This is a genomic window from Methanobrevibacter sp. V14, from assembly GCF_963082475.1.
GTDB lineage: Archaea > Methanobacteriota > Methanobacteria > Methanobacteriales > Methanobacteriaceae > Methanocatella.
In genome coordinates this window covers 1-57,671 of record NZ_CAUJAM010000002.1, presented here as the reverse complement: position 1 = coordinate 57,671, position 57,671 = coordinate 1, and the positions used below count along the sequence as shown (strand labels likewise).

The 57,671-nt window shown below is 30.4% G+C and carries 56 protein-coding genes, 1 tRNA gene and 1 pseudogene (1 of these 58 running past the window's edge); 23 read left to right on the top strand and 35 right to left on the bottom strand.

The genetic code is table 11. The annotated features are described in order from the left end of the window. The 3 genes from Q9968_RS01280 to Q9968_RS01270 form a co-directional block, all read right to left on the bottom strand. Positions 1-236, bottom strand: the beginning of a protein-coding gene (locus Q9968_RS01280) for a hypothetical protein (protein WP_305512697.1). 544 nt of this gene lie to the left of the window's left edge; the window shows 236 of its 780 coding nt (coding positions 1-236); the start codon lies at positions 234-236; its stop codon lies beyond the left edge, outside the window. Between the two features lie 22 nt (positions 237-258). Continuing rightward, a complete protein-coding gene (locus tag Q9968_RS01275) occupies positions 259-597 on the bottom strand; it encodes a heavy metal-binding domain-containing protein (RefSeq protein ID WP_305512695.1) in 339 nt (112 codons plus the stop codon). Positions 598-805: 208 nt separating this feature from the next. Continuing rightward, positions 806-2,368 (bottom strand): hypothetical protein, encoded by a 1,563-nt coding sequence (locus Q9968_RS01270; RefSeq protein ID WP_305512694.1) that lies wholly within the window; start codon positions 2,366-2,368, stop codon positions 806-808. 791 nt (positions 2,369-3,159) lie between these two features. Between Q9968_RS01270 and Q9968_RS01265 the strand changes: the two genes are divergently transcribed. Further along, a complete protein-coding gene (locus Q9968_RS01265; protein ID WP_305512692.1) occupies positions 3,160-5,052 on the top strand; it encodes an MJ1255/VC2487 family glycosyltransferase in 1,893 nt (630 codons plus the stop codon). Here Q9968_RS01265 and Q9968_RS01260 read toward each other — a convergent pair whose 3' ends face one another. The 4 genes from Q9968_RS01260 to Q9968_RS01245 form a co-directional block, all read right to left on the bottom strand. Next, positions 5,053-5,526: a hypothetical protein gene (locus Q9968_RS01260; protein ID WP_305512691.1), complete on the bottom strand. Its 474-nt coding sequence runs from the start codon at positions 5,524-5,526 to the stop codon at positions 5,053-5,055. It abuts the gene before it with no gap. Between the two features lie 65 nt (positions 5,527-5,591). Next, a complete protein-coding gene (locus Q9968_RS01255; RefSeq protein WP_305512689.1) occupies positions 5,592-6,584 on the bottom strand; it encodes a transcription initiation factor IIB in 993 nt (330 codons plus the stop codon). Then, on the bottom strand, positions 6,581-6,856 hold the full coding sequence (locus Q9968_RS01250; RefSeq protein WP_305512688.1) for a Gar1/Naf1 family protein: 276 nt from the start codon (positions 6,854-6,856) through the stop codon (positions 6,581-6,583). The genes Q9968_RS01255 and Q9968_RS01250 overlap by 4 nt, the downstream gene beginning before the upstream one ends. Positions 6,857-6,966: 110 nt before the next feature. Then, on the bottom strand, positions 6,967-7,704 hold the full coding sequence (locus Q9968_RS01245; protein WP_305512686.1) for an RraA family protein: 738 nt from the start codon (positions 7,702-7,704) through the stop codon (positions 6,967-6,969). A 431-nt stretch (positions 7,705-8,135) separates the two neighbouring features. On the opposite strand from Q9968_RS01245, the gene dnaG reads away from it, so the two are divergent. The 5 genes from dnaG to Q9968_RS01220 all read left to right on the top strand — a co-directional run bounded on the left by dnaG (position 8,136) and on the right by Q9968_RS01220 (position 11,941). Continuing rightward, on the top strand, positions 8,136-9,377 hold the full coding sequence (gene dnaG / locus Q9968_RS01240) for a DNA primase DnaG (RefSeq protein WP_305512684.1): 1,242 nt from the start codon (positions 8,136-8,138) through the stop codon (positions 9,375-9,377). 19 nt (positions 9,378-9,396) lie between these two features. Continuing rightward, complete coding sequence (locus tag Q9968_RS01235) at positions 9,397-9,999, top strand: biotin transporter BioY (protein ID WP_342765935.1); 603 nt, start codon at positions 9,397-9,399, stop codon at positions 9,997-9,999. Between the two features lie 43 nt (positions 10,000-10,042). Continuing rightward, on the top strand, positions 10,043-10,441 hold the full coding sequence (locus Q9968_RS01230; protein WP_305512680.1) for a DUF1284 domain-containing protein: 399 nt from the start codon (positions 10,043-10,045) through the stop codon (positions 10,439-10,441). A 216-nt stretch (positions 10,442-10,657) separates the two neighbouring features. Continuing rightward, positions 10,658-10,729: transfer RNA gene (locus Q9968_RS01225), tRNA-Gln, on the top strand. A gap of 15 nt (positions 10,730-10,744) precedes the next feature. Next, entirely contained in the window at positions 10,745-11,941 is a 1,197-nt protein-coding gene (locus tag Q9968_RS01220; RefSeq protein WP_305512678.1) for an ATP-grasp domain-containing protein, read from the top strand. On the opposite strand, the gene Q9968_RS01215 is transcribed toward Q9968_RS01220, so the two are convergent. The 5 genes from Q9968_RS01215 to Q9968_RS01195 form a co-directional block, all read right to left on the bottom strand. Beyond that, positions 11,913-12,062 carry a hypothetical protein gene (locus Q9968_RS01215; RefSeq protein WP_305512676.1) on the bottom strand — a complete coding sequence of 50 codons (150 nt, stop codon included), beginning with the start codon at positions 12,060-12,062 and terminating at the stop codon, positions 11,913-11,915. The two genes, Q9968_RS01220 and Q9968_RS01215, sit on opposite strands and share 29 nt — an antisense overlap. A gap of 88 nt (positions 12,063-12,150) precedes the next feature. Then, the gene (locus Q9968_RS01210; protein ID WP_305512671.1) at positions 12,151-12,921 is read right to left on the bottom strand and encodes a hypothetical protein; all 771 of its coding nucleotides are present in this window, start codon (positions 12,919-12,921) and stop codon (positions 12,151-12,153) included. A gap of 808 nt (positions 12,922-13,729) precedes the next feature. Next, positions 13,730-16,666 (bottom strand): hypothetical protein, encoded by a 2,937-nt coding sequence (locus Q9968_RS01205; RefSeq protein ID WP_305512669.1) that lies wholly within the window; start codon positions 16,664-16,666, stop codon positions 13,730-13,732. Positions 16,667-17,040: 374 nt separating this feature from the next. Continuing rightward, positions 17,041-17,862, bottom strand: coding sequence for a DUF1565 domain-containing protein (locus tag Q9968_RS01200; RefSeq protein ID WP_305512666.1), 822 nt, complete (start codon positions 17,860-17,862; stop codon positions 17,041-17,043). A gap of 633 nt (positions 17,863-18,495) precedes the next feature. Beyond that, a complete protein-coding gene (locus tag Q9968_RS01195; protein WP_305512664.1) occupies positions 18,496-19,578 on the bottom strand; it encodes a hypothetical protein in 1,083 nt (360 codons plus the stop codon). A 41-nt stretch (positions 19,579-19,619) separates the two neighbouring features. Between Q9968_RS01195 and Q9968_RS01190 the strand changes: the two genes are divergently transcribed. Then, positions 19,620-20,429 carry a sulfite exporter TauE/SafE family protein gene (locus Q9968_RS01190; RefSeq protein WP_305512662.1) on the top strand — a complete coding sequence of 270 codons (810 nt, stop codon included), beginning with the start codon at positions 19,620-19,622 and terminating at the stop codon, positions 20,427-20,429. A gap of 9 nt (positions 20,430-20,438) precedes the next feature. Then, on the top strand, positions 20,439-20,798 hold the full coding sequence (locus tag Q9968_RS01185; protein WP_305512661.1) for a M48 family metallopeptidase: 360 nt from the start codon (positions 20,439-20,441) through the stop codon (positions 20,796-20,798). Here Q9968_RS01185 and Q9968_RS01180 read toward each other — a convergent pair. The 7 genes from Q9968_RS01180 to pyrH all read right to left on the bottom strand — a co-directional run bounded on the left by Q9968_RS01180 (position 20,792) and on the right by pyrH (position 24,804). Continuing rightward, positions 20,792-20,989, bottom strand: coding sequence for a hypothetical protein (locus Q9968_RS01180; protein ID WP_305512660.1), 198 nt, complete (start codon positions 20,987-20,989; stop codon positions 20,792-20,794). The genes Q9968_RS01185 and Q9968_RS01180 overlap by 7 nt on opposite strands. A 2-nt stretch (positions 20,990-20,991) precedes the next feature. Further along, a complete protein-coding gene (locus Q9968_RS01175; RefSeq protein ID WP_305512658.1) occupies positions 20,992-21,819 on the bottom strand; it encodes a DUF364 domain-containing protein in 828 nt (275 codons plus the stop codon). A 125-nt stretch (positions 21,820-21,944) separates the two neighbouring features. Next, the gene (locus Q9968_RS01170; protein WP_305512657.1) at positions 21,945-22,790 is read right to left on the bottom strand and encodes a hypothetical protein; all 846 of its coding nucleotides are present in this window, start codon (positions 22,788-22,790) and stop codon (positions 21,945-21,947) included. 1 nt (position 22,791) lies between these two features. Further along, on the bottom strand, positions 22,792-23,115 hold the full coding sequence (locus tag Q9968_RS01165; protein ID WP_305512655.1) for a YbjQ family protein: 324 nt from the start codon (positions 23,113-23,115) through the stop codon (positions 22,792-22,794). A gap of 9 nt (positions 23,116-23,124) precedes the next feature. Beyond that, positions 23,125-23,316 carry a DUF2116 family Zn-ribbon domain-containing protein gene (locus Q9968_RS01160; RefSeq protein WP_305512653.1) on the bottom strand — a complete coding sequence of 64 codons (192 nt, stop codon included), beginning with the start codon at positions 23,314-23,316 and terminating at the stop codon, positions 23,125-23,127. Between the two features lie 12 nt (positions 23,317-23,328). After that, positions 23,329-24,117, bottom strand: a complete 789-nt coding sequence (locus Q9968_RS01155) for a TatD family hydrolase (RefSeq protein ID WP_305512651.1) — start codon at positions 24,115-24,117, stop codon at positions 23,329-23,331. 9 nt (positions 24,118-24,126) lie between these two features. After that, positions 24,127-24,804, bottom strand: a complete 678-nt coding sequence (gene pyrH / locus Q9968_RS01150) for a UMP kinase (protein WP_305512649.1) — start codon at positions 24,802-24,804, stop codon at positions 24,127-24,129. A 76-nt stretch (positions 24,805-24,880) separates the two neighbouring features. On the opposite strand from pyrH, the gene Q9968_RS01145 reads away from it, so the two are divergent. Both Q9968_RS01145 and Q9968_RS01140 read left to right on the top strand, forming a co-directional pair. Next, the gene (locus tag Q9968_RS01145) at positions 24,881-25,135 is read left to right on the top strand and encodes a hypothetical protein (protein WP_305512648.1); all 255 of its coding nucleotides are present in this window, start codon (positions 24,881-24,883) and stop codon (positions 25,133-25,135) included. Then, positions 25,102-25,572, top strand: a complete 471-nt coding sequence (locus Q9968_RS01140; RefSeq protein ID WP_305512645.1) for a nitroreductase family protein — start codon at positions 25,102-25,104, stop codon at positions 25,570-25,572. The genes Q9968_RS01145 and Q9968_RS01140 overlap by 34 nt, the downstream gene beginning before the upstream one ends. Positions 25,573-25,867: 295 nt before the next feature. Here the strand turns inward: Q9968_RS01140 and Q9968_RS01135 are convergent, their stop codons facing one another. Next, the gene (locus Q9968_RS01135; RefSeq protein ID WP_305512642.1) at positions 25,868-26,551 is read right to left on the bottom strand and encodes an MIP family channel protein; all 684 of its coding nucleotides are present in this window, start codon (positions 26,549-26,551) and stop codon (positions 25,868-25,870) included. Between the two features lie 33 nt (positions 26,552-26,584). Then, positions 26,585-27,718 carry an adhesin gene (locus tag Q9968_RS01130; RefSeq protein WP_305512640.1) on the bottom strand — a complete coding sequence of 378 codons (1,134 nt, stop codon included), beginning with the start codon at positions 27,716-27,718 and terminating at the stop codon, positions 26,585-26,587. Between the two features lie 456 nt (positions 27,719-28,174). On the opposite strand from Q9968_RS01130, the gene Q9968_RS01125 reads away from it, so the two are divergent. Beyond that, complete coding sequence (locus Q9968_RS01125; RefSeq protein ID WP_305512638.1) at positions 28,175-33,097, top strand: hypothetical protein; 4,923 nt, start codon at positions 28,175-28,177, stop codon at positions 33,095-33,097. 265 nt (positions 33,098-33,362) lie between these two features. Next, positions 33,363-33,803: a hypothetical protein gene (locus tag Q9968_RS01120; RefSeq protein WP_305512724.1), complete on the top strand. Its 441-nt coding sequence runs from the start codon at positions 33,363-33,365 to the stop codon at positions 33,801-33,803. 73 nt (positions 33,804-33,876) lie between these two features. Here the strand turns inward: Q9968_RS01120 and Q9968_RS01115 are convergent, their stop codons facing one another. The 3 genes from Q9968_RS01115 to Q9968_RS01105 form a co-directional block, all read right to left on the bottom strand. Further along, entirely contained in the window at positions 33,877-34,908 is a 1,032-nt protein-coding gene (locus tag Q9968_RS01115) for a YeiH family protein (RefSeq protein WP_305512636.1), read from the bottom strand. 340 nt (positions 34,909-35,248) lie between these two features. Next, complete coding sequence (locus tag Q9968_RS01110) at positions 35,249-35,830, bottom strand: ZPR1 zinc finger domain-containing protein (protein ID WP_305512635.1); 582 nt, start codon at positions 35,828-35,830, stop codon at positions 35,249-35,251. Continuing rightward, positions 35,823-36,794: a 3H domain-containing protein gene (locus tag Q9968_RS01105; RefSeq protein ID WP_305512633.1), complete on the bottom strand. Its 972-nt coding sequence runs from the start codon at positions 36,792-36,794 to the stop codon at positions 35,823-35,825. The genes Q9968_RS01110 and Q9968_RS01105 overlap by 8 nt, the downstream gene beginning before the upstream one ends. Positions 36,795-37,160: 366 nt before the next feature. Between Q9968_RS01105 and Q9968_RS01100 the strand changes: the two genes are divergently transcribed. Together Q9968_RS01100 and sepF are read left to right on the top strand one after the other, a co-directional pair. Further along, positions 37,161-38,213: a DUF1611 domain-containing protein gene (locus tag Q9968_RS01100; RefSeq protein WP_305512632.1), complete on the top strand. Its 1,053-nt coding sequence runs from the start codon at positions 37,161-37,163 to the stop codon at positions 38,211-38,213. A gap of 5 nt (positions 38,214-38,218) precedes the next feature. Beyond that, positions 38,219-38,767 carry a cell division protein SepF gene (gene sepF / locus Q9968_RS01095; RefSeq protein ID WP_305512630.1) on the top strand — a complete coding sequence of 183 codons (549 nt, stop codon included), beginning with the start codon at positions 38,219-38,221 and terminating at the stop codon, positions 38,765-38,767. Positions 38,768-38,783: 16 nt separating this feature from the next. Here sepF and Q9968_RS01090 read toward each other — a convergent pair whose 3' ends face one another. Further along, positions 38,784-39,686 (bottom strand): TDT family transporter, encoded by a 903-nt coding sequence (locus Q9968_RS01090; protein WP_305512629.1) that lies wholly within the window; start codon positions 39,684-39,686, stop codon positions 38,784-38,786. Further along, positions 39,687-40,442, bottom strand: a complete 756-nt coding sequence (locus Q9968_RS01085; protein ID WP_305512627.1) for a TatD family hydrolase — start codon at positions 40,440-40,442, stop codon at positions 39,687-39,689. Between the two features lie 309 nt (positions 40,443-40,751). On the opposite strand from Q9968_RS01085, the gene Q9968_RS01080 reads away from it, so the two are divergent. Next, complete coding sequence (locus tag Q9968_RS01080; RefSeq protein ID WP_305512625.1) at positions 40,752-41,537, top strand: transcriptional regulator FilR1 domain-containing protein; 786 nt, start codon at positions 40,752-40,754, stop codon at positions 41,535-41,537. Between the two features lie 8 nt (positions 41,538-41,545). Here Q9968_RS01080 and glyS read toward each other — a convergent pair whose 3' ends face one another. Genes glyS through tfrB form a run of 5 tightly spaced genes read right to left on the bottom strand, consistent with a single transcriptional unit; the run spans position 41,546 to position 47,082 of the window. Then, entirely contained in the window at positions 41,546-43,240 is a 1,695-nt protein-coding gene (glyS, locus tag Q9968_RS01075; RefSeq protein ID WP_305512624.1) for a glycine--tRNA ligase, read from the bottom strand. A gap of 12 nt (positions 43,241-43,252) precedes the next feature. Then, positions 43,253-43,840 (bottom strand): dCTP deaminase, encoded by a 588-nt coding sequence (gene dcd, locus Q9968_RS01070; RefSeq protein WP_305512622.1) that lies wholly within the window; start codon positions 43,838-43,840, stop codon positions 43,253-43,255. Between the two features lie 21 nt (positions 43,841-43,861). Next, complete coding sequence (locus Q9968_RS01065; RefSeq protein ID WP_305512620.1) at positions 43,862-44,689, bottom strand: DUF362 domain-containing protein; 828 nt, start codon at positions 44,687-44,689, stop codon at positions 43,862-43,864. After that, on the bottom strand, positions 44,686-45,594 hold the full coding sequence (locus Q9968_RS01060; RefSeq protein WP_305512617.1) for a TrmJ/YjtD family RNA methyltransferase: 909 nt from the start codon (positions 45,592-45,594) through the stop codon (positions 44,686-44,688). The genes Q9968_RS01065 and Q9968_RS01060 overlap by 4 nt, the downstream gene beginning before the upstream one ends. A gap of 12 nt (positions 45,595-45,606) precedes the next feature. Beyond that, positions 45,607-47,082 carry a fumarate reductase (CoM/CoB) subunit TfrB gene (gene tfrB / locus Q9968_RS01055; protein ID WP_305512723.1) on the bottom strand — a complete coding sequence of 492 codons (1,476 nt, stop codon included), beginning with the start codon at positions 47,080-47,082 and terminating at the stop codon, positions 45,607-45,609. Between the two features lie 106 nt (positions 47,083-47,188). On the opposite strand from tfrB, the gene iorA reads away from it, so the two are divergent. The 3 genes from iorA to Q9968_RS01040 are packed head-to-tail and all read left to right on the top strand — an operon-like array spanning position 47,189 to position 50,003. Beyond that, complete coding sequence (gene iorA, locus Q9968_RS01050) at positions 47,189-49,081, top strand: indolepyruvate ferredoxin oxidoreductase subunit alpha (RefSeq protein WP_305512614.1); 1,893 nt, start codon at positions 47,189-47,191, stop codon at positions 49,079-49,081. Between the two features lie 4 nt (positions 49,082-49,085). Further along, entirely contained in the window at positions 49,086-49,670 is a 585-nt protein-coding gene (locus Q9968_RS01045) for an indolepyruvate oxidoreductase subunit beta (RefSeq protein WP_305512612.1), read from the top strand. Between the two features lie 54 nt (positions 49,671-49,724). After that, the gene (locus Q9968_RS01040; RefSeq protein ID WP_305512610.1) at positions 49,725-50,003 is read left to right on the top strand and encodes a hypothetical protein; all 279 of its coding nucleotides are present in this window, start codon (positions 49,725-49,727) and stop codon (positions 50,001-50,003) included. 58 nt (positions 50,004-50,061) lie between these two features. Here Q9968_RS01040 and Q9968_RS01035 read toward each other — a convergent pair whose 3' ends face one another. Further along, positions 50,062-50,493 (bottom strand): amino acid-binding protein, encoded by a 432-nt coding sequence (locus tag Q9968_RS01035; RefSeq protein WP_305512608.1) that lies wholly within the window; start codon positions 50,491-50,493, stop codon positions 50,062-50,064. Between the two features lie 4 nt (positions 50,494-50,497). After that, positions 50,498-51,802, bottom strand: a complete 1,305-nt coding sequence (locus tag Q9968_RS01030) for a phenylacetate--CoA ligase family protein (RefSeq protein ID WP_305512606.1) — start codon at positions 51,800-51,802, stop codon at positions 50,498-50,500. A gap of 550 nt (positions 51,803-52,352) precedes the next feature. On the opposite strand from Q9968_RS01030, the gene Q9968_RS01025 reads away from it, so the two are divergent. The 3 genes from Q9968_RS01025 (at position 52,353) to Q9968_RS09645 (ending at position 54,342) form a co-directional block, all read left to right on the top strand. Beyond that, positions 52,353-52,517 (top strand): hypothetical protein, encoded by a 165-nt coding sequence (locus Q9968_RS01025; protein WP_305512604.1) that lies wholly within the window; start codon positions 52,353-52,355, stop codon positions 52,515-52,517. A 101-nt stretch (positions 52,518-52,618) separates the two neighbouring features. Then, entirely contained in the window at positions 52,619-54,229 is a 1,611-nt protein-coding gene (locus Q9968_RS01020) for a sodium:solute symporter (protein ID WP_305512602.1), read from the top strand. Further along, entirely contained in the window at positions 54,229-54,342 is a 114-nt protein-coding gene (locus tag Q9968_RS09645) for a symporter small accessory protein (protein ID WP_342765934.1), read from the top strand. Before Q9968_RS01020 ends, Q9968_RS09645 begins: the two co-directional genes overlap by 1 nt. 25 nt (positions 54,343-54,367) lie before the next feature. Here Q9968_RS09645 and Q9968_RS01015 read toward each other — a convergent pair whose 3' ends face one another. Beyond that, positions 54,368-54,904, bottom strand: coding sequence for a DNA-3-methyladenine glycosylase I (locus Q9968_RS01015; RefSeq protein WP_305512600.1), 537 nt, complete (start codon positions 54,902-54,904; stop codon positions 54,368-54,370). A gap of 194 nt (positions 54,905-55,098) precedes the next feature. On the opposite strand from Q9968_RS01015, the gene Q9968_RS01010 reads away from it, so the two are divergent. Then, the gene (locus Q9968_RS01010) at positions 55,099-55,815 is read left to right on the top strand and encodes a carboxymuconolactone decarboxylase family protein (protein ID WP_305512598.1); all 717 of its coding nucleotides are present in this window, start codon (positions 55,099-55,101) and stop codon (positions 55,813-55,815) included. A 45-nt stretch (positions 55,816-55,860) separates the two neighbouring features. After that, the gene (locus Q9968_RS01005) at positions 55,861-57,243 is read left to right on the top strand and encodes a glutamate synthase-related protein (RefSeq protein WP_305512596.1); all 1,383 of its coding nucleotides are present in this window, start codon (positions 55,861-55,863) and stop codon (positions 57,241-57,243) included. Between the two features lie 33 nt (positions 57,244-57,276). Here the strand turns inward: Q9968_RS01005 and Q9968_RS01000 are convergent. After that, positions 57,277-57,600, bottom strand: a pseudogene (locus Q9968_RS01000) (pyridoxamine 5'-phosphate oxidase); the annotation flags it as partial. Between the last annotated feature and the right edge of the window lie 71 nt (positions 57,601-57,671).

The window sequence follows — 57,671 nt, the reverse complement described above, 5'->3', positions numbered from 1 at the left end:
ATCTCACAACCTGCATCAACTGCCAAATCATAAGCTTTAAGTAGATTCGGATTATTAACTAGATTAATTGCCCTTACACCTTGATTATATGCTTCGACAATAACATCACAAGCATTTTGAGGATTATTATATAAGTCATCTAAATAAAGTCTTGATCTATGTCCATAATAAAGTTCAGCCATAAATGGCCCATAGCCCAGTATGGTTTGTGGTATTTTTTTATCTTTATATTCCAAATCCCCAAAAAACATATTATCCTTATTCTTTTTCAACTATTACTGCAGTTCCATATACTAAAATTTCTTGCATTATATCGGAAATCTCATTTGAGTCAAATCTAATTGCAATTATTCCATTAGCTCCTAAATCTTTAGCGTGTTGGATTGCTCTTTGTAAAGCTTCGTCTCTGGATTCTTCCATCATATCTACATATTGTTTGATTTCTCCACCAAAAATAGATTTAATACCTGCACCAATTTGTCCACCAGCGCCTCTACTTCTGACAGTTAAACCATAAATAAAGCCTTTTGTTTCGACTATTCTAAAACCTGGAATATCATTTGCTGTTGAGATTGCAAATTCTTCTACACTTACCATAAGTTTCACCTACAATATATTAATTAGTATAAAGTGAAATATCAATAAATTTTCGCTCCACACTAGTTATACATTAGAAATATTAGTATATATAAGTTTTTTAGGGTTTGTCCATTTCTAGAAACTTAAGGTTTTTTCTTCTTTTTTTGTTCTTAATTTTAATTGATTCCACATTTACTTATTCTGATACTTTATTAAATAGTTTTAATTAACTTATAGTTCCATTAACCATGTTATTTTCTTCAACATTAGATAATTCATCAGTTATGTCTTTAAAAATGCCTATACTACTATTAGTTTCAATAATATTATCCAATATTGTACTATTATAAACTAAACCTTCAATATAAATACCATAACTTTCACTAGTAATTTTATTATTGGTAAATGTATTATTATAATAACGGTAGTTAGTAGATCTAGCTGGTAGGACAATACCTATATTTTTGGTATTAATAATATTATTATTTATAATGTTATTATTACCTACTACTGATATACCAGTATCATGTTTGTTATTAATCCTATTATCATGAATATTTGAATAATCACCTTCAATAGCTATTCCTACACCATATTCTTTAATATTTATATAATTATCATAAGCATTAACTTGATTACCAATAAATATTGCATTATAAATATCTATAAAAGTAATATTATTCCTATAAACATTACAAAGTGAATCTCCAATACTTCCAGCCTTAATACCTGATACTAAGCTATTACCTTTTAAAACATTATCATGCACAGAAAAATTACTTCCAAAAACAGAAATACCAATACCACTATCATGTACTTTATTACCATAAACAGAAATATTCTTACCAACTAAATTAATAGCATATGAACCTTTAGAAAAAGTGTTATTTGCAATAACCGTACCATCATGATTTTCATAAACAAATTGTAATAAAATAGACATAGGCCCATTACAAAAACCTTTAAAATCATTAAATGAAATTATATTACCTTTACATAATCCAGAACCACTATAATCCGCATGTCCAAAAGGATTAAAATAAATTAAATTTGTAACAGATGTATCGGAATAACTTAAAACTTCTAAACTATTATGTGAAATTAAATTATAATGACATAACCCCATAACCATATTACAAGTAATATATGTTTTCATATCATTGTAAATAATTCTATTATTACTAGACCAACCCATAGGCATTGCATAAACACCAAAAGCATTTGCAATTCTTATAGTATTATATGAAATAAGATTATTATTAGAATGAGATAACCAAATACCATGTAATTGGCCTACATTTGCACCTAAAATATTTAGTGTACCTTTTGTATTATTAATAGTAAGATTTGTTACAATAGACCCATCACTTCCTTTAATAAGATGAATGAAACCATTACTAATCGCATCATTAGGAGAAATTGGCATTAATATAAGTTGACGATCTATAACAAAAGCTCTATTAGAAATATTACCAATTTTCAAAGTATACCCATTAGAAATACCTGAAGCATCAATAATTTTCCCTGTTCTAATATTAAAATAATTTTCATAATTATCTTGTGTAATTTCAATTGTTTTAGAGCTCTTTGTATAATTAATCGTAGAATTTTGGTTTAAATCATCAATATTTAAAACATCATCTGAGTTTTTCAAACAATCAACATTAATTTGTGTTTCATTTGATGCAAATGCCATATTTAATGAGAATAAAATAAAACAAATAATAATAAGACAATTGCATAATTTCTTATTGATTTTTTCACCACCTTCAAAGTTATTAATCCCCATAAAATCAAGTTTTATTTAAAAATATAAATAATACATTAATTATGTAGTATTTTCTTATAATAATATATAAAGTTTATGAAAAACAGACATTCCTAGAAACTTAATGTGTTTATTCTTAATTTTTACTAAAATGCTTAGTTTTCAATTATCTTAATTTATACTACCTTCACTTATTATGATATTTTATTAAATAGTTTTAATTTACCTATAATTAATTTTAATAATTAAACATAGTATATTTTAAATATTATTAACTAAAAATATTAATATTGATGATTAAAGTTTTTTAGTTACTGATTAAGTTAATTGGAAGTGAATTGATGTATTCTTCTGATAGATTCATCATAGATTTTTTAAAATATTTGATTGTTTTGAATGTTGGCAAAAATTATTGAGTTTTAGCTTCTGTTCAATTTTAAACTAGGAAATTAGTGAAATGGAAGAATAATTTCAACTTATGTCTCTTGCATCCGAATAGTTGGATGGTACGTTTAATTTCTTTAAGATTGAATGAAAATTTCAAATGTGGGAAAACCCTTTTGACCTTAAGATATGATAAAACTAATTTTTTATGGATATTACTAATAAAATAGAAAACAGTAATTTTCAGAAAAATTAAGTTGACTACCTTGGCAGATAATATGAAAAAACTTACGAAAATTCAAATTTAAAGTAAACATAATACTGATATAAATCATGATAATTAAACAAATTCACCATAACACACATTAAGTTTCTAGGAATGCATAATTTTACAAAAATTTATTAATTTAGAAAATAAAATTTTAAATATGATTTTAAGCATTATCATACCTACCTACAATGAAGAAGCATGCCTTCCAGTTTTATTAGAAAGTATTAAAAAACAGAGTTTTGACGATTATGAAATTATAGTTGCTGATGCCAACTCAACTGATAAAACCAGAGAAATTGCCGAATCCTATGAATGCATAGTAACTGAAGGAGGATTGCCTGCAGTAGGTAGAAACAATGGTGCTAAAATAGCAAAAGGGGAATATCTATTATTTTTAGATTCTGATTTGAAACTTACTGATGACTATTTAAGAAATGTCATATATGAATTTAGAATGGAACGAGCTGGAATAGCCATTACCCAAATGCTTCCAATGTCCAATAAAGTTGAAGATAAATTATTCCATGATTTTGCTAATTATTTCATGATAAGTGTTGAAAAGATAAAACCTCATGGAGCGGGTTGTTACGGAATTATTGCAAAAAAAGAACTGCATGATGCATGTAATGGCTTTGATGAAGAGCTAACCTTTGGAGAAGATACTGACTACATCGAAAGATTAGCTAGTAAAGAACGCTTTAAAGTATTGAGAAATGCTAAAATTGGTGTTTCAACTAGAAGATTAGAGGAAGAAGGGATTGAAACATTAATCAGACAATACGGTAAAAGTACTGTTAATGACTTTCTAGGAAAAAGGACAGAAGCTGAAGAGATTAATTATAACTTTGATCATGGCCATGAAAGAATATCTGAAAATAAAGCCAACAGATTAAGTGAAGCTAGCGAAAAAATTAATAAAATCAAAGTAGAATATGATGAATCAATTCAAAAAATCAACGCAACAAGAGCCCGTTTCAGAGTAAGCAAGAACAGGTCAAAAAATGTGGTCTTCTACTGTGTCTGTGGTGAAGGAATGGGCCATGCCATTCGAAGCAGCGTTATAATTGAGAGAATTAAGGAAAAATATGACGTATACATATTCACAAGTGATAGGGCATATGATTATTTGAAATCCAAATTTGAGAATGTTTATGAAATTGGAGGATTCAATACTGTTTATATTAACAATAAAGTTAATAACCTTCAAACATTGGCCAATGCAATTAAAAGAAATCCGACAAACATAAAAATAGGCTATGAAAACTTATATAAAAAAGCAAGAGAATTAAGACCCAATGTTATTGTTACTGATTTTGAACTTTATGCAACAATGATTTCCAAATTACTTGACATTCCATTGATTAGTTTAGACAATATCCATATGATTACACAAGCCAAAATTAGTTATCCTCCAAATAAACGGATGGAAATGCTTAAAGCAAAAAGTGTAATTAAGGCATATGTTGTTAAGCCAAAAGTGCACATTTTAACAAGCTTCTTTTACCCGCCGGTCAGGTCTAAAAAGAAGGCTGTGATTTACCCCCCGGTTATTCGTGAGGACATACTTAAATTAAAACCAAAAAACGGCAATCATGTAATCGTATATCAAACAAGTAAAGAAAGCGTTAAACTTGTTCGTAGACTAAAAGCTCTAAAGGATGAGCAATTCATTGTATATGGATTTGATGAAGATAAAATTGATGGCAATTTAACTTATAAGAAGTTTAATGAAGATGAGTTTTATGACGATTTAGCGTCTTCTAAAGCTGTAATTTGTAATGGCGGATTTACATTTATTTCCGAAGCAATTTCACTGAAAAAACCAATCTATTCAGTTCCGGCTATTGGAAACTTTGAACAGACCCTTAATGGATATTATGTAGAACGTTTAGGTTATGGAGAATACCATGAAGTAATGAATGCTCCTAGAGTTAAAAACTTTTTGAGAAAGCTTCCAACATATCAAAAGAGACTTGCAAAAGTTAAAAATAAAAATAATGATGGAATCGTAAAAGAGTTAATTTATAGAATAGAAAAATATTCAATATGATTAAAGATTAGAAAGATCTTTAACCTTAATTGAATCTGAAACTTCTTTTAATAAGTTAATATCATCACCGATAATGATAAAATCAACATCCCCATGATTAGAGACATATTTATAAACAGTTTCATTTTTAACAACTGAAGAATAAATATGCTCATCAGTTGAATTTGAAATAGGTATCGAATTATTTCCAAGCAATACATCTGTTAGATTTTTATTAATAATGATTCCAGAAAGATTACTGGAATATTTACCTGTATTTTGATAAAATTTCATCCCATTGGCTTCGTATTCAACTGTGAAATTAGAACCTTCCGGGACATCGGCATTGAAAAGTGTGAAGTCCTGTGTTTTTAAAGGAATTTTTAAAGAATCCCCACTAACATCACCACCTGGTTGATTTGAGACGATTAAATATCCTCCAACAACGATAAGTAGGACTGCAACAATGAGAACCACTAAACTTGATTTATCCATTATGAAATCCCCAATATAAAAAAAGAAAGATTAATAAAGTAATAGATTCATTAATCCAAGGCAAATTATAAAGTTACACCCATTTCTAATTGTTCAGTTAATTCTTTGTATCTATTACGGATTGTAACTTCAGTAACTCCTGCAATATCCGCCACATCTCTTTGAGTTTTTCTCTCACCGAGCAAAACAGATGCAATATATAATGCGGCTGCAGCTACACCGGTAGGTCCTCTTCCTGAAGTCAATCCTTTTTCCATCGCTTTTTCGATGATTTCAATAGCTTTGGATTGGGCTTCACCTGAAAGTCCAAGTTCTGATGCGAACCTTGGCACATAATCTACAGGAGAAGTTGGCGGCAGTTTAATATTCAATTCACGAGTTAAGAACCTATAAGTTCTTCCAACTTCTTTTTTAGTTACGCGAGAAACTTCTGCAATTTCATCTAAAGTACGCGGTACATTGCAACGTCTGCATGCAGCATATAAAGAAGCAGCAACTACACCTTCAATACTTCTTCCCCTAATTAATTTATTGTCTACTGCACTTCTATAAACAACACTTGCAGCTTCCCGCACGCTTCTTGGAAGCCCGAGTCTTGAAGAATCACGATCAAGCTCACTTAAAGCAAATGCCAAATTCCTTTCAGTAGCTCCGGAAATTCTGATTTTTCTTTGCCATTTCCTTAACCTATACCATTGAGCCCTGTTTCTAGCAGGAATATCACGACCGTAAATATCTTTGTTTCTCCAGTCGATCATTGTACTTAAACCTTTATCATGAATAGTGTAAGTAATTGGAGCCCCAACTCTTGTACGTTTATCTCTTTGTTCATGGTCAAATGCCCTCCATTCAGGACCCATATCTACAAGATTTTCATCAATGACTAACCCGCAACGAGCACATACTACTTCTGCCCTTTCATAGTCACCAATTAATTCTTCTGAACCACATTCAGGACATATTGTTTGTTTTGAATCATCATAAACTCCTCTTTGTCTTTTATCCTTTAAATCATCGATAATTCCGGTTTTAGGAGCTTGTTTTATTTTTTGTGTCATGATTTCATCCTCCTTTTTCTAGGTTTTTTGAATTTTGGTTTGGATACAAATAATTTTTCCCCACAATTTTTTTCTATTTTCCTTCTATTTGCAGATTTAAACAGACGAATAGAAATGTATGGTTTCTTAGTAGGTCCAAAAACATAATTGACCTTCCCTATTCTGTTTTTATTACTGTTAAAAACAATCCCTCCTGGCGAAGGTGTTTTAGTGGACCTTGCTATTAATTTTCCAGAATTTGCAATATGCAAACTGTTTCCTAAAAATTTCATAAAATCAATCTTAAAGTCAAATCTCTATCATTTATATATTTAGAGAAAACTAGTATATAAAGCTATCGATATACTTATATACAAACATTGATTTTTATTTAAATGTTTTTCTATTTGAGTCCGACAATTTCGGCCAATGTTTTTCCATCGGCAATATCATCAATAATCTTAGATTCCTTTTGTTTAACTCCCAAAGCAGCCACCATTGTCTGAGCAAATAATTCATAAGGAATGACAACAATACCGCTCTCATCTGCTATAAGGAAATCACCAGGATTAATTTTAACTCCTTCAACTTCAACACTTTCATTTAAAGTTCCCAAACCTAAAGCAGAACCTGCATTAGGACAGAAATTAGAAGCAAATACCGGATAATCAATATATAAAAGTGCATCTAAATCTCTAGCTGAGCCATAAATCACAGTTGCTTTAATGCCATTATCTTTTGCACAGGTGGATGCAAGTTCGCCCCAAATAGCTTTATCATCCAAGTCAACTTTAAAAAATAATATATCTCCAGGATTTGCAGCATCAATAGCCAGTGCGGAAGTCCCCCAGTCATCACTAGAGGTTTCAGCTGTGAAAATAGATCCGAAAACCTTTTGATTATTAATCGGCCTGATAGATTGAATTGCCCCTGACCTTTTAGAAATGCCATTATATGCATCTGAAACTTGACAAGCGGAAACATTTTCAAGCAAGGACATTAAATTAATATATTCATCATAATTCTTACCATTATATCTTAAATCATCAATTGAAATATTGTCTAAGTTAATTTTATTAATATCCACACGTTTGTTTAAATTTTTATTTTTATTTAAAACATCTTTCGGACTTATTGTCATGACTTCACCACTATACTATACTATATAAAACATGATTAAAATACATTTCATAGATTATATATATTAGTTTAACCAAAATATTATGTAAAGTATTGAATTTAATACTTAAAGATTATTATATACTCATAGAGTTTACAATATATTATTCATTATTATAATTAATTAATTTATTCAATAAAGGGAGAAAATTATTATTAGGAAAATTTAAGGTTTAAACAAAAGTTATAATTTAAAATAACAGAACAATATAAGAAAAATACAGTAAAAACCTAATATTAAAGCTCTCACAAATGTATCAACTCTTTTTTAGTATATATAATGTTAAAAGACCACATTATCGTGTAATTTATGCAAGTTAATCACCTAAAAATAATTTCAATTTTTAGCAATTACATAAATTATCCCGATTAATAAGCTTAGGAGGCTTAAATATGGGAAAAGGTGAAGAATTAACAACAACAAAATATTTAATCCACGCTCAAATTACAGCTAATGGTATTGTTGAAAAGCCAGATGTTGTTGGTGCTGTCTTTGGGCAAACTGAGGGTTTACTTAGTAATGATTTAGATTTAAGAGAACTTCAAAGAACCGGAAGAATCGGAAGAATCCAAGTTAACATCCACTCAAACAGTGGAAGAGCAAAAGGAGAAATTGTGATTCCATCTAGTTTAGATAGAGTTGAAACCGCCATTCTCGCTGCATCACTCGAAACTATCAATAGAGTAGGCCCTTGTGAAGCAGAAATACGCACAACAAAGGTTGAAGATGTAAGGGCTGTTAAAAGAGAACAAGTTGTTAACCGTGCAAAAGAAATTTATAAAAACATGGTTGAAAGTGTTGGCCCAACTAGCATGAGAATGATTGAAGAAGTAAGAGAGGCGATGAGAATTCATGAAATATCCGAATACGGTGAAGATCGTCTACCCGCTGGACCCAGCATCCACACATCAGATGCAATTATTGTTGTGGAAGGTCGCAGCGATGTTTTAAACTTACTTAAATATGGAATCAAAAATACCGTAGCAGTTGAAGGAGTAAGTGTGCCTCATTCAATTGGAGAATTGAGTAAAAAAAGAACAACTACCGCATTTGTTGATGGTGACAGAGGTGGAGAACTTATCTTAAAAGAATTACTCCAAATTGGTAAAGTAGACTATATTACCCGTGCTCCCAGAGGAAAAGAAGTAGAAGATCTCAAAAAAGAAGAAGTGCTAGTTGCACTTAGAGATAAAGTCCCTACCGCACAATTCTTAGCTACAACCAACATTTTAAATGATTCTAATAACAATCACAAAAAAGAAAATAACCGAAATAATAAAAAAAATCATAAATACAACCGCAACGAAAAACAACAACCCCAAGTAAAGGAAGAAGTTGAAATCGAAGATGATGAAGTTAGCTTAATGAAGGATATGCTAAAAGAATTTGAAGGAACTGGTTGCGGAGCTATTTTGGATGAAGCATTAAATATGACCAAAGAGGTTGAAGTAGAAAATATTTACGACGAAATTAGAAATATTGAAGAAACCGCAGATACAGTTATATTTGACGGTGTAATTTCACAAAGACTTGTTGATGTAGCATCTGAAAAAGGAATTAAAAAATTAGTTGCTTTTAAATCAATGAACATAGTTAAAAAACCACTTGATGTTAAACTTATAACTATTGATTAAATGGAGAATGAAAATGAATATAGACATAGATAACTACTACAGCACTAGGAAAGATGCATTTGAAAGAATCCATGATGCTAGCACAATTACTAAAATACTCATGTCCTTAATGATGGCATGTTTTACAGGCATTATGGCTCAAATCATTATTCCTCTTCCATGGACCCCTGTTCCAATTACTGGTCAAACATTCGCTGTACTTTGCTCTGGTTTGATATTGGGTAAGAGATATGGATGTTTAAGCCAAGTATTCTATTTAATTTTAGGTATTGCATTTATTCCATGGTTTGGAGGAATGGCTGGAGGACTTGAAGTGGCTTTAGGTTCCACTGGCGGATTCTTTATAGGATTTATAATTGCAGCTTACTTTGTTGGATCAATTACTGAAAAATATGCAAAAGCACGTAATTTTACAAAAATGGCCATTACAATTGGAATTGCAAACTTTGTATTAATTTACATTCCAGGTTTAACAGGTCTTGCATTATCACTTTCCTCACAAGGAATGGCCTTTGGATTCATGGATCTTTTAATGATGGGTCTCATTCCATTTATTGCAGGAGATATTGTAAAAATATTAGCTGCTGCTAGTGTATCTAAAGTATTTTTACCAAAAGACTAAAAAAAGGTTTAAAACCTTTTTCTTTTTTTTATTTTTGATTTAAATGAAATTAACTTTAAGAGGACATCACCTATTATGTCTTAAAGGTTTTCAAGGTTATGGCTATGATGAAAACTTTGTAAAGAATATGATTGAAGTTAATTCTAAAAGAAAGTTAAGCACTACAACTGTTTCGCTTACAAATAAAGCAGATGATTTATGTTCCCATTGTCCGAATTTAAAAGAGGACATATGTGAAAATAAAGTGCAAAATGAAACAATTATCAAGATGGATGAAGAAGTGTTAAAAAAAATTAGCAGAACAGAATATAATTCCGTAGAATTATTTAAAAAAGTAGATGAAATATATAACACAAAAGAAAGCGTTTCTAAAATCTGTTTTAATTGCATGTGGCATGAAAAATGCTTATTTTATCAAAAATTATCAGATAAGCATTCCTAGAAACTTAAGGTTTTTCTTCTTTTTCATTCTATTTTTTGCTTGTTTTAATTGATTCCGCCTTCCTTAAACATACGGCAAATATCCAGATTTCCAATATAAAGATTATATTGTTCGTGATTTGACGGAGGCATAGTTTATCTGCCAATCAAATAACCGATAGATTTAAATAGTACCTAATAAATACATATTAAATGTTGTATACAGTACAATATTAATAGTCCCGTAGGGTAGTGGTAATCCTTCTAGGCTTTGGACCCGGAGACGGCGGTTCGACTCCGCTCGGGACTACTAAAAACTTTTTTTATGGATATTTTTATGGAAAAGCTATTACTTATTGGAATTGATACAAGAAGCATGCTTAAAAGTGCATTAAAATTAGATTATGATATCTACTCAACTAGCTATTTTTCAACTTCAGATACACCAAAAACCAAAAACCAAAAAATTATTTTAAAAGAAAATGATGGTGAAAGCTGTGGAATTTTTGAAGATAACTTTAATGGCAAAAGTATTATAGAGTTATCAAAGGATTACATTGACGAAGTTGACTATATCATACCAATTTCAGGCGTATCTCCAGCTGATTTTAAAAAAAGAGATCAGAAAAAGATTCTGGGAACTAAAGATGTTGAAAATATTGAAAATAAATACAAGTTTTACAATACCATTAAAAATGAATTTTCGACTCCGCTGACTTTTAATATAAATGATATAGATGAAGCTTTTGAAATAAATAAAAATTACCCAGATATTCAATTTATTTTAAAACCCATTCAAGGAAATGGAGGGTATGATATAAATCTTTTAAATAACAGCAAGGATATCGAATTTAATTGGACTAAATTCATCATGCAGGAATATGTTTCTGGAGTGAATTTAAGTTCATCAGTTTTATCTACAAAACACGATTCAAAAACAATTACAAATACCAGATTGCTTACAATGAATGATTTTAAAAACAATTATGATTTTAGATACATAGGAAATATCTTACCTTTAAGTGAAAAGTCAATAATGAGAGAAATTAAAAATTTTGAAAAACTAAATGAAGAAATGGAAGATACCTCAGAAAATATTGCTAAAAAATTTAACTTAATTGGATCAAATGGCATAGATTATATCCTTAATAAAAATGGATTGCATGTTATTGAAGTAAATCCGAGACTTCAAGGCACCTTTGAATGTGTTGAAAAAGCATTTGGAATAAATATGCTTGAAGCACATATTAAAGCATGTAAAGGTGAAATTATTGAAATTCCAAAAGCTAAATATTATGCTTATAAAAAGATAATTTACAGCAAAACCAGAATGAAATACCACACCCTTGATTTAGACAACATTTATGACTTGCCCCATGTAGGTTCAATCACAGAAAAAGATGAACCATTGCTTACAATAATTGACAAAAATATTGATTTTGAAAAGTTATATAAAAAAGTAGAATTAACAAGTAAAATAGTCAATGAAGCATCTATAAAATACCAACTAGATAAAGAATAAACAATATTACACCAATTGTTATTAAAAAAGTAGTTGCAACCATTGCATAAGTAATCCACATGAATAATTTAGCTTTATTATCTGGGTCATTCATAAATTGGTCAATTGGATTTCTTTTCATTTATAAAACCTTTATCGGTTTTTATACTATTTTTAATATAAAATTAATTATTGAATACTTAAAAAATATTAATAGAGGTTTTAAATCTCTATCTTTTAACTTTTACTAATCCTGTGATGGTGTCTTTTACATAGGTTACTTTCACTGTATATTTTTTACCTATTTTGAGTTTTTTAATAACATTCTTTTTAATGATAATTTTAGCTATTCCTTTAGCATTGGTTTTGGTGGTGTAAGTTTTACCTTTAAATTTGAATGTTATTTTTTTGTTTTTAAGTGGTTTTTTGTTGGATTGTTTTAATGTTGTTTTTAGTGTTAGTTTTTTAGCAGATTTTTTGACATTAGTTATTTTTGCTGTTTTTAGTATTTGCTTTACAGTTATTTTATTTTTTACGCTTTGACTTTTATATGTTGCAGTTATTTGGTATGTTTTAGGAGTTAATACTATTTTTAAACTTGCGCAACCGTTTTTGTCGGTTTTGATGTTGTAAGTTTTTTTGTTAACTGTAAATTTAACAATATTCCCTGCTCCTACGGATTTACCATTATCGCCCACGATGTGAACTTTATAGATAAATCCAGATAAATAATCGCCAATCATATCTTTATTACCACTTATTCTAGAAACAATTTTTAAAGTAGTAGTTTGGGTTTCAAGGTTAGTGGGATTTGTAATTAATACATTATATGTTCCAATTGCTAATTTTTTGTTTAATTTAACAACTCCATTTGCATCAGTCCTAATTTCGTAGGGGTTACTTCCGATTTTGAGTTTTATAAGTGTATTGGCTAATGGTGTTCCATCAACATTTAATAAAGTTGCTTGATAATCAAGTCCACTATTATATCCTCTAATCATAGTAAATGCTTGGATTGTGGATTTAATTATTATGTTAGTGTTAATTTTTTTGTTATTAACTAAAATTGTTGCAGAATATTTTCCAACATTTAAGTCAAGATTTATAGTTGCAATGCCATCATTGTTGGTGATTTCAGTATAAGTGATGCCATTAAGTTTTATTTGGACAATTTGACTAGCAATTACATTTCCTTCACTATCTGTTATAATGATTTGTAGTTTTTCAGAACCTTTGTAGTATTTTTCAACATCAGGAGCTGAAATATTAATTTCCAGTACTTTTATAGTTACTGTTGTATTTTTAGCTAAGTATTTTTCATCTCCAGAATAGATGACTTTAGCGATGTAATTCCCTTGTGTTAAATTAGGAATAATTGCAATAGCTTTATTATCTTGTATTTCTGTTGCATATGTTTTATTATTTAAAACAACATTTATCTCGTTGTCAGTAGGTATTATATTTCTACTGTTATATTATTTCCAACCATCACTGCTTTTGAAATTGCTGTATTATTTGATTCATTTTATTTACATTTAGTGTAGATGAATTTATTACTTTATCATGTAATTCAGTAGCGTTTATACTGTAATTTAGTGTATATGTTCCACATTTTAGTAGATTAATGTTGAAAGTTGCTATTCCATTATTGGTTTTAACTGTATATTCTTTATCATTGATTTTTAAAGTGATTGTTTCGTTATCTTCGGGTAAATTGTCGAATAAAACATTCACAGTATTTGTGGTATTTTCATAATCTAATTCTATATCATTATCATTTATAGTAACATTATGGGTTATATTACTTGTTTAATTAACTGTTTGGTTATCTATTTTAGCTTCAATGTAATAACTGGTTGCATTTTTCACTACATTAATTGGATTAATGATATTATTTATGATATTTCCATCATCAAATTCTAATGTAGCATTTATGCTAGACATTATAAATGGTCTGGGATATAAATGTCCAGTATAATCTGTTATATTTTCACCATCAGTAACTTTAAAAGCTAAAGTAATGTCCTTTGATAAACCTTCATTGTTACTTTGATTTATTGTTAGTATTAACCAAGTTTCTGGATTTGTATCAACATTAGCTACTTTATAAGTAGGTTTAGAATTACTTCCCCACCAATTATTATTTAAGTAAACATTAGAGTTATCATATATATCAGTTGATATTGTTCCATCTGCAAAGTATGAGTTTATTACAGTTAGATTATAATGATTTGTTGACATTATTAGGTTAGATACATTTTTAATAAATGATGAATTAATTATTAGATTTTCCTTTTGATTATTTAGGAGGTTATACAAATTTAAGAAATTTGAATTGTAAATTTTAATATTTGAAGATACATACCAACTTATAGCGGCATTACTTGTAGTATACAGGTTGGGTCCAGTATATTTGGCATCGTGACCATCTATTGTTGTATTTATTAGGGTTATAATTCCAATTGTTCCAATACTTATAGTAAATGCTGGATTATCAGCATATGTATCTCCTGGGCTAATTAGTTCTAAAGGAGTTTTTCCTGTTCTAAATATTTTTGAATTAATAATACTAATATTGCCAAGACCTCCAATTACAAGGGTGTTTCCGGTCCAACCATTTGTACGCATGGAATCTTGAATATTTGAATTGTAGATATTTAAAATACCATTATTATACATATCAGAACAATATTTTGCATGGTTTGCAATAAATGAGGAATTGTCAATGATTGTTATACCTGTATTATATATGGATCCTCCATAACTTGAATCACCATTATTATAAAAAATAGAATTAACAATGTTTAATGTACCTTCATTATTAATTGCACCACCATTGAATCCACGATTTTTAGCAAATTTAACGCTGTCAATAAATACATTAGCACCTTTTTCAATAACAACAGCAGATTTTTGACTATTCATAGTTTTATAATTATAATTAATTTCATTAATGGTCATATTTATTAATTTTAAAAATCCGTTTCCAGCATGTAATACTGTTATAAACCAGTTGTTTTTAGTATTGTTTCCTGTGATAATTGTTTTATCAATTCCTTCACCAATAATTGTGATATTTAAAGAATCATAAATTGTAATATTATTATTGAATTTACCAGTATAATTACCTTCTAATACTTTGATAAAAATTACTTTAGATTGTTTGCAACCTTTGTCTAATGCATTTTCAATGGTTTTGTAAGGATTTTCGTATGAGCCATTTCCATTCTCATCATTTCCTCTACTATCAGAAACATATAAAGTAATATTTTCTTTTAATGTATTAAGAATTACATTAACAACAGCATTGTTATAAATAGTATTATTTGTTCCATAGCTGTATGTACCACTTAAAGTATAATTGCCGTCTTTTATAAATCCTAAATAATTCAATTTAGCTACACCATTAATAACTTCTGTAACTCCCATATATGAACCATTTAAATTAAATGCAATCATTCCTCCACCAATAATAGCTCCACTAACATGACTGATGTTTGCAGTCACAGTATCTTGTAAGTCATGTGTAATCAAGCTATTAAAAGTTACTGTAATGTTGTCTATTTGTCCATTTTCGTATCCATTATCTGCCTTTTCAATAAATATGTCTTTACCATTATTTGCACTATTATTTTCAAAAAATACATTTTCAAGAATACATTTTGGAAATTGATTATGTTTGTAATGAGATAAGATAAGAATAGCTCCACCATTATTTAAAGCAGTATTATTAATAAATTTAGCACCTTTAATTTGCCCTGCTTTAATAACTAAACCTGATCCATCGATTTTTGCATAATTATTTTTAAAAGTAATATTTTCAATTATTATTTCAACATCATTTCCACTAAAATCATAATATGCGATGTAACTTGATACATTATTTCCTATGAAAGTTTCGTTTACAGAGGTTAGGTTATTAGCATAACTTTGAAAAATATACTTTCCATTTTCATCAATAACAGCATTATTAATGTAATTGTTATTTCTTAATATGCTATTTCCAGATATACGAACAATAGAAGAACCATATCGTCCGTTAACAGTATTGTTGATTATAGTAGTGTTTTCAATATATATTATATTATTTTTAAGAGAACCTATCTGTAAAAAGCAATTATTTTTAGTATTATTACAATTCTTAAATTCAGAATTATAAATTTCTGCATTGTATATGTATATTTCACCACTATTAGTGTAAGTTAGATTATTAAAAATTATTTTAGATGTATCACTATATCCTCCATTTAAGGAATCAACATGTTCAATAATAGAATCATAGATTTTTAAAATATAAGCAGTAATGACATTTCTACTTGTATTTTTTAGAGTCATGTTTGTTAAAGTCACATCTAGATATTCACCAAAATTAAAAATGTTTTTTGTGTTTTCTGCATCAATTATGGTATTTCTATAAGATTCACCAAAAATAGTTAATTTACCAACATTGGAGTAAGATAAATCTTTATTGTCACTTCCAGTATAAATTCCATCTTTCATGTGAATAGTTAAATCTATTGTATTTTCAAATCCATAATTTAATGCATATTTAAGTGTTTTAAATGGATTATTTTCACTTCCATTACCAGTTGTATCGTTACCTTCATTTGATACCCATAATTCTAGGGGGTCATGATCAAAATCAACATGTAGTGTTGCATTTTTTACATTAACTTCATATGGATTTTCAGAATAGTAATAAGTTCCATTAAGTGTGTAATCACCATTATTTAATAATTTAATCACGATTATTGAAGCAATACCATTATTGGATTTACTGGATTTTATTTCTTCACCATTAATAAAGAAATGAACTTCCCCATAAGTACTTACACTATTGTTTAAATCATCTGTTACTTCACAATATAATTTAAATTCAGTTCCATTAATTGTTGCATTTTTAAATTTGAGATATGCATTAAATTCAGTTAGAGAGTATATTAAAGCTTTTGTAGAAGTACAGTTTATAAATTGATTATTTTTAAGGTAGGTATTTGAAATATAAATTATACCTCCATTGCTATTTCCAGTATAATTACAATTAATAAATGTATTATTAATTACTTCAGATTTACAATTTCCATATTTTAATTCAAATGTTCCAGAATCATATAATCCGGTTATATTTCTAAATTTATTTCCAATAATATTTGCATTTGAATATTGGATTGAAAAGAAGGTAAACTATATGAATATGCGGTCGTTGAATTTATAAATGTAGAATTGATAATGTCTATTGTTATTGATTCACTACCTGTACAATAAAAATCTGCACAGCCTTCAAGTCCATAATTATTTTTAAATATAGAATTTGTAATTTTCATATCTTCTGTATCTTCTGCATAAATTGCTGCACGAATAGTAGCATAATTACTATCAAAAATACAATTATCTATGGTTAAATTTCCAGAAGTAGTTATGGCTGAACCAATTTCAGATTTTCCATGTGTAAATGTAATATTTATTAAAGTTACAATAGAATCAGCACTAATTGATGTAAAAATGGCTGATTCATCATTTCCATCGAGTATAGTTTGACCATTACCTGCACCAATAATAGTTAAACTACCATTATAATTTTTATGAGCTAAATTAATACTTAAATCAGTATTATTTTCACCACTATATCTTCCAGCACTTAAATATACAACAGCATTATCAGAAGCATTTACACTGGATATGGCCTTATTTAATGTGGCATATGGGCTATTTTGACCACCTGATCCTGAATCATCTCCAGTATAATTTACATAAATTGTTTTATTATAACTTGCTGAAGCAAGAATATTATCATTAAAAGAGTCGGCACTAACTATTTCCTCATAACTGTCTGAAGAAATATATTTTTCAGTGTTATTTGAATTATCATATGCATTAACTGCATTTAATGATAAAATAGCCAATAAAACAATACTAACTAATATTATGTTATTTATTTTCAAAATTTTAATCACCTTTTCATTTAATTAATTAAAAAATATATTCAATTTAACTTGAATATATATTAATATATTATTGAAGGTATATTTAAAAGTTATTAACGATTGTATGATTTTTATTAACATTGATTATTTTTAATAGGATATTGAATAATTATATTTTAAGTGATAACAGTAGGAAATTAGTGAAATGGAAGAAGAATTTCAACTTATGTCTATTGCATCCGTAATAGTTGATGGTGCGTTTAATTTCTTTAAAATTGAACGAAAAATTTCAAATGTGTGAAAACCACCTTTTGACCTTTAAAACTAATTTTTTATGGAGATTATTAAAAATAACAAGTAGTGTGAAGTTGGATTTATAATGCAAAATACAATCTTTTGTATAAATTTAATATTCACATTCAACATCAGATAAAGAAAAAGTAGACATTTTGTTTCATTGGTGGCATTTTACTGGATTATTCAGGTCAAGTGTTGCTTGCTTTGAATGATCATGATGCTCGACTAAATGAAAACTAAAATATAATGGACAAAAATATCCAAAATTTGAGTTAATGTGCGGACAAATATTTCACTGGTTCAAACATTGGCCTTGCTGGAATTTGTAAAGTTAAATGGATTTTCTTCATAGTATTATAGATATGAGTAAATATTCCATGAAACAGTGTAATATTCGCAGGAATTATTCAGAGGAACTTTTAAATCATTGATTAGTCCCATTTCATTATAACTTGAGTCAATATGGTATGTAGTTTTGTTTAAATTAGTATCATGTTCTGAACTTATAATGTTTTTGCTAATATTTCCTAAATCGATTTCTTCACTTGGATTAACAACTTCAACAGTATAATAGTCAGCTTCTGCACCAGCAAAAGCAACAGTAAATCTTAATACTATAAATGCAATCAATACAATGTAAATAAAAATTCGATTAAATAAAAATCTATTTCTACCAAATCCACGATTTCTATAACTAGGTTGATTCAGTTCATTTTTTTTTAATAGTTGTTCATCCTTTAAATAAGTGCCTGCAATGTGATTTAAGTAATAGCCATTTCTGTAAATTAGATATAATCCAAATATTCCAACATATGATGGGGTTGCAAACATTCCTCCATCAATGATTCCGATAAGTAGGCAACTTGAAAAGAAAGCTATTAAGAAGTTCGTAAGCCATGGACGTTTTTGGATGGATAATACGATTGCTGCAAATAATGCCGGAATGAATAAAACTACTAAAAATGAAAAACTTGGAACATAAGTATATAGGCCTGCTCCTGTGTTAATGTCACTTTGGATAAATTGTCCCATTATTTGAGTTAAAGCTTCCCCTAAAATAGACTTTAATAAGTGGGTATGCAAAATGCTTGTAGAGCTCATGCCGTTAGTCATAGAGCAAAATATGGTGTTAAGTCCAATTCCCATTTGTAACCTGAAAATTATTTCTAGTAAAATGCCCAAAATTAATAAAATAGAACCAATTATCATTGATAATTTCAAATACTTTCTTGTATCGATGTCTTTTTTGATAATCTGGGATAAAATTAAAAATAATCCTAAAAATCCAAAGAAAATGATGTCTTTTCCTTTAGAAGATCCCATTAAAAATAAATAGGTTATTGGCCGTATAATTGGGTTTAGCATATCACTTAGAAAAATTATGCCTCCCAGAATTAGGAATGCTATTCCGATTAAAATAGTTTTATTAACTTTCATTAACAATACTTTAATTATTAATACTTTAAATAAGTGATGTTATGTTTACGGTAGGATATTTTATAGGACTAATCCTAATTGGCATATTTGTAGGGTTTGCATCAGGTCTTCTAGGTGTTGGTGGGGGATTTATAATGGTTCCTCTACAATATTTTTTATTACAGTCCATTGGGGTTGAATCTGATTTGGCAATGTTGATTTCTCTTGGAACTAGTTTAGCTATAATCATACCTACCTCTTTAAGTGGAGCATACAGACATGCTAAAACAATGGATGGTATTGTACTTCCAGGTGTACGCTTAGGCATTTTTGGAATTGCCGGAGGAGTTATTGGAGGTATGGTCGCTTCAATTTTGTCATCTAATATATTGAAGATAATATTTGGCTGTTTATTGTTATTTGTTGCTGTTAATAATTTAATTAACTTCAATAAGGAAAGAGTAGAAGCTAAAATTCCATTCAATCTCATATCTACTTGCATAATAGGTTTATTAGTTGGATTTACATCTGGATTGTTAGGCGTTGGTGGAGGAGTATTCATAATACCTGTCTTGACCGTATTATTAGGTTTTTCAATGATAGAAGCAGTAGGAACTTCTTCTATTTTCATTAGTTTAACTGCTATTGGAGGTTTCTTATCATATATCGTTTCTGGCTGGGGAGTTTCAACATTTCCATACTCAATAGGTTATGTAAGCATTATTAATTTCACATTAATAACATGCTTTTCAGTACCGTTAGCTTCATTAGGCGCTAAATATGCTCATAAGATTCCTCAAAAAAAGTTAAAAATAATATTTTCCATTCTAGTATTGTATATGGGGTTAAAAATGTTGGGAATATTGTCGTAGGTGATTAAAGTGAGAAATGATAGGAAAGTTGGCGAAAACTTTGATGAAAAGATGGCGGGGGATATTTTTGATAAATTAAAAAATGCTGAAGGTAAAATAAAACCTAAAAGAAAAGGTCGATTTGACAATATCACTAATTTAATGCAGGAAGCAAAAAGTTTAGAAAAAGAAAATAAATGTGATGGGGCCATTAAGTTGTATAATGAAGTTATTTATATTTTGCCGGATTCAACAAAAGCATATGAAGCACTAGCTAATATATATAAAAAACAAGGCAACATCAAGGCCGAAAAAGATATTTTGCAAAAAGCTATAGCTAACTGTAGTAAAACAGACCAATTTGAAAATAGGTTAAATGATATTCAATAAAAAAATAAGATGAAATAAATAACAAACATGACTATTGAGAAATATATGATAAATCTTCCATGTTTCTGATATAATGCGCTTTCTTTTTTAAAGAATACAAGTATTGCTCCATATATTAATCCGATTATTGGACTTAATGCTCCAATAACGTAACCAATTATGGGGATTATGATATTTCCATCAGCTTCCATTTTTATTCGCCTCCTTTTTTAATTATTGCACGTTCAGCAGATTGTCCAAAGAAATGATATCCAGAACCTGCTTCTGAAATAACGTCTAATAATTCATCAGCATTGGTTACTACAATTCCACCAGTCATTGTAACTCCTTTTTCGAAAAGTACATCAGGAATCATACTTGCAGTAGGGCCTGTAACTAAAATCTCAGCATCATCTCTAGCCATTTCAAGCAAATCTGATAGGGTGTCATTTAAAACAGTGACTCCAGTGATTACAAGCAAATCTGCATCCGGAACATATTTGTGGGCATCTTCAGAGGGGGCGTAATATTGCAATTCATGTTTTTTTAAAGTATTAGGATCTTGCTCTAAAATTGTAAAATCACGATTATTGGCTATTAATTTTTTAAGCATTGGGATTAGTGATCCTACAACAACTGTTTTATCGTATTTGTTGACATCAATCTCATCAAAAGCATCACGATTCATGATTGGTTTATTTTCTGCATCATATTTTTCCCAAATTAGATTGCTCAATGCATTAAGCGCTGCAATACCTAATGTTCTTCTAAGCACATTGTCGCAGAATATGTCATCTAGATATTGTTTAACAGGAATGTCGGATAATTTTCCAGAAAATGGCATCACTGCAGCAGAACTGGGGCAGCAGACAGCTTCAGGTATTTCTTTAACTGGAGTAAAACATAATCCTCCGTGATCGGTAGATAATTTAACTCCTGAGAAAAAAAGTCCAAATACTGCTCTTTCAACGACAATATTGTTTATATCATCACCAATTTTATTTAATACTATTTCTACAGTATCTTTTAATAGTTTATCCATATTATCACCAATTTATATTGATTTTTGAGTTACTAATATATTGGATTACGGAACTTAAAAATATTGTTTTTTTATTCAGTGACAGTTGTTTAAATGATTTTTATTCTTTTAAAATTGATGGTGTTTTACTGGATTAATATTCCCATTCCCATTGCAGTAATTTGGATATGGTTTCCATTTTTTCCAATTAAAGAATAGTTTATTGTTAAATCTATAATGCCATTTCCATTGTTTTTCTTAATTTGTTTTGCAAGTTCGACTAAGCTTTCGTCTTTTCCTTGTTTAATATTTAAAATAAATTCTTTGGCGTTCTTATCAGGGTCTGCATGTATTATGTTTATGTCTCTTTCTATGAATATGTCGCTTTGATAGATTCCTATAATCTCATATTTCTCATTTTTTAAATCCGTGGTTGTATAAAAAGAGAATTCTAGGTTATTTAATGTTTCATTACTTTTAATTTCATCAAATGTTGGAATTTCCTCGTCTAACGTACGTTTTCCTTTCTTTTGAGGTAATTTTCTATACCTCACACGATTGTCATAATGTTTAGCAATTTTTTTGTAAGTTTTATGGAAACTAGAAGCTATTATTCCGACTAAAATCAAAATAATAAAATTGGTCAATGTCGGAAATGCTGCTTGTAAAATTACAAGAAGCGATCCTGCCGTTATAAGGTTAAAACCAAGTGTTGGGTTTTTTAGGATAAAACTATAATAAGTTACATATATAAATAGGATAAATGCACTTATTGCACCGATATTTTCACCAATCAATCGATTTGCAAGTATTGTTTCCACATAACCTGCAATTAAAGGTGCAAAAATCAATCCCAGATTCCATCCAAAAATAGCTATATTGAAATATAAAAAAATTCCGTAAACTAAAAGGCCTGAGGCGGTACCTAGTGCAATGCAGATAAGCATGTCTAGTTTTTGACGGTCAATAATCTTTTGGTTTTTCAATCTCATGTTATTCAAATTTCACTGCAGTACCATAGGAGGTTACAAGTATTGTATTTCCCATTGTCCCTCCAAGGTTGTCGTAAGAAATTTTAAGTCCAATGATTGCATTAGCATCCAGTGCTTCCGCCTTTTCTATCATACTGTTAAAAGCAATATCACGTGCCTTTTCAATTTCTTCTTCGTATTTGGAGGTTCTCCCACCTACAACATCACGGACTCCAGAAAATAAATCTTTATAAATATTAGAACCAATCAGCGCCTCACCAGTAACCAATCCTCTATATTCAACAATTTTTTTATTTTCTAGAGTATTTGAAGATGTTAAAATCATTCATATCACTTATTTTAGGAAGGTCATTACTGCCCAAATGACTAAAAATATTGCAATAACTATGTATAGAATTATTTGTGATCTTTTTCTCTGTTTCAATCTTGCATCCCAGACTTTTTGACAATCTGGTGAGCATACAAGTTCATTTAAAGGTATTGGTGTTCCACAAATTGGACAATGTTTATGAGGGTCTACTGCCATTTTATCATCTCCTTATATTTTAAAAAATTCTTTAGTATTTTTATTAACTTGATTTGCAAGTTCTTCTGCATCCATCCCCATGCAAAGAGCAATTGTTTCGAGGATATGAGGTAAATATTTCGGTTCATTCCTGTTCTTTTTAGGTTTTACATTAAAGTTTTTCGGTATCAAAAAGGGTGCATCTGTTTCAATCATTAATTTTTCAGGCGGGATAATGCTTACTGCTTCCTGTAAATTTCTACCTCTTTTCATATCACATATCCATCCAGTCACGCCAATGAAACATCCCAAATCAACATAATTTTGAGCTTCCTCTTGGTTTCCGGTAAAACAATGAACAACTGATTTTTCAATAACATTGTCATGTCTTTTTAAGATATTGTATAAGTCTTTGTGAGCTTCTCTTTCATGTAAAAATAAAGGCATATTGCTTCTCTCAGCAAGTTCTACTTGAGCTTCAAACCATTTTCTCTGCAAGTCTTGTGGTGAAAAGTTTCTATTGTAATCAAGTCCACATTCTCCTATAGCTACAACACAATCATTTTTAGCTATTTTTTCAAGTTCAAACATACTATGTCCGTTACATGTTTTAGCATCATGAGGATGAACGCCAGATGTTGAAAATAGAGTTCCAAAATATTTGGAAGCATATTCTGCTGCCAACTGGCTTGAATTAACATTGGTTCCAGTAATAATAAACTGTTTGACACCAACTTTTTTAGCTTCTTCAATAATTTCAACACGGTCTTTTCTAAAAGAGGAATGCATCAAATTCAGACCGATATCAATAAGATTATCCACTTTTTTCACCTATTTGTTGATAATTTTAGTTCCTACATTTTCCCCATTAACCGCTTTGATTAAGTTTTCAGGTTTAAATCCGTTAGCAATAACTGTTTCCAAATCTGATCTTTTAATCATTTGAACAGCGGTGTTGTCGAAAAATTCATAGGTTCCGGCTTTCATGTCTTTGCCACTTAAAAATTTAAGTAAATCAGTTGCTGTAATTTCCGGAACAAGTTCAGCGTCATCAAATTTATTAGGGTCTTTTGTATACATTCCATCAACAGAGGTTAAGTTAATAAGTTTATCTGCCTGAACATATTCAGCTAAAATTGCAGAAACTGCATCAGTACTGTGTGCAGGTTCAGTTCCACCCATTACAACGATTTTTCCACTAGCTGAAAATTCCAAAGCTTGATGGAAATTATGTGGAACTCTTTGATAAGCTGCATCGCCAAGTGCTAAAAGCATTAATTTAGCGTTGATTCTTGTAATTTCAATTCCAATATCATCACATTGTGCTTCGCCAGCACCTAAATCACGAACAATATTAATGTATTCTCTTGCAGGTTTTCCACCACCTACAACAACATATAATTCGTGTTGTTTGGATAAGTCCTTCAAAATATCACTGTATTCTTGGAATTTTTTATTATCATATTCTTTAAGTAAAATTGATCCTCCAATTGCAATAACAATTTTCATATATTCACCTTATAGTAATTATATCTTTACAATATTATTTAAATTTTAATCAATATATTAAATAAAGGTGGATATTATGAGTTTAGATGACCAAATGTATATCAGGAAATCATGCCGTAATTATTTAGATGATGAAATTGACATTGAGGTTATACATGAATTTATAAAAAATGTTAAACCATTAAATGAGAACATTGATTATGATTATGAAGTTTTAACTCCAGATAAGCTTAATATAGATACTCGTTGGCAGGCTCCTTATTATTTAGCATTATTTAGTGAAAAAAGGATAATTATTTGGAAAACATCGGTTTTATATTCCAACAGCTAGCTCTTTTCCTTCAAAGTAGGGGTATTGGAAATTGTTGGGCGGGCATGACCTCATTAAAGGAGAAGAATCCTAATTTCGTAATTGCTATTTCATTTGGAAAATCAGATAAAATGACTCGTGAATTATCTAATTTCAAACGTAAAAAATTATCTGAAATTTCCGATGTCAGTGATGAAAGATTAATTCCCGCTCAACTTGCACCATCAGCTATTAACTCACAGCCATGGTATTTTAAACACACCAATGAAGGATTTGATGTTTATCAGGCAAAACAAAATTTATTGAAACGTCGAGTGCTAAAAAAATGGAATCCTATTGGAATTGGCATAGCATTGGCTCATATGTATATGGCTAATTCAGATTCATTTGAATTTTTCAAAAAAAGTGATTTTGAGGAAATTAAAGGTTATACTTACTCTGGAAGTATAAAAATTTAGCCGAATAAGTCGGAGTGATTAATTGCTTCTCATTTTCTCAGAACCGTTCATGTAGTTTTCAGACAAGTCGGCTCAAGCATATTAGTTATCTGAAGAGATGGCATATAAACCGGTGTGATGTTAGGATTTAAACTATCATGCAACCCCAGTGATACAGATTAAGTGAGAATAATCCGTATAGCAATGTTAACAACATATTGATAGTTTCGCTGACATAAAACTCTCAAAGTATGGGTTCATATAATAAAATTTAAAAGATAATTGCTTGTCGCACAAAAAAGAAAAGATTAGAGGATTATGCATCCTCCTCTGTTAATCCTTTGTATAATAATCCTGCAATAACTGCACCAATTACTGGAGCTAAAATAAATACCCAAACTTGCTGGAGAGCTTGTCCTCCAAGGAATAATGCCGGTGCTAAACTACGTGCCGGGTTAACAGATGTTCCAGTTAATGGAATCCCCATGATATGTACCAATGTAAGGGTTAAACCAATAACAAGGCCTGCAACAATTCCATTTTCTGTTTTTTTAGTAACTCCTAGAACTGTGAATACAAATACGAAGGTTAAAATAATTTCAACGAGTATAGCTCCAACCACATCAAGTCCAACACTTGATGCTGATCCAAATCCGTTTTGGCCAAGACCGGTTAGGGAATATCCTCCAAGACTTGGTGCTGAGTTAATAATGACTGCTAAAATAGCAATACCAATTATTGCACCAATACATTGGAATACAATATACATTATCAAGTCTTTAGCATCCATTCTACCGTCAATCCACATTCCAATTGAAACTGCTGGATTGATGTGACATCCTGAAATGTCTCCAATAACATAAGCCATAGCTACAATGGATAATCCAAATGCCATTGCAATTCCGAAGTTACCTAAAACTTGGCCTGCTATGGCCGCACTTCCACAACCAAATAGAACAAGAACCATTGTTCCAATTAATTCTGCTATATATCTTTTCATAATTTTTCCTCATTGTAATATATATTTTTTTACTTAGATTCTTCGCATCCTTTTGAATATTAAGTATGCTAGGAATAATACGAATAATACTAATATGAATGGGAATATGTGTAGTAATATGGAATCATTTACCTTATCGAATTTATATTCGCTTTCAAAGCCCATATGTTTGGCATCGGTATGATTTTGAGTGATTTTTGCAAAGTTATATAATAAATCATAATAGCTAATATGAGCTCCTTCGTATTCAATTGAATCTGGTGCTCTTCCATTTGTATCCATATATTCTCTAACTATTCCTCCCATCTTGAAATAATCATAAATAGAATACGTGTCTTTTGTTAAAAATGAAATTCCTAATGGATTTTCTGGTCCGTCATAGGTTTTTGGAATATCCAGTCCATTTCCATTTAAATAAGAGCTGGTTTGATACAATAGTTGGGCTGAGGTATAATTGCCATAAGGGCCTGTCATTTCAGTATCATTGCTATTTATTAATTCTTTACTTGCATTAGCCATTATTGCCGGTTTTATGATATTCCGGCTGATTAATTGATCACTTAAAATTTTAGTATCGTTTTCATGTGTATTTACGATATTTACAATTTCCTGAGCAATTTGCTTATTCATTTTTTCGTCATATCTATCTAAATAACCATCGCGAGCATTATCTGGGAATTCTTTTGTTGGTTGAACATAATAAATTCCGGCATTTTTAAGAAATGTTCCAGGATCATGCATTCCTGCAAGTGTCACGTTTGAGTAATTGTCATCCCATGCTCTTCTTAAGAAGTTTGTATTGTTGTCTAAATCATAACTTCCTGTATTGACAAAGATTATTTGTTTATCTGAATTTGTAGTTGCTGTAGCTAATTGCAGATAGTTTCCAGCGTCTGATGCAGCCAGACAGATGCTTACATCACTAGTCACCTCTATTGCTCTCCATCCTTCTCCGGGAGCAGGTGCTTCATTATCAACAATTACTTGAAGTTTTCCATTACTTATCTCTTCTATATAGTTTTTTATAGAATTTAACATTTGTATGTCAGTATCATGGTCAATAATATTGTCTGATGTTATAAAAATAGTTTTTACAGCAGCAACATCTTGTATTGCCGGAGCAACTAATAATAAGACCATAATGAGTATTGCTATTTGCTTTTTCATGTTTTTACCTTACCTTAATTATATTTTATTATTATTTTTATCAATAAAATATTTTGTTATGGTGATTTTCATTTTCATTTTAAAATACATTTTTTCACATATAAAACAATTATTATCTGTTTAAGTACATAATTTTAAATATTTATTAGTTTAAATGCTATTTTGAGGATTTAAAAAGATTATCTTTTATTTTGAGGTAAATTTTGCGAGGTTTTTAAAATTTTAATTTTTTAAGATTAAATTGAGATTAACTCCAAATTTGGTCAAATTATTTGATGTGAAAATAATGTGTGGTAGGTTGTTATTTAAATTATCCTACTGATTTGGGATTGTTTTTAAATTTTATCCTTAAAATTATTGTTTTTAAATCTAAACTCAAAATAAGAAGTTTAATTGCTAGATAATAGCTTTTTGTTAATTAATAGTATTTATAATCGTCCTCAAAGGTGATTTATAATGTTAAAAAATAATGGAAAGATTATTATTGGAAGAAATTTCCTATTTGCTCTTAGTATTATTAGTTTAATGTTTATTGCATTTGGGTTAAATGTTGAAAACTCATATGCATTGGAGTTAAATGATACTGTTGATGGAATGGGAGTAGACTCTGATAATACGGTAAAACTAGAAAATTCTCAAGATGAAATTTTGGAGGTAGATTCTCAAGATATTTTAAAATCAACGATTAAACCAAAAAAGAATACTTATAAGAGCATACAGGAGGCAATTGATTCGGCAAAAGCAGGTGATACAATAAAGTTATCTGGAAAGTATTATTCTAATGGTGAACAAATTGTAATTTCAAAAAAACTCACACTGACAGCGGATAAAACTGCCATACTAGATGGAAAACATTTGTCCCGCGCTTTTCATGTAAAAGTAAAAGGTGAGGGAAGTATTTTTAAAAATATAAAATTTATAAATGGTAACGCCAAGTATGGGTCTGCCATATACATAAAATCAAAGAATGTCCATGTTGAAAATTGTATTTTTGAAGATAACCATGCTAATAAGGGAGGTGCGCTTTTTACAGTTGCAGATTTAGATATTACTTCAGGAACCATTGTTGATAATTGTCAATTTAGACGAAACACTGGGTATAATGAAAATTTTGAAAATTACTCCTACTCTGGTGCGCTTTCGGTTTATGGTAGGAATTCGGTAATTAAAAATTGTCTTTTTGAGGATAATTGGATAAAAGCAAAACAAGATTGCTTTGGTGGTGCAATACAAGTAGGTTTGGATTTACCTGATTCAAATGTTAAAGTAATTAACTGTATTTTCAAAAATAATAGGGCTATTAGTCTGGGATCTCATTCCCACGGAGGAGCCGGATGTGTTCGTGATGGTTCTTCCTATGTTAAATGCATTTTTATTAATAATAGTGCAGATCAGGGAGGAGCATTAACATTTCACGCATCAGGAGCTATTGTAAACTGTACATTCATTGGAAATACTGCAAATAGATTGTATGGTGGTGCAATCTCAACAGGATTTCTGTTTGATTATATGAAATTAAACATTCTAGATTGTAGTTTCGATGGAAATTCTGCACCAGTTGGCGGAGCTATCCAAGCAAAAGGTTTGAATATATTAATCAACAATTCAGATTTCAAAAATAATCATGTAACAAAATATGGCGGTGCCGTTAATATCGAAGCTGAAGATGTTGCAATTAAGAGTTCAATCTTTAAATTTAATAAGGCCAATATTGATGGTGGTGCTGTTTATATTAAAGGTAAAAATACTTTAATTGTAGCATCTTCATTCAATTCAAATGAAGCTGTTCCTGATGTGGATAAGTTGGATGATGGATTGGGTGGAGCAATTTATATTAATAGCTCATATGCTTCTATTAAAAATAATTCATTTAAATTTAATATAGCAAGAAACGGTAGTGCAATTTATTATGATGAGATGGGCGAAAAACTCACTTTGGAAAATAATGAATTGTACCAAAATCAAGCATGGGTTTACCAGTTGCCTATTTTCAGTAAAGATATTTGCTATGGGGATGGCGAAAAAATAAAAGTAATTCTGATTGGGGGAAATAATATTGCTAAATTTGATAATTTGGCAGTGTCTAATGCGATTTATAATGCGGCAGATACTGTGAACATCACGGTAGATGGACAATATCCTGTTTATGGTGCTACAAATACAGGTGAACTATATCAGGATAGTCGTGAGTATAATATTCGTGTTTTATTAACAATCAAACATGAAGATGGAACAGTTGTTTATAATTGTGATGGAAATACAAATTATTTGGGTGAAATTAATGTCAATTTGGATAATTTAAAACCCGGAAAATATTATGTTTCAGCAAAACATTATGAAGACACTTATTATAAGTCAATAACCAACACTACCACATTCACTGTTTATCCAAAGGTGGATAATCAAATTAAAATCACTTCAGATAAAGCTGTATACAATTTTGAAGACATTGTTGTATGGTGTATAAACATTACAAATAACGGCCCAAATAATGCAACAGGTGTTGTTGCATCGGAATTATTGTCAGTAGGTTTAATTTATGTAAGTGATACAAGTGATGGACTATATGATCCTAAAACTGGAATTTTAAACATTTCTACTTTGGATGTTGGTGAAAAAGTATCATTTAATATTTTAACCATTATTAATAAAACTGGCGAAATCACAAACAAGGTCAATATAACTGCCATTGAGTTCGATACTAATTTGGACAATAATTTTGATGAACGATTAATAACAGTTAACCCTGCATCTGATATTCAGGTAGTAAAATCAGTTAACAATACTGTCCCTAATTATCATGACTTAGTAAACTGGACAATTTTAATTAGAAATAATGGTCCGGATGTCGCTCATGATATTTTGGTTTGTGATGTGATTCCATCTACTTTAATTCCAATTAATTATGATTCAAATAAATTAACATGGAAAATAGAATCTCTCAAAGTAAATGAAGAGATTGTATTTAATGTTATCACATTAATTAATGATACTGGGGTTGTTAAAAACACTGTAAACGCTTCTGCTCGGGAATTTGATTATGACTTATCAAATAATGAGGATAGTGAAATGGTTAAAATCAGTTCTGCTTCTGATTTATCAATTGTAAAATCAGTAAATGCCTCTAATGTGGACTATATGGATATTGTTAAATGGACATTAACAATTAAAAATAACGGGCCTAACAATGCAACTGGCGTTAAAATAACTGATATATTGCCTGAAGGATTCATTCCTCTCAATTCTACATTATCTCTCACAGAGGACATGATAGAACTTGGAGATTTAGCCATTGGAGAGTCAATGTCTATTGATATAATTTGTAAAGTGAATGCAACAGGTAACTACACAAACTTTGCATATATCTGCGGAAATGAATATGATCCAAATTTAGCTAATAATCAGGACAATGAATCCATAACGGTTAATCCTGCGGCGGATTTGGAAATTACAAAAACTGTAGATGAAGAGAAACCAAAAAATGGCGATTTAATCACATGGACAATTACAGTTAAAAACAACGGTCCGAATATTGCACATGATATTAAAGTTTATGAAGCGCTTTCAAACTCATTAATCTGGGTTGAAGATGACTCCTCAGGTGATTATGATCCTCAAACTGGAGTATTGAATATAGATGTTTTGGACATTGGCGAAGAATATGAAGTTAATATAATCTGTCAGGTAAATAGAACAGGCATTATCATCAATGATGTAAATGTCACTTCTCTGGAATTTGATTATAATTTAAGCAATAATCAAGCTAATGAAAGCATTGAAGTAAAACCATCTGCTGATGTAAATATTATAAAATTAGTCAACAATACTAATCCCAACTATAATGACTTGGTTAAATGGACAATAATTGTGTCAAATAATGGTCCTAATAAGGCCACAGGCGTTAAAGTATCAGAAATAATGCCTGATGGTTTAATAATTCTTAATTCAACAGCTACGAAAGGGGTTTATGATAATGATTTGTGGTTTGTGTGTTGTCTTGAAAAAAGGGAGATGCAAACATTGGAAATTATTTGCCGTGTAAATAAAACCGGTGTGATTACTAATCTTGTCGAAATTAATGCTACTGAATATGATCCCAACTCTACAAACAATAAGGCCAATGAATCAATAAAGGTTTCTCCAGCTGTAGATATTGAAGTAATTCAAAATGTAAACAATGTCTATCCATTATTTGGCCAATCAATAACTTGGATGATAACAGTTAAAAATAATGGCCCTGATAATGCAAGTGAAGTGGAACTATCAGATATTTTGCCTGAAACACTAATCTTTGCTGATTATAATTCAACAAAAGGAAAGTATATTGATGGAATTTGGAATATTGGTAATTTAAATGCTGGAGGGTGTGAATATTTAAATATAACCTGCATAGCTAATGATTTAGGATTAACAGTCAATAATGCACAGGCAGTATCCTATGAATATGATTGGGATGAATCAAATAATTATGATGATGCTCAAATTAATGTTCGTCCTGTTGCTGATTTGAGTATTGAGAAATTGGTGGATAATATTAATCCAAATTATGGTGATTTAATCACATGGACCTTGATAATTTCAAATAATGGTCCAAATGACGCATCAAATGTTGTTGTATTTGATAGATTGCCTAAACAATTGGAATTTATAAAATCAAGTGATGATGAAAACTATAACGATGGTAATTGGCATGTTAACACATTAAAAACTGGAGAAAGTAAACAATTAACTATTAGATGTAAAGTAATTGCTACTGGATTAATTAAAAATACTGTAAATTTGTCAAGCGATGAGTTTGATCCGGATTTGAACAATAATAAAGCAGATAAAGAAATATCTGTTCCGCAAGCAAGTGATTTATCCATTACTAAAATAGCTTCTAAATATAAATACGTTATTGGTGAAATAATCACTTATGTAATTGAAGTTGTTAATAATGGTCCAGATGCTGCTTATAATATTAAAATAAATGAAATTTTAGATGATCTGTTAAGATTAAAATCATTTAAAGTTAGCAAAGGCAATTTTAATAAATTCACTAATGTTTGGACTATTAATTACTTAAGATATGGAGAATCTGCTAGTTTAAGTATTAAAGCTATTGCAACAGGCACAGGTGTTGTTAAAAATACGGTTTCAGTGACAAGTGATAGTTTTGATTATGATTTGTCTAACAATAAAGACATTGCTGCTGTTAAGATAGTTAAAAAAACTTCAAAAGTAATACATAATAAATCTAAAGTCAAAAATGTCAGAATTCCTGAAAATAAGATCAGTAACTTTAAATTACATCCAACAGCTAACCCATTTTTCCTGTTGCTTGTTTCTTGTGTGGTTTCAATAATATTTTTAAGTGAAAATATATTTAAAAAACGATGAATTAAAGTAGTATTTCCACTACTTTTTTATTTTTTTTGAAAGGAGTTTTTAAAATTTTTCAAGTATTATAATTATTAATTTCATGATAAATTATTTTATATGTTATATTAATAAATACTCAAATAATGCTTCGATTTTACAATTTAATCAAAATGTTTATATAATACTTTTAATAAATAATTGATTAGATATTGATGTAAGAGTAATTTTTAATTAAAAATTGATGATCGACTCAATATTTTAAAAACTCAAAAGAGGTGTAATGATGTCTGAAGAAGAAAAAATTGAAGAAAATTCTGAAGAATTCATTGAAGAAGATGATGAAAAATTACCTTTCGCTAAAGCAGAAGTTGTACGTTTAATGAAAGAAAATTTAGACGACGACAAAATGATTAGAGAAAGAGTAAAAGTTGAAATGAATAAATTCTTAGGTGAAGTTCTAAAAAATGTATGTAAACAATTAAATGATTACCCATACACTACAGTTGAGTATGAAATGCTTAAAGAGTCCACTTACCCATACACAAACATTGAAAGAATTAACCAAGAAAAAGAAAGAATTTTGTTACATTTAGAAGCTATTAAAGCAGATTGTAATGCATTAGCTATGGATGTGCAAAAAACATTAAAATTAAAAGATGTTGTTGAAGAAGACACATTTGCTAGTTTTTCATTAGATAATGATGAAGAAGAAGATGAAGAATAATTCTTTCATCAACTGAAAAGATGTAATTTGAGATATTTTCTTAATTACATTATTTTATATTTTTTTACTTATTTTACCAAAGTCCCATAAGATGTTGGGAGAATAGACTTACAGCAGTAATGGCTATCCAACAGGTTGCACCAAGAATTAATGGTTTTCCGCCAGTTTTAACAAGTTTTATAATATCGCTGTTTAATCCGATAGCTAACATTGCCATTACAATAAAGAATTTACTTAATTCTTTAAGCGGCATGAACAGATTTGCATCTGCACCAAAACTTATCGCAATAGTTGTTATAATTGATGCAATGATGAAATATGCAATAAACATGGGAAATGCATTTCTTAAACTAAATGATTCTCCTTCATTTTTCGTATTTCTAGCTTGTAATAATGAGAGAATTAATGTTATTGGAATGATTGATAATGTTCTGGTTAATTTCACAGTAACTGCTTTGTCTAAAGTTTGGGTTCCAAGACCCCACATGTTATCCCATGTAGCTGCGGCTGCCGTAACGGAAGAGGTATCATTAATCGCTGTTCCAGAAAATATGCCAAATGCTTCTCCGTTTGTTGTTGAAAAACCTAACATTTTTCCCAGCATTGGAAATATTATCGCAGCTAGAACATTAAAAAAGAATATTATAGAAATTGACTGAGCAACTTCCTCATCATCTGCGCCAATAACAGGAGCAGCTGCTGCAATAGCTGAACCTCCACAAATAGATGATCCCACACCAACTAATACTGCAGTATTATAATCCATATTCATTAATCTTTTCATAATGATTGTTACAATTAAAGCTATTAGGATGGTTCCAATAATAATTGGAAGTGACTGTAACCCAGTAGCTACAATAACATTTAAATTTAATCCGAAACCTAAAAAGACAATAGCTGTCTGGAGAATATATTTGGAAGTAAAATTGATTCCTGTGGAAATTTCTCCTTTATCATTCCATAATAGGGATATAATCATTCCAAGAATAATCGCTATGATAGGCCCACCTATGATGGGGAATGCATTTCCTAACATCCATGATGGAATAGCAAAAGCTAAACAGATTACTACTCCATAAATGAAATTTTTATCAAGATTTACCATATTAATCACTTAAAGTTAATTTAAAAAATAAATTAGTTTAAACATTAATCGTTTATTTAGGTGATGCTATAAATAATTTTGGCTCTTTTAAACTTTAGTGATTTTTGATTGATATCGTACTTAATTTATTTCACGATAGGCGGTTTATTGGCGTTAAATTATAAAAATGCCTCCATATCCGAAAACAGTTTTTTGTTTAATGAAATCCTCCAAGTTTTTGAAAGTGGCAATATGACTTTGACAAAATATATTTAATCACAGAACAATATTTGCCCATATTGATTTTTTCATTTTTTCAGGATACCATAAAAAATATGTGCTGTTTTGTTTTTAATTTCAATCAAGTATCTTCAATGTAGCTGAAACCTGTTTTTAATTCACGCAATTCATCTTCAGGAATTTCTAAAATCTCAACATTGTCACTTACAATATTGCTTTGTCCAAATGGGTCAAGCATTATTAAAGTAGCATTTTCATTTCCATCTTTAAGCTCTTTAATATGATTCAAAACATCCAATCCGTTTTTTTGAGATTCATCATCTTCAAATAGATTCAAAGCTTTTTTAACCGCACTTTCAAAGCGAGTAAGCACTCCTTCAACATTAGTTACATAACCTTCGGACTTTGGACCGGGTTCAACTTTAATGCCAATTTCAGGAATAATTACAGTAGCAGATTGTGATCTAACTACTCTAATTGATAAATTATTCTTATTTATTTCAAGAATATATTTTGCAGGGTCATTTTGTTCCAAAGTTATAATGTCAGAGTGTTTAAATCCACATGAAGGGCACTTTATTGTTGTTTCCATGACTTTTCCAAAATGGGGTATTTCTATTTCTTTCATTATTGATTTTGCAACACCTTCAATGGAGCACACGGGACATTTAATAACCATTTCATTAATTGTTTGATCATCCATTTAAAACATATCCTTTTTCATTCAATTCTTTTATAATTTCATCGAGTTTTTTCTGATTTGAAGCGCAAATTGTTGTTTTCCTATATTCAGATAGCTTATATAATTCAGTCAAATATTCTTTTTTACTTTCATCTTCATTAATATTTTTAATAAACCTTTCAGCGGCAGTCCTATCATTAACATGAATGTTGCGACTTAATGGTTCTTTAAATCCTTTAATGTTATATGTAATTTTTTCGAGGCTTCCACTATTTTCATTGATTATTATATTTATGACGTCTTCTAATTCCTCAACTGTATTGATTAGGTTGATTGTTGCACATGATTTGTTGATTATTGATAATATTTTTTCTAAAGTTTTATCAATTGATTCTGCATTGATTATATGAACATTATTTGCTTTTGCTTGTAGCAGTAAGTGATTGTGAATAATTCTATTTTCTTTAAAGAAATCCAATTGTTTTCCACCTCGGTGTATCTGAATAGCTCTTTTTACAAATCTTTCTTTATGCGATTCCTCATCAGAGCTTAATACAAAAAAGTAGATGTTAGCGTAATCTTTAAATTGTTCTATATTTATTAATCCTGGGACTAGATGAACTCCTTCAATAACAATATCATCATAATCAGTAATTGCTCTTTGAATAATCTTTTCAAGTGCAGGAATGACATAGGAAGCATGATCGTCGAATCCTGCTGAAACCAATTCGTCATAACTTGTGTATCTGCTTTTATTTCTAATGTTTTTATAGGCATCGTAAGATGAGCTATGTAGTGCTGGAGCATACTCTTTACCAATAATGCCCCTTACCACCGCTCTTATAAAATCACTTTCGATTAAATGTTTGATATTCAATGTTTTTGCCAATTCAGCCGCAATGGTGGACTTTCCAATTCCCGATGCACTTCCAATTAGTATAACATAAGGTTTTCTTGTATCATTATTGGGGGTTTCATTAGTCATTATGATTATATTTGTAGTCTTATTAATAAAAATATATATTGGTTTTTGCATAATCCTAATTTTGAAATTAACTGTTTTAACTCAATTGAACGAAATAATATTGAAATTGTAAATAAATTTATTTTATTGCATTATAGTTGATTAAAAAACATTATATTTAAAAAAGCTATTTTTTTTATTAAAATATTTTTTTGATTATTTCCCATAAATGAACTTTTTTGCAAAAAAACATTATACTTTATTAATGTGAAATACTATATATTAATACTAATAACATTTTTTAAAAATTATTTTTTGAAAAATTTAATATTGATATGGTTAATTATTAGTTATAAGTTATAAATTATTAGAATAGGGGTGACATTATTGTATTCAGTAAAATCAGTTAAAGAAATTCAAGATTTAAATCCATTTGTTGTTGTTGGTTGTGGAGGTGGAGGAGAAAAATTCTCTAACCTTGAAGGCGTAGAAACAGTAGGTTTCATTGATGATGATGTTAAAAAACAAGGAAAACAGTTTTGCGGTCAAATTGTCTCTGGTAGTTTAGAAGAATGTTTAAAAGAGGCACCCAATGCCAAGTCCTTAGTTATCATGTTGCCTATTGGTGCTGAAGGCATTGCATTAAAATATGCCGTTCAGGCAATTGACGCAGAATTGAATGTAGTCACTTCATTTAGATCATTATCCATTGAGGAAAATCTATCTTTAAAGAAATTTGCTGATGCTAAAAATGTTGTTTTAAAAGAAATTAGTCCAAGATTAGATGTTGTTAAAAAAATAGCCGGTGTTGCCCCTAGAAAGTCATGTGAAGTTTTACCTAAAATATCTTATACTCCTAAAGCACCAGTAATCTTTGTTGGAGGAACCTCGCAGGAATGTGGAAAAAGAACAACTACTAAAATGCTTGGTTTAGCAAGTAGGGAAAGAAGATTAAATCCAGCAATTATATCTACTGATGAAATGGGTTTGGAGGAACCCACTGATTTTAATTTTAGAGTAGGAAGCTTATCTGCTATGGATGTACCATCAGCAGTTTTATCCGCTATTAAATATGTTGAAGATAGAAAACAACCGGATATTATTTTCATTGAAGGCCAATCAAGTTTAACTGAAAACGGAAATCCTCATCCAAGAGGTTTATCAGCGGCAATTCTAATAGGGGCTGCTCCTGATGCAGTGATTGTTGGACACAGGCCTAATCATCCCTACAGAGAACCTAAAGGAATTGAAGAAGAAATTAAAGCTATTGAGGCAGTTGAACCTACCAAGGTCGTTGGTCTTTCAATCAATCTTAAAAATGCTGATTTAGATATGTGTCCTGAATATTTTGAATCCAAATATAACTTACCTGCAGAGGATGTTTATAATAATGGCGCTTCCAAATTATTAGATGCAATAGTTGAATATCTAAAGGAGTAATTTAAATGAGTTTCAAAGATGACTTAAAAAGAAGCTTAGGCTTTGAAGAAACAGATAGTAACAATCAAAAACAAGGTTCCAGTATTTTCGATTCAATTCGTGATGCTTTAAAACCTAAAGAAAACCAGAACATGCAGCAAAATAATGCTCAACAACAGTATAGGCAAAATCCACAACAACATTATAGGCAAGCTCCTAGACCTGCCCAAGCCCATAATCCTCGTCCTCAACCAAAACCAACTCCAATTTATGATGATTTTGATGATTTTGTAATTACTCCAGAACAATCTTTTTATGAAATTGTTTTAATTAGGCCGAAAACAATTGATGATATCAATTATGTTGTTGATCAGGTAATTGAAGAACAAAATCCTGTTATTTTGGATTTGTCTTTCTTGGAAAAGGAAAGTACGCCTAATTTTAGATTGGCTGGTGATAAAATCAAACAGATGAGATCTAGATACGGTGCTCAGGCATTATTGCTTTCACGTACAGATGATAAGAATTTAATTATTATTTCTCCTAAAAAAGTAAAAGTAATTAATAAAAATTAAGTAGATTAACTTCTACTTAACTATTTTTTAAAAAACCAATATATCTATTTGAGACATAAGCCACTATCATTATGGCTATTATAATTTCCGCTGTTAAAATACAATTTAAAGGAGTAGTTGAACCAACCACTTTTATAACTCCTTTTGTTGCAAGAGCACTTATGACAAATGGAAATGTAAATGCTGCAAAACTTGGATAGAAATCCAAATTCCTGTATTCTATTAATTTATAAAGTGCAAATATGTAGAATATACAGGATAGGCCATATAAAATCAGCAAGAAAGGGGTATTAATATTGGTTGTCGAATTTAAATATCCCACAATCAATATGCTCATTAATGCCGTGAAAATACATATCAAAGGTTTGTTCATAGGGGGAATTTCATCATGGATGAAGTATCTATAAATTACAAGGGGAGATGTTAATATCATTGATATAAATCCGATTAGGAAAAATATAAATCCGTGTGGTTGTGCATTGTGGGCAGGTGATGTGACGGCGGCCATTGTAATTCCAATAAACACTATCCAGTAGCTTGGATAGACTGTGGAAATATCAAAATTACATATGATAAAATGATAGGTAAAGTAAATCATTAGCATTAAATGTAATACAATTCCAATTATCCAGATAGCATATGCAATACTTGGCACAAAATTTATAATGTATGTAGATATAAGCATCACGCTCATCGAAAAAGTTCCAGAACTGCTTACAATTACAGGATTTTTAAAGTCTTGTTTAACATCCTCAAGGCATAAAACAACTTTCAAAATAATTGAAACTAATATAATAGCTCCAAAAAATCCAAATAAATGCCTTATATATGGATGTATGTCCTGTAGGAGATTTCCGAGTGAAAATAATGCAAGCATAAGTCCTGCAATTGGAATAGGTATTTTTTTTATAATGTTCACTTAAATCTTAAAATATTTTTGAGCATTTTTGAATGCCACTTTTTCAACTTCACTGTCCTTATAACCTAACCTTTTTAATTCACGAACAGTTTTTGGTACTGAAAGCGGATCTGAAGGTTTATTGCTCATATCACTATTTAATAAGAAATTATCAAATCCATATTCATCTAAAATTGATATTGCTTCTTCCTTATCCATTTTTTGAGGCTGTACTGTCAAACCGATCATATAATCGTTATCATAAACATCATCAATAATCTTTTGATTAACATGGTCAATAACTGCATTTTTTTCATCTAAATGCTCTGGAACAATATTTAAAATTACTTTTAAAACTTCTTCTTTGTTTTTTCTTGGTGTATGTATAATCACTTTGGTGTTTGTTTCATCTGCAATATCTAACTGCTTTTTAAAAATATCAATTTCTGAATCTGTTAAGTCTTCAAGACCGATTTCACCGATAGCTACGATATCCTTATTTTCTATCCATTTATATAAGTTTTCAAAGATGATTTCAGGATTTAAATTTGTATTTGTTGGGTGAATTCCTAATGCGACTTTTAAATCAATCCCATGTTCAGATGCTCTTTTTGTATCTAATTCCAGGATTCTGTTTAGATGATTTAATAAAATAAGTTCATGTTCTATTTTGTAAGGATAATAACTGCATGTTATTGCTTTGTCTATTCCAGATAGATACATATCTCTAAAATCTTCTCCACTTCTAGCATCTGCATGAATATGTGTATCAATCATTTTATTCACTTATGGCATTATGATTTTTAAATATAAACTTTTTATATAATATTTTAACCATAATGTTTATTAATTTTACTTTCCAAGTGTCGCATTTAAAAACGATGTATGGATTACTAAAAATATACAACATTGGTATTTTACTATCTTTATTGTATTTTTTTTTTGAAAGATTGTTAAATATCATGGACATAACTGCACCAATCTGATATTTATTCAGTTTGCAAATTCACTTTTTCACATTTTCTCACTTCAGGAGATTTTATATTTTTTAGTAATAAAAAATAATGATATAAGTAATACTTGTTGGTGATTAATTTGGAAAATAATGAAAACTATTTAAAAAGCTATGATTCGATTTCAGAAGAAGTAAAATACCTTGCAAATTCAATAATTAGATTAAAAATATTGGCAACATTATTTGAGTGTCCTTTAAATATGAAAGACATAAACAGTATCACTTCCTTAAGTTATAGTTCGATATCCAGTAATTTGCATAATTTAGAGCTAAAAGGACATGTGTACAGAGAGCACAATAAGTATTTTTTATCCAATTCCACTAAACTGAAAGTAAGGCAAGTATTAAAGTTAGGTAATTTGATTACTTTGTTAAATGAGTTCTTTAATATTTTGGATAAACATCTGGTTTGCATGATTCCTATTCACTCAATTGCTGAGTTATATTTGCTTAACAATGTCTGCCTTATTGAATCGGGTGGTGTGGATGCATATAAAATTTATAACTTCATTGAAAAATCATTGGATGATGCGGAAGAGGTTAAATGTATTTTGCCATTTTTCCATGAAAATTTCAACGATAAACTTAATGATTTGGTGAAGAATAACAAAAAAGTCGAAGTAATGGCTCCACTGGGTCTTTTTGAAGTCTTTGATGAAAAATCAGAAATTGAAAAATTATCTTTTTTCAGTAGTGAAAAGACATTCTTGTTAATCATTACAAACGAATCAATGATTTTAGGTCTTTTTAAAGAAGATGGTTCTTTTGATCAAAATAGATTATTGACCTCTAAAAATATCGATTCAATAAACTGGGCAAATAATCTATATGAAAATTTTAAAATTGAAAATAAATGAGTTAAAACTCATTTATAATATTTTTCTAAGTAATCGTTTAACTCATCAATCGGAATTCTTTCTTGAGCTTCACTGTCTCTGTCTCTTACAGTCACTTGATTGTCTTCTAAGGTATCAAAATCAACTGTAATTGCAAGAGGGATTCCAATTTCATCGGCTCTAGCATATCTTTTACCAATAGTTCCACTCACATCATATTCCACAGTAAAACCGGCCATCCTTAAAGTTTCAGTTAACTCCTGAGCTATTTTACGCAGGCCTTCTTTATTGAGAAGTGGGTAAATACCCAGTTGGATAGGGGCAATTGATTTATTAAATTTAAAGTAATCTTTTCCTTCTGTTTCAGTAAATGAATGCAATAAAACAGAATAAGTAATACGATCAATACCAAATGAGGGTTCAATAACGTGGGGAATGATTTTTTCACCAGTTATTTCTTCTTCAACATCTTCGAAAATGAGCAAATCTTCGCTTACTTCATAAGTTTTATCTAATTCTACAGTAAATTTCCCTTCATTTTCAATTGCAGCTTTAATATCCTCTACATCCGTATCTTCAATTGCTTGTTTTATTTTTGGAGAATTTCCTTTAAATATTGGTCCGAATTTAGATAAATTAGGTTTAACAATTGTTTTTTGAACTTTTTTAGGTTCGTCATATTCAATAAATACATTTAATTCATCATTACTGTATTTAGAGTGTGAAGATAAATCATAATCTCCTCTATCAGCTATTCCGATTATTTCAACCCATCCATATTTATCAGTAAAAACTTCAACGTCCCAGCAATCTAGTGCATAGTGGGCCATTTCTCCCTTTAAATGTTGTCTGAATCTTAAAACATCTTCAGGAATACCAATTTCAGTTAAAAATTTACGGGCTAAATATAATTGATAAATCAACATTTCATTAGCTACAATTCCTTTATCTAATGCTTCACGAGCAGTAATTTCCAAAGGTTCTAAGTTGTTTTCCTGAACTTCTTGTGAGTTTAAGCGCAAAACTACATTTTCAATTTGTGAAAATTTAGGATGTGTTTTATTTTTAGGATTTAAAAAGATTTCCGCTTCTGCTTGTGTGAATTCTCTAAGCCTAATTACTCCCTGTCTTGGTGAAATTTCATTTCTGTATGCTTTTCCAAGCTGAACGGCTCCAAATGGCAATTTTCCTCTGAAAAATCTTTCTAAACGTTTAAATAAAATAAAGATTCCTTGTGCAGTTTCAGGTCTCATGTATCCTACTTTATCTCCTTTTGCACCAATTTCAGTTTTAAACATTAAATTGTAATTCCAAATTTTGGATAATTTTCCTTCACAATCTGGACAGGTAATGTTGTTGTCAATAACAATTCGGTCAAGTTCTTCATTTTCTAAACTTTCCACATCTTCTCCAATGGCATCTTCAATAATGTGGTCTGCTCTGTAAACTTCTCCACAACTTTCACATTTACACATTGGGTCTGTAAAGTTATCAACATGTCCTGATGCTTTTAAAACTTCTTTTGGCATTACTGTAGGGCCTTCGATTTCGTAAAATCCTTCACCTGAAACGTATTGTTTTCTCCATTTCTGCATGATATTATTTTTAAGGCTCGCTCCAAGAGGACCATAATCTGTAAAACCGGATACTCCAGAGTATATCTCAAAAGAAGGCCATAAAAATCCTCTTTTTGCACTGATGTTTGACATCTTATCATGATTCATAAAATTTAACTCCTATTCTTTTTTTAATTCATAATCTAGCTTAACTCTACTACTCTCCGGGCGGGTTTGACCCATGTATTTACTATTTCTATCTGGATGTCCATAAGGCAATTCAGAAGGCGTTGTCATTGTTTCAAAAACAATTTGACATACTCTTTGACTGGGGTATAAAGCAACAGGCATTGCGCCGATGTTAGATATCTCTAAAGTGATGTTGCCTTCAAAACCAGGGTCAATAAAACCTGCAGTCACATGCATTGTAACACCTAGTCTGCCCATGCTTGAACGACCTTCTACTCTTGCAACAAGGTCATCAGGCACTTTAACATACTCTAAAGTGGTAGCTAAGGCAAATTCGTTTGGGTGAATTATAAATGCTTCCCCTTTTCTAACGGTTGTTGATTCCATATAGGAATCGATATCTTCTTCATCTTTCGGATCAATATAAGGTTTTCTAATTACTTTAAATACTTTAAACTCCTCTCCTAATCTCATGTCAACAGAGGATGGTTGTATTTGTTTTTCATCTAAAAGTGGTTCAATTTCTATTTTGCCTTCTTTCAAATATTTTTTTATAGTTTTATCACTTAAAATTGCCATATTTTCACACCAGTTATGTTTTCATTCTTTTATTTCAAGTAAATTATCAATTCTATTAACTACTCTGTCAATAGTTTCATCAGTGTAGTTGATTGTTATAGCATCAAATTTACACACATTAACACAAAGGCCGCAACCTCTGCAGATATCATAATCAATAGAGATGTTATTATCTTTTAAACTTATTGCCTGAAACATGCAAACTTCATCGAGACACTTTTTACACATTTTGCATTTATCTTCATGAAGTTTTACTTCAACGCCCTCAAGTTTCTCTAATTTATCACTTATTGAATCATCTAAATTAGGATATACTTTCCATAAACAACAACATGGACAACAATGACATATTGTCAATAATCCTTTTGCAGGTTTAATATTCATCCAAATAGTGTCAATTTTATTTCTTCCAATAATATGGCTCAAACCAGCAGCATCTGCTTCATCAACTTGAGTTAAAGCTTCTTTTACTGTTGCCTTTCTACCAATATGGCTTGGAATTTTATTTGCTGTTGGATCTAAGAATATGCAACCTATGTCTTGAGGATAATCGCTACATCCGTTTGAAGTTCTGCAAAGACAGGTGTTCATAATAACAATGTCTCTGCAACGTCTAATCACATCTTTAATAACTTCAGTAGGTAAAAATTCAGAACCTTCTGATTCTATTTTCTGATTTACGTTTATAGTATTGGGTATAACAATGATTTCATCATCTTCAAAAAGAGTTTTGTCAATGATGTTTCTATATATATTTGATTTTTTAGTAATTTCAGCTATCCAAAATCTCCAATTGAATATATATTTAAGGGCAAATCTACTGATATCTACAAATCTAGGCAGCCTCATTGTTCACCAAGTTTATTTTTCAATCGTCTTAAAATCCCATTCAGAGTATGTGTTTCACGTCCAGTAATAAATGCACGTGATATTATATTATTAAAAGTCTTTTTACCATTTCTTTTTTTATGTTCGGGAATATTTAAGGAATCTATTAACTCATTCATATTCTTTTGCAGATATTCTTTTTCTAAAGAACTACTTTCCTTCAGTCCTTCTACACCAAATTCATGCTTATTTTTAAACAATTCATAAAATATGATTGCAGCCGCATGTGATATATTCATTATTGGATAAGTGGGATCGGTTGGAATGGAAACACAAATGTCACAGTTTTCAATTTCTTCATTTGTAAGTCCATTTCCTTCTCTTCCAAATAATATTGCTATCTTATTTGAAACATTCATTGATTTGCCAAGTTCTTCGGGTTTAATTGGAATTCTTGATAGATTATAACTTCCTCCCGCCATTCCGGTTGAAGCGACTTTAAAATCGATTCTCTGTGATTGGTAAAAACTATCTAAACTTGGATAAATTTTTGCATTTTCTACAATGTATTTTCCATGTGTCGCCTGATAATATGCTTCGTTTGTTAATGTTGGAGGATTAATTAAAACCAAATTCTTCAATCCAAAGTTTGCCATGGTTCTTGCAAGAAAACCAATATTTCCAGGAGTTTCACATTCCACAAAAACAATGTAAATGTTGTCTTTAAAGAGGTTTATTTCCTTTTTTTCCTGGTCTCTTATGAGTTTAACTCTTGCAGTACCTCGGGATTGTTCAGTTGACTTGGATTTTTTCTTCGAAGTTGATTTTTTCTCAGGTTCATTTTTTTCCTTGTTTTCACTAGAAGACATTGTCGTTGTTTCAACTACTTTTTCTTCACTTACAGCAGCATCTCCTATTTCAATCAACTCCTATTTTAACTATTCATATGCTTTATCTAATAATTCAAGTATGTGCAATGATTCAATATTTCCACAATCCATGGCATCTAAACCATCTCTTAGGTTTAACTTACAAAACGGGCAAATAGTTATAACTGCATCAGCACCAGTATCTTTAATCATTTTCGCTTTTGATTTTGATAAATCCATTGCTATTTCAGGTCTACCAGATTTTATTCCTCCTCCAGCACCACAACATTGGCAGGGATAAAGCATTTCTTCAAATTCAACACTCGGAATCATTTCAATAATTTCCCTTGGTTGGTCTTTAATTCCCTGACCTCTTCCTAAGTGACATGGGTCATGATAAGTGACTTTCATATCTACTGGTTTTAACTTAGATGTGTCAATTTTATCTACCAGAAATTCGCTAATGTCCATAACATTTAATTTAGAACCAAGTTCTGGATGATTATTTTTTAAAGTGGCTCCGCAACCGGAACAAATGGTAATTATTGTATCATAGTCTTTGAAAACTTCTTTATTTATATCAACGAGGTTTTGAACAATGTCTGTCTGACCTGTCCTTAGGAGTGGTGAACCACAACATACTTGTCCTTCAGGAACATCAATGTCAATGCCATTTTCTTTCAATATTTTAACTAATTTATGGCCGGTTTCAGAGAATTTGTAATCAACCATACATCCTGTAAAGAACGCTATCTTTGAACCGGTATAATTTTCAACTTCTTCAATAAATGAAGGGTTATCTGTTTTAATTGATCTTCCGGTTTCTAAAATATTTTCTTTAAATCCAACATGCTCTGGAAGCGGTCCTGAACCATTTGCAACAGCAATAGCTCTCATTTTTTCAATGGCGTCACCAAAGGTATTGATATTTTTAGGACAAACTGCTAAACATTTGCCACAGCTAGTACAGTTATATAATCCTTCATCAATGGCTTCTTTAAGCCTGTCATAGTTATCTCTTGAATCGGTTTCAAACTTTCTGATGTATCTCATTAGGTAAGGTCCGCCAAATTCGGCTGTTGCAATATTGACAACCGGACAGGTAGAATAGCATGAATAGCATTCAATACAACTTCTAACTTTTTTAGTTTCTTTTGAATCTTCTTTACTTATGTTGGTGTCAAGTTCATCAGATGTGTGATTGCATTGAAGAGATAGTTCCAACTCTTTAACTTTTGCCTCAATGCTAGATTTATCCACAATTAAATCTTTAACGACTGGAAAATTAAGAGGTTCAATAATAGCGCCGTTTTTTATTTCTTTTTGACAAGCTAAAGCACCGTTTCCGTTAAATAAGATCCCGCAGGATCCACATTGGCCTGCTCTACAGGAACTCTGAAAACTAATGTCTGCCTCGTATTTTTCATTAATAGCTTGTAGTGCATCAAGAACTTTCATATTAGGTGTTTGCTCTATTTCATAACACTCTAAATGTGGTTCTGTATCGGTTTCACTATTAAATCTTGAAACATAAATTTTTATCATCATCTCCCCTCCAAAATTGTAAGCTTATAAAACATTATAATATAATATTTATACCTTAAACTATTATATAATATATTGTATTAATTATAATTTTGAGGAAAATATAATGAATTTAAAAGAATTAGTTACAGGGGGCTCTGGTGAAAAACAATTTTTACTAGGTAATGAAGCTGCAGTTAGGGGAGTAATTGAAGCAGGTGTTTCTATTGCAGCTACCTATCCCGGAACTCCTTCATCAGAAATTGGAAATGTGTTATCAGTTTTGGCTAAGGATGCTAATATTTATTTTGAGTTTTCCACTAATGAAAAAGTTGCTATGGAGGTTGCAGCTACTGCAGCTGCTTCAGGTTTGAGATCATTTACTTTTATGAAGCATGTTGGTATGAATGTTGCGGCAGATTCATTCATGACCACTGCATACTCTGGGGTAACTGGCGGAATGGTAATTCTGTCTGCAGACGACCCATCACTCTTTTCATCTCAAAATGAACAAGATACTCGTAATTATGCAAGGTTTGCAAATGTGCCTATTTTAGAGCCATCAAATTGTCAGGAAGTAAAAGACATGGTAAAATATGCATTTGATTTATCAGAACAATTTGGTTTGCCAGTTATTGTTAGAACAACTACACGTGTATCTCACATGAGAGGAGTAGTTGAGTTTGGTGAGGTTAAGGATAATTCATCAAATAATAATGGTCATTGGAGGAGAGGTCACTTTAAAAAAAACCCATCTAAATATGTTCCTATTCCGGCATTTGCAGGGGATATGCATGTTAGATTATGGGATAAAATCCATAAAATTGAAGAGTTAACTAACAAAAGCGAATACAATAGGGAAGTTACTTTGACTGATAATAAAAAATATGCTTTAATTGCTTCAGGTAGCGCATATAATTATGCTCATGATGTTTGTAAATTTAATAGTGTAGATATTAACATATTAAAACTGGGATTTGCTTACCCATTTCCAAAAGATAAAGTTTGTGAATTTTTAAGAGATGTGGATGAGGTATTCATTGTTGAAGAGGTTGACCCGATAATGGAAAGGGAAACTTTAGCTGCTGTTGGGGATGAAAAATTAAAGGTTAAGGTTCATGGTAAGCTTGATGGAACTTTTCCATTGTATCATGAATTCAACTCAGATGTGGTTGCAGATGGATTAAATGACGTATTCAACTTCAAAGAAGATGTTAATGTTAATTATTCATCAAGTTTAAATAAGCTAGAAGAAAATTTACCTTCTCGTGCACCTGTATTATGTGCAGGCTGTCCTCACAGAGCAATGTATTATGGAATAAACCTTGCAATTGATGAATTGGGTTTAAAAACATCAGATGTAATATTTGCTTCAGATATTGGTTGTTATACTCTCGGTATCAATCCGCCATATAATGCTGCTGATTACTTATTGTCTATGGGTTCAAGTGTTGGTGATGGTTGCGGATTTTCCGTTTCAACTGATCAGAAAGTAGCAAGTTTCATTGGGGATTCTACATTTTTCCATAGCGGTATTTCACCATTAATCAATGCAGTACATAATAAACATAATTTTGTCTTAACTGTTTTGGATAATAGAATTACAGCTATGACTGGTGGTCAACCAAATCCGGGCATTCCTGTTGATGGAATGGGTGATGAAGCTCCTGAGGTATCTATTCGTAAATTAGCTCTTGCTTGCGGATGTGATTATGTACGGGTAATTAATCCATTTAATTTAGAACAAGTTGTTAAAACTTATAAGGAAGCATTTGAAAGACAGGATACTGCAGTAATCATATCAAAAGCTCCATGTACTTTAATCAAAGGTTTAACTAAAAAACCTCCAGTTCATTTAGTTGAGAAAAACTGCAATCATTGTGATAAATGTGTAAGCGCATTGGCTTGTCCGGCTATTTCAAAAGTCAATGGCAAAATTGTCATTGATGAATCACAATGTGATGGATGTAATGTGTGTATACAAGTCTGTAAATATGGTGCACTGGAAGCAGGTAGGTGATAATATGGATAATCATTATAATATTTATATTTGTGGTGTGGGAGGTCAAGGAATTATTAAAACTTCTACAATCATAGGTGAAGCTGCAATGACTCAAGGTTTGGATGTAGTGATGAGTGAAATTCATGGCATGTCTCAAAGAGGAGGATCAGTTTCTACTGAATTAAAAATTGGAGGATACAACTCATCAATTATACCAAATCATGCAGCAGACATGTTACTTTCTTTTGAACCGGTTGAAACAATAAGAGGACTTGATAAAGTAAACTCAGAAACTAAAATTGTTTACAATACTCATCCGATTATTCCATCTTCAACCAATAATCCTTATCCGAGTGTGGACAGCATCACTAAGACTCTAAAAGAAAATTTCAATCATGTACTTCCAATTAATGGAACTCAATTGGCTATTGATGCTGGAAGTGTTTTATCTTTAAACATGGTTCTTTTAGGAGCTGTCACTGCTGATGATAAGTTTCCATTAACAAAAGAATCAGTTATTGATGCAATGAAAAATAATTTAAAACCTAAATTTCATGCAATGAATTTAAAAGCAATTGAAAGTGGATATAAATCTATCAAAGGTTAAATTTTAAATAGTAATTGTAATAAAATATTATTATATAATAACAGTTGTGGTATTATGGTGTATAAAATTGACAATGCTATCGTAAAAAAAGACAGGGACGGTAGAATAACACTAATCGACCCAGACAATGTTTTCAAGGATGAAGATGCGTTTATTGCAGTTAAAAGTGATGATTTGATTACTATTCAGCTTTTAATTAACGGTATTTTACATAATGATTTTAAAAGTTGGAGAGAATTAGGAGTCATTCCTGAAAATGAGCCTCTAAAAAGCCTTTTCGTACGTTTAGGTTATTCAAAAGAGGATGTAGCTAATTTATTAAAAGAATTCTAGCTATTTTCTTTTTCACTATTTTTTAAAAAATAAGTATTAGAAAAGAAGTTAATCTTTTCTATAACTCTTTTATGTCTTTGTTATCTAATATTTTAATATTGGAATCTTTTAAAGCTTCAATAGCCTTTTCCATATTCTCTAATCGCATTACAACAATGGCTTCATCTGTTTTACTACTTACAAATGCATATAAATATTCTAGATTAATATTTTTTTCATCAAAGATGGCCAATGTTGAATTTAATCCATTAGGCTCATCTGGAATTGCTAAAATAATAACTTCATTTTCTTTAACAACAAAATTATTCTTTTCGAGAGCTTCAATTGCTTTTGCATTATCTGAAACAATTAGTCTTAAAATTCCATATTTTGCAGTATCTGCAATGGATAATGCTCGAATATTAATATTCTCTTTAGCCAATGTGTCTATTGCTTTTTTAATTCTTCCTTCTTTATTTTCAACGAAAATTGAAATTTGTTTAACTGCCATGTTTTCACCTTTCAAAGTCTCTTTCATCAATTACACGAATAGCTTTACCTTCACTTCTTGGAAGTGATTCCGGTTCACAAATAGTCACATCCATTCTAAGTCCTGTTTCTGATCTGATGGATGATTGAATTTCTTTTTCCACTCTTTCCATTTCTTTCATTTCATCGGAGAATAGTTCTTTTGTAGCTTCTACTCTAACTTCAACTTCATCTAAAATATCCGGTCTTGTTACATGGATTAAGTAATTAGGGGTAATTCCACTAACTTTAAGCAATGCTTTTTCAATTTGTGATGGGAAAACCATAACTCCTTTGATTTTTAGCATATCATCACTTCTTCCAGTGATTCTTGTCATTCTAACAGTAGTCCTTCCACATTCACATTTTTCACCAACAAGTGAGGTCAGATCTTTTGTTCTAAATCTTAGAATAGGCATTCCAGTTTTAGTTAATGAGGTTAATACAAGTTCTCCTTTTTCACCATAATCAAGTGTTTCTCCAGTTTCAGAGTCGATAATTTCAGGGTAGAAATGGTCATCTTGAATGTGCATGCCGTTTTGTTCACCACATTCCTGAGCAACACCTGGCCCCATAACCTCTGTTAATCCATAAATGTTATGTGTTTTAATTCCAAGGGAGTTTTCGATTCTATTTCTCATTTCAGTGGTCCACATTTCAGCTCCATGTATACCTGCTTTTAAGTTAATGTTTTTGAGAGGGATTCCGGCTTTTTCTCTGGATTCTCCAAGATACATTGCATATGAAGGAGTACAAGTTAAAATATCACTTTGGAAATCTATCATTGTATCTAATTGTCTTTTTGTGTTACCTGCTGAAATTGGGATAGTTATTGCACCCATTCTATTTCCTCCGTGGTGAATGCCAAATCCTCCGGTAAATAATCCGTATCCGTATGCATTTTGAATAATGTATTCTTTTTCGGTACCTGCCATTTTAAGTCCACGTGCAATACATTCTCCCCAGATATCTAAGTCATTTTGAGTGTATGCGGTTACAGTTGGTTTTCCAGTGGTTCCGGATGATGCATGAACTTCTACGATTTCATCACGAGGTACCGCAAGCAATCCTAGGGGATATGCCTGTCTTAAGTCACTTTTTGTTGTAAATGGGATTTTTTCAATATCTTTCAATGTTTTAATATCTTCTGGTTTTAAATTAATTTCATCAAAACGTTTTCTATAAAACTCTACATTTTCATATGCGAGTCTTACAGTTTTTTTAAGTCTTTTAAGTTGAATTTCCTCTTTATTTTCTTTACTCATACATTCTGCTTCTTCATTCCAAAACATGATATCCCTATTTATCAAATTTTTCTCAATATGTTAAATATCCACTTTAGTTCATATAAAACTTTGTTATGCAGTTTAATTTTCATAATTAAATTTTTTTACACATGTTATCTGATATTGATTTTATCTTCTCAAATATTAATTAAAAGAAAATATTTACTTTATATTATATATCATCTTTTTATAGCTATCAAATAATAAATTCAAGTTCTGATTAATATGTATGACAAATTTAAACAAGGCATATTGGAATTTGAACAGAGAAACTATGAAAATGCATTTAATCATTTTGAAAAATGCTTTTAAATATCCATAAAAGTGAAACGCCCATCGGATCATTACAAACCATAAGATATAATATATATTAAAATTAATAACCGGCCGACTTTTCCATTTAAACCGTTTAAAAAAATTTCAATTTATGGAAAAATATCTTCAAAGCACTATTTCAAGTGTAAAAAGCACTCCGAACATTAAATAATCTCTCTCCAATTCCAAAATCAAAATTTTAAAAAATCACATTATTGGACAGACTCGACATATATTTTTCATGATTGTGGAGAAATTATTAAAATTTATTCTTTATGGTCGACTTTCTGAGGATTTAAATGCACAATCATTATTGGCTCAGGAGTTAGATTTGTCAATTGATGAAGCATTAAAAATCATGTTTGATTTTAAAGAAAATGATAAAATCTTTGGCGAAACCTATTGAGTTAATTATTTTGTTGTATAAATTAACATAATGTTTAAATATTTTTTTAATTAAATATGTAATTGGAATAATTTTATTATTATTTTTAGAGGTAATTATTTATGGACGTTATGATTTTAGCAATAATATTTATAGTGTACATATTTACCTTAGTATTTGTAGGATATTATGCCTATAAACAAACTAATTCTTCTGAAGACTTCATGATTGCTGGTAAAGATACTCACCCATTTATCATGGCAATGAGTTATGGTGCAACTTTCATATCCACGGCAGCTATTGTAGGTTTTGGAGGAGTGGCTGGTGAATATGGAATGAGTGTTTTATGGCTTGCATTCTTAAATATTATTGTTGGTGTATTTATTGCATTTGTATTTTTAGGAAAAAGAACTCGTCGTATGGGTCATGCATTAGGGTCTTTGACCTTTCCTGAATTTTTAGGAAAGAGATTCGATTCTAAATTTATCCATTATACTTCAGGGTTAATTATATTTTGCGCAATGCCATTATATGCAGCTGTAGTTTTAATCGGAGCTGCAAGATTTTTGGAATCTTCTTTATTAATTGATTTCAGTATTGCACTTTTAATCTTGTCAATTATTATTACATTTTATGTATTATTTGGAGGAATACGTGGTGTAATGTATACTGATGCATTACAAGGAACAATCATGGTTGTTGCAATGCTATTCTTACTTGTATTTGTCTATTGGTTGCTTGGAGGAGTTGATACTGCAAACACTGCTTTAACAAACATGGTTAATTTATACCCTGCCGAAGCCACTGCAAAAGGAGGTACGGGATGGACCGCATTTCCAGAGTTCGGAACACCGTTCTGGTGGTCTCTTGTATCATCTACTTTAATTGGCGTAGGTATTGGTGTACTGGCACAACCTTCCTTGATCGTAAGATTCATGACAGTTAAATCAGATAAAGAATTAAACCGGTCTGTTTTAATAGGAGGTATATTCATCGCAATCATGCCAACAACAGCTTATATTGTCGGATCTCTTTCAAATGTCTACTTCTTTGAAAAATTAGGCAAAATCGCAGTAGATGTAGTTGGAGGAAACATCGACAAAATCATTCCAACATTTATCACAATGGCACTGCCTGAATGGTTTGTATATATCTTCTTACTATCCTTAATTGCAGCTGCAATGTCAACAATATCTTCACAATTACATACTCAGGGAACTGCATTTGGTGTAGACATTTATGGAACAATAAGAAATAAATCCAAACAAAAACTAGATCAGGTAAGTATTTCAAGAATTGGTATTTTAATAGCCATTATTTCAGCATTGGTAATGGCTTTTTCACTTCCAGGAAGTGTGGTTGCATTAGGCACAAGTTTATTTTTTGAAATTTGTGCAGCTGCATTTTTGCCAGTATTTTTAGGTGCTCTTTACTGGAAAGGAATTACAAAACTTGGAGCTATTGCTGGAATATTGTCTGGAACTTTTGTAAGTTTATTCTGGATGGTATTTGTATTTGCAAAAACAGCTACTGGACTTGGAATATGCAAATTCATTTTTGGTGTGAATACTTTATTATCCGTTGCACCATGGCCATATATTGATGTAATGTTAATAGCAGTGCCGATTTCAACAATTTTTGTTATTGTAGTAAGTTTACTTACCAAGCCTCCTGCTCAAGAGGTTATTGATAATGCATTTAAAGATATAAATAAAAGAGGAAGTGATGCTTAATGATGATTTTCGGAATAGAAGATCCTGGAATTTGGGGTGTTTATTTAGGAATTATCTTATCTACACTTTTATGCATTGTTTATGGTATTATGTATTGGAACAAAGACGAGTAATTCAATTACTCTCTTATTTTTTATTTTAATATTTGAAACAGTCTTTCTGATGATTGTCTATAATTCCAACAGATTCTAAATAGGAATAGATTATTGTCGGTCCAACGAATTTCATTCCACGTTTTTTCAAATCTTTAGAAATCTCTTTAGATAAATCGGATTCAGTTAAAAATTCTGCTTTTATGATGTTGCCATCTGTAAAAGACCATATATATTCATTAAAACTTCCAAACTCTTGTTGAATTTCAACAAATACACAGGCATTGTTAATTGCTGAGGTAATTTTACCTTTATGGCGGATGATCCCTTTATTTTCCAAAAGCTCATTAATTTTATCTTCATCATACTTAGATACTTTTTCAACATTAAAGTTATCAAAAGCCTTTTTGAAGTTTTCACGTTTTTTTAGGATAGTTATCCATGAAAGTCCTGCTTGAAAAGATTCTAAAACAAGCATTTCAAATAGTTCCCTATCATCATGAGTTGCCACGCCCCATTCTTCATCATGATACCTTATATACAACTCATCATCACCTGTCCAAGTGCATCGATTTTTATTCATAGAAATATTATTGAAAATTTAGTTTAAATAAATTTCTAAAAAATAGAGGAATCTATATTTCTGAATTTTATTTTTTAACTTTGCAATACCTTTTTCATTGGTTTTTGATTTCTAGGTTTTACCATCATGCTTTTTAGCTGATTTTTGCATATATCTTTATAGTTTATTAATCTTATTTTAAATTAGTGATAAAAATGAATGAATTATTTGAGAATTTTAATCGTATTGAGATACATGACCCTGAATTTCATGAAATTTTCAAAATCTTTGCATTTAATGAAGTTTTTGAATATTCTAATTTAAGTGAAAAAGAATCTATTCTTGTTATTTTGGCATCTTTAATCGCTTGTCAATCACCTAAAGCATTTAAAAAAATATTACTTTCTGCTTTAGATAAAGAAATTTCTCCTGAAGAGGTTAAAGAGTTACTTTATCAATCGGTACCTTATGTTGGTTTTGGCCGTGCCCATAACTTTTTCGGCATTGTTATTAAAGTATTTGATAAAAAAGGAATTGAATTGCCTTTAGGTGATAGGGCGAATATTACTTCTGAAAATAGATATCAAAAAGGTCGTGAAATTCAAGAGAGTTATTTTGGAAGCGAAGTGGTTGAAATGATCAACGATACAACTCCCGAGGGTCAAAAACATTTCAATACCTTTTTAGAAGGTTTTTGTTTTGGTGATTTCTATTCACGTGATGGTTTAAATGATAACCAAAGAGAATTGATAACATTTGTTTTTATTGCAACTTTAGGAGGGTGTGAAAATCAGCTTAAAGGTCATATTCAAGCTAATTTAACACTAGGAAATACTAAAGAAATATTGATTTCCACCATAACAATTATTTTGCCCTATATCGGTTTTCCAAGATCTCTCAATGCTTTAAGTCTTATTAATGGGGCATGTTGATATCTTTTTATATTATGTTGTTTATAATAATCAATAGGTGAGATTATGAGATATAAATGTACAGTTTGTGGTTATATTCATGATGAAGAAGCAACAGGCATATTATTGAAAGATTTAGACAAATGCCCTATCTGTGGTCAACCTATTTCTAAATTTGTCAAGTTGGAAGAATCTCCATTAAATGAAAGTACCGAATTAACTGTATCTGATTTATCTTATGATAGAGATTTTGCAAAAAGTGATGTTGAAATCAGGTTCATGGATGAAATTCACCAGATGGCTGTAAATGGCCAATCAGTAGTGTCTGCAATGTACACGGAATTGCCAATGCCAAATTGGGATGAAATTTTGATTTTAGGCAATCAATTAAATCCGCAACCATTGGAATCTGATGTTAATGTAAATACTCAAACAATCATCGGCAAAAATGCAAAAAAACCATTAATTATTGAATCTCCAATTTATATTGCTCACATGTCTTTCGGTGCATTATCTAGGGAAACAAAAATTTCACTTGCTAAAGGAGGGGCAGGCATTAAAACAGCTCAATGTAGTGGTGAAGGAGGAATATTGCCTGATGAAATGAAAAATGCTTATAAATTCATATTTGAGTATGTTCCTAATCAATATTCAGTAACTGAATATAATTTGAAAAATGTTGATGCAATTGAAATTAAAATAGGCCAATCAACTAAACCGGGTCTTGGAGGTCAACTTCCGGGGGATAAAGTAACTTCTCAAATTGCTGAAATTAGAGGAAAAATGATTGGTGAAGATATTCACTCTCCTGCAACATTGCCTAATGTTTCAACAAAAGAAGACTTAAGGGATTTAGTCGACGATTTAAGAGAATGTTCTCAGGTTCCAATCGGCATTAAATTTGCAGCAGGTAGAATCGAAGAAGATTTAGAATATATTCTGCATGCTCAACCGGATTTCATAACAATTGATGGTCGTGGAGGATCAACCGGTGCAAGCCCAAAATTAATCAGAGATTCTACTTCTGTTCCAACAATATTTGCACTTTCACGAGCTCGTAAATATTTAGATGAACATGAAAGCGACATTGATTTAACCATAACTGGGGGGTTGAGAGTGTCTTCTGACTTTGCAAAAGCTCTTGCTATGGGTGCTAATGCAGTAGCTATTGGTACTGCCGTTATGATGGCTGCAGCTTGCCAACAATATAAAATTTGTGAGGGTGGAAACTGTCCAGTAGGTGTTGCAACTCAAGATGATGATTTGCGTAAAAGATTAAAAATCGAAATTGCTTCTAAAAGAGTTGAAAATTTTTTAAGAGTTTCTAATGATGAACTAAAGACTTTTGCACGAATTACTGGCCATAATGATGTACATGATTTAAATATTAATGATTTATGCACAATCAATTCTGAAATATCCAATTACACTGATATCAGACATGTTTAATTAAAAAAATAATGTGTATTAATGTTTTAGACATTAATACTTAAATTCATATGATTCTTCAACATCCATGATATTTCTGATTTCAGCTGTGGCATTGTCAAGGTAGAATGTACCCATTTCCCAATTATTGGATTCATATAATTCTTTAATATCTGGCATGAGTTCAAATGCTTTTTTGTTAATTTCTTCATTTTTATCAAGTATTGCCTCGCCATGGTATCTAAGGAAGTGTTTCCCGTCCCATGCAGCTATTTCAACATGAGGATTTGCTTCCATTTGTTTATATACTGCTTTGAATGTTCCAACTCCGAAGAAAATTTTATCTCCTTCTAATAAATGGAATCCAATCGGTCTTACTTTTGGTTTTTTGTTAAAATTTCATCTACTTTTTCAATATCTGACATGTTTACACCTCTCTTTATATATTC

Bases quoted from the DNA above. Each gene is read 5' to 3' on its own strand.
- Q9968_RS01275 (WP_305512695.1), bottom strand. From the start codon at position 597: ATGGTAAGTGTAGAAGAATTTGCAATCTCAACAGCAAATGATATTCCA.
- Q9968_RS01270 (WP_305512694.1), bottom strand. From the start codon at position 2,368: ATGGGGATTAATAACTTTGAAGGTGGTGAAAAAATCAATAAGAAATTA.
- Q9968_RS01265 (WP_305512692.1), top strand. From the start codon at position 3,160: ATGATTTTAAGCATTATCATACCTACCTACAATGAAGAAGCATGCCTT.
- Q9968_RS01260 (WP_305512691.1), bottom strand. From the start codon at position 5,526: ATGGATAAATCAAGTTTAGTGGTTCTCATTGTTGCAGTCCTACTTATC.
- Q9968_RS01255 (WP_305512689.1), bottom strand. From the start codon at position 6,584: ATGACACAAAAAATAAAACAAGCTCCTAAAACCGGAATTATCGATGAT.
- Q9968_RS01250 (WP_305512688.1), bottom strand. From the start codon at position 6,856: ATGAAATTTTTAGGAAACAGTTTGCATATTGCAAATTCTGGAAAATTA.
- Q9968_RS01245 (WP_305512686.1), bottom strand. From the start codon at position 7,704: ATGACAATAAGTCCGAAAGATGTTTTAAATAAAAATAAAAATTTAAAC.
- dnaG (WP_305512684.1), top strand. From the start codon at position 8,136: ATGGGAAAAGGTGAAGAATTAACAACAACAAAATATTTAATCCACGCT.
- Q9968_RS01230 (WP_305512680.1), top strand. From the start codon at position 10,043: ATGAAATTAACTTTAAGAGGACATCACCTATTATGTCTTAAAGGTTTT.
- Q9968_RS01220 (WP_305512678.1), top strand. From the start codon at position 10,745: ATGGATATTTTTATGGAAAAGCTATTACTTATTGGAATTGATACAAGA.
- Q9968_RS01215 (WP_305512676.1), bottom strand. From the start codon at position 12,062: ATGAAAAGAAATCCAATTGACCAATTTATGAATGACCCAGATAATAAA.
- Q9968_RS01210 (WP_305512671.1), bottom strand. From the start codon at position 12,921: ATGATTAGAGGATATAATAGTGGACTTGATTATCAAGCAACTTTATTA.
- Q9968_RS01195 (WP_305512664.1), bottom strand. From the start codon at position 19,578: ATGAAAGTTAATAAAACTATTTTAATCGGAATAGCATTCCTAATTCTG.
- Q9968_RS01190 (WP_305512662.1), top strand. From the start codon at position 19,620: ATGTTTACGGTAGGATATTTTATAGGACTAATCCTAATTGGCATATTT.
- Q9968_RS01180 (WP_305512660.1), bottom strand. From the start codon at position 20,989: ATGGAAGCTGATGGAAATATCATAATCCCCATAATTGGTTACGTTATT.
- Q9968_RS01175 (WP_305512658.1), bottom strand. From the start codon at position 21,819: ATGGATAAACTATTAAAAGATACTGTAGAAATAGTATTAAATAAAATT.
- Q9968_RS01170 (WP_305512657.1), bottom strand. From the start codon at position 22,790: ATGAGATTGAAAAACCAAAAGATTATTGACCGTCAAAAACTAGACATG.
- Q9968_RS01165 (WP_305512655.1), bottom strand. From the start codon at position 23,115: ATGATTTTAACATCTTCAAATACTCTAGAAAATAAAAAAATTGTTGAA.
- Q9968_RS01160 (WP_305512653.1), bottom strand. From the start codon at position 23,316: ATGGCAGTAGACCCTCATAAACATTGTCCAATTTGTGGAACACCAATA.
- pyrH (WP_305512649.1), bottom strand. From the start codon at position 24,804: ATGAAAATTGTTATTGCAATTGGAGGATCAATTTTACTTAAAGAATAT.
- Q9968_RS01145 (WP_305512648.1), top strand. From the start codon at position 24,881: ATGAGTTTAGATGACCAAATGTATATCAGGAAATCATGCCGTAATTAT.
- Q9968_RS01135 (WP_305512642.1), bottom strand. From the start codon at position 26,551: ATGAAAAGATATATAGCAGAATTAATTGGAACAATGGTTCTTGTTCTA.
- Q9968_RS01130 (WP_305512640.1), bottom strand. From the start codon at position 27,718: ATGAAAAAGCAAATAGCAATACTCATTATGGTCTTATTATTAGTTGCT.
- Q9968_RS01125 (WP_305512638.1), top strand. From the start codon at position 28,175: ATGTTAAAAAATAATGGAAAGATTATTATTGGAAGAAATTTCCTATTT.
- Q9968_RS01120 (WP_305512724.1), top strand. From the start codon at position 33,363: ATGTCTGAAGAAGAAAAAATTGAAGAAAATTCTGAAGAATTCATTGAA.
- Q9968_RS01115 (WP_305512636.1), bottom strand. From the start codon at position 34,908: ATGGTAAATCTTGATAAAAATTTCATTTATGGAGTAGTAATCTGTTTA.
- Q9968_RS01110 (WP_305512635.1), bottom strand. From the start codon at position 35,830: ATGGATGATCAAACAATTAATGAAATGGTTATTAAATGTCCCGTGTGC.
- Q9968_RS01105 (WP_305512633.1), bottom strand. From the start codon at position 36,794: ATGACTAATGAAACCCCCAATAATGATACAAGAAAACCTTATGTTATA.
- sepF (WP_305512630.1), top strand. From the start codon at position 38,219: ATGAGTTTCAAAGATGACTTAAAAAGAAGCTTAGGCTTTGAAGAAACA.
- Q9968_RS01085 (WP_305512627.1), bottom strand. From the start codon at position 40,442: ATGATTGATACACATATTCATGCAGATGCTAGAAGTGGAGAAGATTTT.
- glyS (WP_305512624.1), bottom strand. From the start codon at position 43,240: ATGAATCATGATAAGATGTCAAACATCAGTGCAAAAAGAGGATTTTTA.
- dcd (WP_305512622.1), bottom strand. From the start codon at position 43,840: ATGGCAATTTTAAGTGATAAAACTATAAAAAAATATTTGAAAGAAGGC.
- Q9968_RS01065 (WP_305512620.1), bottom strand. From the start codon at position 44,689: ATGAGGCTGCCTAGATTTGTAGATATCAGTAGATTTGCCCTTAAATAT.
- tfrB (WP_305512723.1), bottom strand. From the start codon at position 47,082: ATGATAAAAATTTATGTTTCAAGATTTAATAGTGAAACCGATACAGAA.
- iorA (WP_305512614.1), top strand. From the start codon at position 47,189: ATGAATTTAAAAGAATTAGTTACAGGGGGCTCTGGTGAAAAACAATTT.
- Q9968_RS01045 (WP_305512612.1), top strand. From the start codon at position 49,086: ATGGATAATCATTATAATATTTATATTTGTGGTGTGGGAGGTCAAGGA.
- Q9968_RS01040 (WP_305512610.1), top strand. From the start codon at position 49,725: ATGGTGTATAAAATTGACAATGCTATCGTAAAAAAAGACAGGGACGGT.
- Q9968_RS01035 (WP_305512608.1), bottom strand. From the start codon at position 50,493: ATGGCAGTTAAACAAATTTCAATTTTCGTTGAAAATAAAGAAGGAAGA.
- Q9968_RS01030 (WP_305512606.1), bottom strand. From the start codon at position 51,802: ATGTTTTGGAATGAAGAAGCAGAATGTATGAGTAAAGAAAATAAAGAG.
- Q9968_RS01025 (WP_305512604.1), top strand. From the start codon at position 52,353: ATGATTGTGGAGAAATTATTAAAATTTATTCTTTATGGTCGACTTTCT.
- Q9968_RS01020 (WP_305512602.1), top strand. From the start codon at position 52,619: ATGGACGTTATGATTTTAGCAATAATATTTATAGTGTACATATTTACC.
- Q9968_RS09645 (WP_342765934.1), top strand. From the start codon at position 54,229: ATGATGATTTTCGGAATAGAAGATCCTGGAATTTGGGGTGTTTATTTA.
- Q9968_RS01015 (WP_305512600.1), bottom strand. From the start codon at position 54,904: ATGAATAAAAATCGATGCACTTGGACAGGTGATGATGAGTTGTATATA.
- Q9968_RS01010 (WP_305512598.1), top strand. From the start codon at position 55,099: ATGAATGAATTATTTGAGAATTTTAATCGTATTGAGATACATGACCCT.
- Q9968_RS01005 (WP_305512596.1), top strand. From the start codon at position 55,861: ATGAGATATAAATGTACAGTTTGTGGTTATATTCATGATGAAGAAGCA.